Origin of the sequence: Streptomyces sp. NPDC127100 (genome assembly GCF_042724095.1) — a bacterium.
Classification (GTDB): domain Bacteria; phylum Actinomycetota; class Actinomycetes; order Streptomycetales; family Streptomycetaceae; genus Streptomyces.
This window is the reverse complement of record NZ_JBHXFL010000045.1, coordinates 1-55548: the sequence shown is the minus strand read 5'-3', so window position 1 is coordinate 55548 and position 55548 is coordinate 1. Positions and strand designations below refer to the sequence as shown.

The following is a 55548-nucleotide window of genomic DNA, read 5'->3' as shown; positions in this document are numbered from 1 at the left end:
TGCCGCCGCGTCACGTGCCGTCGTGTCACATGTCGCCCGGCGCCGTCGTCCCGGGACCGCGTGCCGTCGTGAGCCGGCGGTAGGCCGCACGGGCGTGGACCAGCCGGGCCAGGGCCGTGCCGACCAGGGCCGCCCCGAGCAGGCAGGCCAGCCAGACCGCGTCCCGCCGCCCGGCCCAGGTGAGGGTGCCGGCGGGCGGGATGGCGAAGCCGTTGAGGGACAGCCAGCACAACAGGGCCGTACCCGGGGCGGCGGTGAAGCGGGCGCAGAGCCCGAGCAGTGCCGCGAGGAGGGAGAGGACGACCAGCGCGAGTCCCGGACGGCCGGATCCCACGGTCCCGTTGAGGAGCGCCACCAGGACGAGCGCGCCGGCGAAGGCTCCCGCCCACACCAGCGGAGCCGCGACGGGCCGGGGAACCGGTCTGGCACCGCTGCCCAGAGGCACCCACTCGATCATGCTCACGGCTCCTTCCGCTCCCGGGCGGCCACGACCACGGTGCCGCCCCTGCGAGCAGATTGTCCCACTGGCGGAAGGGGCTTCCCCCGGGCCGGGGGTGCCCCGGCTTCCGTCGGAGCGCGGGGGCGGACCCGCGCGTCGGCGCGGCCTGTGCCGGAGAACCGGGCGAATGACAGGAACCGCTGCGGTCGTGCGATGTGCGGCACCGGCCGCCTGTGGGCGACGAGCCGTCAGGGACGCCTCCCGGCGGGGAGGCAGGCCGTGCCGTTCACGTTCCCGCGGCCTCGTCCCGGTCGCCCCGGGCGGCGGCTCCGGACGGTGCCGGGATCCCGCCGCCGCCCGGGGCGGCCGTGAGTCGCCCCGGGACCTACCGTTCGGCGTCCGCGTGGGCCGGCACCGACGCGACGTCGTCGTCCGCCGTGTCCTCGCCCGGCCGGTCGCGCGCCGGCCGCTCCGCGGCGCCGGCGCCCGGCAGCAGCCGTCGTCCGGCCCGCAGTGCGGCGGCGAGCACGTACGCTCGTCCCGCGACGACGGGGCCGAGGACGGCGAGGACGAGGACGTAACCGGCGATGAAGGGGGCGAGCCGGGCGTCGAGTCCCGCGCCGGCGGCCATGGCGGCCAGGATCAGCGCGAACTCGCCACGCGCCACCAGGGTGGTGGCGATCTCCGCCGCCGGCTCCGAGCCGTAGCGGTACACGCGGGCGACGCACAGCCCGGCGACGACGTTCATGACGATGGTCAGCCCGGCCGCCGCGGCGACCGGACCGGCGACGGAGGCGAGGTCGCCGGGGTCGATGGCCAGCCCGAAGGCGAAGAAGAAGATCGCCGCGAAGGCGTCGCGCAGCGGATGCACCAGTTCCCGGATCCGTGGCCCCGACGGGGTCCCGGCGAGGATCAGGCCGACCATGAAGGCGCCGATGGCGTCGGCGACGCCGAGGAGTTCGGAGACGCCGGCGACGAGAACGGCGGCGCCGAGGAAGCTGATGACGAGCAGCTCGTTGTCACGGGTCTCGATCAGGCGTCCCACGAGCCGGGTGCCCCAGCGGGCCGCGGCGGCCAGCACCAGCAGGAACCCGAAGGCCTTGCCGGCCTGCAGCGCCATGTCCGCGACCCCGTGGGCGCCCGCGATGATCGGCTGGAGAGCGGCCAGGTACAGCGCGAGGAAGATGTCCTCCACCACGATGACGCCGAGGATGAGCCGGGTCTCGGGACGGCCGATGCGGCCCAGGTCGATGAGGATCTTGGTGACGATCGCGGACGAGGAGATGCCGAGGACGCCGGCGAGCACCAGCGCTTCCCGCACCCCCCAGCCCAGCGCGAAGCCGAAGCCGAGGCCGGCGCCGACGTTGAGCAGCAGGTAGATGCCGCCCGCGGTCAGCAGCCGTCTGCCGCCGCTCTTGAGGTCGTCGAGGTGGAACTCCAGTCCCAGGTAGAAGAGCAGCAGCACCAGTCCGAGCGCGGAGAGCATCTCGAAGTCGTGCGCGTCCTCGACCAGGACGAAGCCCGGCGTGTGGGGGCCGAGCAGAATGCCGGCCAGCATGAACAGGGGAATCGTCGGAAGTCCGATCCTGCCGCCGAGGCGGGCGAGGAACGCGGCGGCCAGGAAGGCACCACCCATGGCAAGCAAAGTGTCAGCGTGTCCCACGGGACACCGCCTCGGGCCGCGTGAAGGGTCGGAAGGGCTTCGGTCGACGGTATGGAATGCGCGTTCTCCTTCATGTGTGACGCGGTCGGCTGTCCTGCGCTCGAACGCCGTCGGCCGCCGGCGTGAGGCGGCGCCGCTCCCGGACCCGCGGATTCGTGGACGGGACGACGGGGTACGGGCGTCCGGCCCGAGGCGGTTTCTCCGGTCCCCCGCTCCGGTCCGCCCCGGCCACCCGGCCGTCGCCGGGCGTTGCCGACGCCCGGGTGTGCCGACGGGCCCGGACCGGGCCGCGCGGCACCATCGCGAACGGGCGGCAGGGCCGGGTCCCCCGTGACGTACCCGGCCCCCGGAGGCCCCCGGGGCGCGGCGCTGTTCCACGGTCACACGCGGCGCCCGGGTGCGGCCATCGGGGACGGCACCCATAACCCGCGGTGGCCGACACCCATCACGGCCGCCCGCCCCGACGGTGGCGCCGGACGCCCTACGGCCGGTCGCGGGAGCGTCCCGGCCGTGCCGGACGCGGGAGGACCGCGCGTCCGGCACGGCCCGCGCCTTCCCCGGCCGAACGACGTGAGACCGCACCATTCGAGTGGTTCCGGGAACCCCCCGGTGCGGTACGCCGACCGCCCCGCCGCGGGATGCGGCGGGGCGGTCGACGTGGCGGACGGTCCGTCAGCACGGCGTTGCTGTCATGAGCCTCTCGAACGAAGCCATGCAGTCGGGGCAGTGACGTGCTCTCTCACCGTCGGCTGCCTCGATACGCTCGCGGAGCTTCTGTCCGCACAAGGTGGCCGCGGCCTGCTTGGCCATCACGTGCCACACCAATGCTCCGCCCGTCTTTTCCGGGCCCACGCACATTTCGTACATGACCGGCCTCCCAGCCTGGACGCCGCTGACACACTCCAGGAGACACCGGATCGGCCGTCACCCCTAGCGCGCGGGGGCCATTCGGGTGACGGCCGATTCGCCCCGGCGGACGCCACGAGCACCCGGACGGATAGAAACGATCAGCCAACCGGCCCTGCACGGGTGGGCGCGTGACGTGCCGTCGACGCAGCCGACGGCCCCGGTGGGCCCAGCCGTGCGCAGGCGCGGCCGAAGGCCGGGGATCCGAGCGGGACGCCCGTCGCGACACCCCGCGGGTGACGGAACCTCAGGGGGCCTGCGCGGGCGGGCCGGGACGCGGCGCGGGGAGACGCCCGGGTGAACGCGTGCCCGGTGGGTACTCCCCCGCTTCCACGAGGACCCGGCCGGACCGGGTCCGGCGAGCACTCCCGGACAGGAGCACGCGGATGTCCCCGTCCCCCGACGACTCCCTGCGGATCCACTTCATCGGCACCGCCACCGTGCTGCTCCGGTACCGGGGGCTGAGCCTGCTGACCGATCCGAACTTCCTCCACCGCGGGCAGCGCGCCTACCTCGGTCACGGCCTCACGAGCCGGCGCCTGACCGAGCCCGCCCTCGATCCCCGGGATCTGCCGGAACTGGACGCCGTGCTGCTGTCCCATCTGCACGGCGACCACTGGGACCGGGTGACCCGGCGGTGCCTCTCCCGCTCCCTGCCGATCGTCACCACGCCGCACGCCTCCCGCCGGCTGCAGGGCGTGCACGGCTTCCACCGGGCCGTGGGACTGCGCACCTGGCAGGAGGAGACCGTACGGCACGGGGACGCGCGGGTACGCGTCACGGCGCTGCCGGGCCGCCACGCCGGCCACCCCGCGCTCCGGCGCCTGCTGCCCCCGGTGATGGGCAGCCTGCTGGAGTTCGGGCCGGCTGACGGGCCGCCGCAGCACCGGCTCTACGTGTCCGGGGACACACTGCTCTTCGACGGGCTGGACGAGATCGCCCGCCGCTTCCCCGACGTGGACCTGGCGGTGCTGCACCTGGGCGGCACCACGCTGCCGGGCGGCTTCGTGGTGACCATGGACGGACGCCAGGGCGCGGAGCTCGCGCGGCGCCTGAACCCACGGCACATCCTGCCGGTGCACTACGACGACTACACGGTCTTCCGCTCGCCGCTCGACGCCTTCCTCGCCGAGGCCGACCGCAGGGGACTCGCCGACCGTGTCGTGCACTGCCGGCACGGTCAGCGGGCCACGTTCCGGCCGGGTGGCGGGGCACCCGTCGTGACGTAGCGCGGGCAGGTGCCCGGCAGGCCGGCACCCCGGTCCTCGAGAGACGGCCAACACCCGTTCGGCGTGCGGGGGTTCGTGTCAGTACAGCTTGTCCACGGCGGTGACGGTGGTGGCCTCGAAGTCGGCCACCTGCGCGTGCTCGAAGGTGCCCATCTGCCCCCACTGCACGACGGTCACGGTGGTGCCGTCCCGGCCGACCGAGAACAGGCCGATGTCGGAGGCGCCCCACGCGGAGACCGTGTGGACGCCGTAGACGTGGGCGCCGTCCTCCACGTTCAGCCGCCCGTAGTACTTCTGGGTGGCGGTGATGTCGGGGTACCGCTCCTCCACCGTGCGCGCGCAGCCGGCGAGGTCCTTGCGGAGCAGGGCCGCGAACTCCTTGGCCCGCTTCGTGCTGCGCTCGACCACGGTGATTTGGAGGGCGCCGGTGTCGTACTCGGTCCAGTACCGGCGGTGGGAGGCGATGGACGGCAGCGCCTCGCCCACGCACATGGGCAGCGGGTCCGGCTGCCCGGCGGTGACGGGACCGCCGTACCAGTCGGAGGCGGGGTGCGGCGGCAGTTCGGACGGTTCCAGGAAGGCGGGCGGACCGGAGCCGGGCCCGGCCGCGGTGGCCGGGACGGCGGCGACGGCCAGCGCCGCGCCGGCCGCCAGCGCTGCCACGGCGACACGGGCTCCTCGGGTGCGGACGTACATGTGTGACCCCCATGACGGTCGTCGGTCGACGTTTCCCCCTGTACGACCCGACATGACCGCGATGGGTTGCCCTCCACCTCCGCAACGGATTCGTCCCGGTTGTCACCGCCCGGCGACAGCGGCGGCGGGGCCGGTCAGCCTGCCTCGTCGCCGGTGCGCGGCCGTACCTGTTCCTCCAGGCGCCGCAGGCTGGTGTCGAGGGCGTCGGTCACCGCCCGGCCGCCCGGGTCGTGGCTGTCGTCGAAGAACGACAGGTGCACGGTGACCTCACTGGCCCCGGCGTCGAGTCCCGCGACCTGCAGCCAGCCGGCGTAGCTGCCCTGGTCACGGGTGCCCCACTCGAGCCGCATCTGCTCGGGCCGGGCGCTCAGCAGCGCGGCGGTGTCGTGGTCGCTGCCGTCCTCGTGCACGGTGACGGCCGGCGGTTCCTCCATCTCCACGTGCAGCTCCCGCGGGAGCCACGCGTCCAGCCGGCCGACGTCCGCGGCCCGGTCGAAGACCCGCTCGGGCGATGCGGGCATGGTGCGGGAACGCTCGTACTCGGTCATGGGGACCACTCCTCGGCGCTCGGTGCCGTCCGACGGACCGCGTGCCCGGTCTGCGGCGGCCGAAGCGTCCCGCGGACGATCCGCCCGGCGCGCGCGACCCGGTGCGCGGTGCCAGACTGCTGCGCAGGGCGCCCGACCCGGCAGTCACTCGACGAGGGGAGACGAGGTGTCGACGTCAGAGACGAGCGACGCTCTGCTCGACTTCCTCGCCGACCCCGCCCACCTGACGCTGGACCTGGCCACCGCCGTGGCCCGCTGCTCCAAGGCGCTCGGGCTGCAGCACGCCGTGGTCTACCTCGTCGACCTCCAGCAGCGGCATCTCGTTCCGCAGACCGACGTGGCCTCGTCGATCCCCGTCGACGGATCGCTGGCGGGCTGGGCGTACCGCACGCAGTCGCTGCGGGTGGAGGAGGCGGGGTCGGGCGGCGTCGTCGCCTGGTACCCGCTGCTGGACGGCGCGGAGCGGCTCGGCGTACTGGCCGTGAGCCAGACGGCGCTCACCTCGGTCTCGCTGAGCCGCGGCCGGGCGCTCGCCTCGCTGCTGGGCATGATGATCACGTCGAAGCGGGCCTACGAGGACTCCTACGTGCGGCGCACGCGCACCGAGCGGATGCAGCTGCCCTCGGAGATGCTGCGTGCATTCCTGCCGCCCCGCACCATCGGCGACGGCCAGGTGGTGTCGACGGCCGCCCTGGAGCCCGCCTACGAGATGGGCGGCGACGCCTTCGACCACTCGCTGACCGAGACGACGTTGCACGTCACGGTCCTGGACGCGATGGGGCACGACCTCGCCTCCGGGCTCACCAGCGCGGTCTCGCTCGCGGCCTGCCGCAACGCCCGGCGCAACGGCGCGGACCTGCCCGAGCTGGTGGCGGCCGTCGACGACACGCTCTCCCGCTGGCTGCCGGAGAAGTTCTGCACCGCGGTCATCGCCCAGCTCGACCTGGCCACCGGCGTGCTGCGGTGGTGCAACTGCGGCCACCCGGCGCCCATCCTCATCCGCGGCCACCGGCTGATCATCGACGCCATGGAGCGCGACACCGACCCGCCCATGGGCGCGCCGTCCCTGCTCACCTCCGTGCCGCGCCGGACGCACGAGATCCGCCTGGAGCCGGGGGACCGGGTGCTCGTCTACACGGACGGGGTCGTCGAGGCCCGGACCCGGGAGGCGAAGCTGCTCGGTCTCGAGCGGTTCGCCGACTACGTCATCCGGGCCACGGCGGGCGGGGAGCTGGCCCCGGAGTCGATGCGCCGCCTGATCCACTCGATCCTGGACACGCAGGAGGGCCGGTTGCGGGACGACGCGACCCTGCTGATGTTCGAGTGGCGGCCCCGGGCCGACTGACGCCCCGGGGCCCCCGTCCCGCCGGGCGGGTCAGACCGCGTGACCGTGGGCCCGCAGCCAGTGGTGCACGGTGTCCTTGTCCGAGGGGCTGATGCGCACGGGGCCTTCCGTGTACGGGCCCTCGTCCTCGGTGAAGCCGGTGTCCGTGATCCTCGCGGTGACCCAGGTGGCCAGGTCCTGCGCGGCCCGCTCCGGCAGGGCTCCGCGCTCCCAGCCGGCGCGGGCCTCCCGGGCCGCGGCGGGATCGTGCCGCTCCGTCTCCTCCAGCCACGCCGCCACCAGCCGCTCGACGTTGCGGCGGTCCGCCTGGCCCTGCTGTCGCTCGTCCCTGTCGTCCATGCCGTCCGGGTGCCCGGAATCGGCCGGAGGTCCCCCGGGTGGGCGAGCGGTCGCGGGCCCCGTGTCGGCGGTGCCGCGCCGGGTACCCGAACCAGGGCGACGACCGGCCCGGTCCGCGCAATCGGAAGAAGGGGACAACGATGACGCAGCCCGCCGACGATCACGCCCTCGACCGGCGCGCCGGCGTGTCCGAGCTCCACCCGGCAGCGGGGGAACCGCAGCCGGGCGGCCGGGACGGAAGACTCCACGAGGAACTCCCGGTCGACCGCAACCAGGCCATCCTTCAGGCGGCCAAGCAGGTGGGCGCGATCCTGAAGAAGGAGGGGCATCCGTTCGCCCTCGCGGGCAGTGTCGCCGTGTACGCGCACGGGGGCACCCAGAACCTCCAGCACGACGTCGACTTCTGCATCCGGCCCGACGACGCGGAAGCCGTCGCCCGCACGCTGCGCGGAGCGGGCCTCGACGTCTACACGCCGCCCGAGGACTGGCTGCTGAAGGCCAACTGCCTGGGACAGCAGGTCGACCTCATCTTCGAACTGGCGCACCAGCCGGTCACCGCGGAGCTGCTGGACCGGGCCGAGGAGTTGTCGGTCGACTCGGTGCTCATGCCGGTCCTGTCGCCGACCGACCTGCTGCACGGTCTGCTGGCCGCCTTCTCGGAGCACCACTGCGACTTCGGGGCGGTGCTGCCCATCGCCCGCACCCTGCGGGAGAAGATCGACTGGGACGAGCTGCGCCGCGACTGCGGCGACGACCCGATGCCCGCCGCGTTCTTCTTCGTCCTCGAACGGCTGGAGATCATCTCCCCGGCCTCCCCAGCGAAGGAGGAGCACCGATGAGCGACCCCGTCGCACACCAGGGACCCGCCGCGAGCGGTCCCGTGCCCGCCGCCGAGAACGTCGAGTACCGCGTCGCCCACCTGCACGAGCGGCTCGCCGCGGAGGAGCTCGGCGAGCTCGGGGTGCGGGCCGAGATCCGGTCCGGGTCCGTCGCGGTCACCGGCACGGTGCCCTCCGCGCAGTGCCGCGAGACCGTGCTGCGGCTCGTGCGCGAGGAGCTGGCGGGCCTCACCGTGCACAGCGACATCGTGGTGGCCGACACCACCCGCCCCGACCGTGCGGAGGAACTGTGATGATCCGCGTCGCCGCCGTCGGAGACATCCACATGGGCCCCGACAGCCAGGGGCTGCTGCGGCCCGCCTTCGAGACCCTGCCCGAGTGCGCGGACCTGCTGCTGCTCGCCGGGGACCTGACCCGGCACGGCACGCCGGAGGAGGCCCGGGTGGTGGCCCAGGAGGTGCGCGGCCTGCCGGTGCCTGTGGTGGCCGTGCTCGGCAACCACGACCACCACGACGAGCAGCCCGAAAAGGTCACCGCCCTCCTCCAGGACGCCGGCGTGACGGTCCTGGAGGGCGAGGCGACGGTCGTGGAGTGTGCCGGAACACGCGTCGGGATCGCCGGGACCAAGGGGTTCGGCGGCGGCTTCGTGGGACGCAGCGCCGGGGAGTTCGGCGAGCCGGTCATGAAGGAGTTCGTCCGCACCACGCGCCGCTCGGCGGACAGCCTGCACGCCGCGCTCGAGGAGCTGGACGGGAAGGACTGCGCGGTGCGCGTCGCCCTGACCCACTTCTCCCCCGTGGCCGACACGCTCGCCGGTGAGCCGCTGGAGATCCACCCGTTCCTCGGCAGCTACCTGCTGGCCGAGGCCATCGACACGGCCGGCGCGGATCTCGCGGTCCACGGGCACGCGCACCTGGGCTCGGAGCACGGCATGACCGCGGGCGGCGTGCGGGTGCGCAACGTGGCGCAGCCGGTGATCCGCCGGGCCTTCAACGTCTACCAGCTGGGGACGGCCTGACCGCCCCGCGGCTCAGGAGCGGCCGGCGAGGTCCTCGGTCGTACGGCCCAGACAGGTGACGTCCGCGGGGTCCAGGGCGGCCGCCCGGATCTCGTGGAAGCCCATGCGGTCGTAGAAGGCGCGGGCGGGGACGTTGGCCGTCGCCATGACCAGGTGGACGGCGGGCACCCCGCGCTCGCGCAGCGCCCGCCAGAACGTGCGCATGAGCTCCCGCCCGTGTCCGCGGCCCTGCCACTCGGGCAGCAGGTCGATGTGCAGATGGGCGGGATGGGCGGCCAGTTCGGGCACGATCATGCGCTCGGGGTCGTGCAGCAGCGTGGCCATGAACTCGTCCGGGGTTCGGGGCGGCCCGTCCGGCGCCGGGTAGCGGCCGGCGACCCGCGGCAGCCACTTCGCACGGAACTCCTCGGCGAAGCGCGGGGTGTCCGCGGTGCCGAGGACGTATCCCACGGCCCGGCCCTGCCCGTCGTCCAGCACGAAGGCCAGGTCCGGGTCCAGATGGACGTAGGGCGCCGCGAAGATCACGGGCAGGATGCCGGGGTCGGCGTAGACGGGCCGGCTGTCACGGCCGTTGTGGGCGGTGCGGATGCAGATGTCGTCGAGGGCCGGTGCGTCGGCAGGGCGGTAGGGGCGTACGGCCGCAGTCGAGGTCACCGCAGCATCCTGCCCGCCTGGGAGCGCTCCCACAAGCCCTGTGCGTCGGGCGGGCGCGAACGGGTACCCGCCGCCCGCCAGTGCGGCGGAACCTGGATGGAGGAGTGCATGGAGGAGTCCGCGGACCGCATCGCGCACCCCTGGGGCGGCAGGACGCCCTACGGACGGCACGAGACGTGGCCGGCCCGGGTGGACACGTTCCTAGCGGAGGGGCAGGACCCGGGGGCGGTGCAGCGGTGGGTCCAGTCCGCGTCGATCCTGCACTCCGACGGCGACGCCATGGACGTCGCGGTGGCCGACGGCCGGATGGTGGGCGTGCGGGGCCGCGCCACGGACCGGGTCAACCGGGGCAGGCTGGGCCCCAAGGACCTGTTCGGGTGGCAGGCGAACGCCTCCCCGGACCGGCTGACCCGGCCGCTGGTCCGGCGGGACGGGCGCCTGGTGGAGACGGACTGGGACACCGCGATGGACCTGGTGGCCGCGCGCTCGCGCGAGCTGCTCGAGCAGCGGGGTCCGGGCTCGATCGGCTTCTACACCAGCGGTCAGCTCTTCCTGGAGGAGTACTACACGCTCGCCGTCATCGCCCGGGCCGGCATCGGCACCGCCCACCTGGACGGCAACACCCGGCTGTGCACCTCGACGGCAGCGGAGGCGCTGAAGGAGACGTTCGGCTGCGACGGACAGCCCGGCAGCTACGACGACTTCGACCACGCCGACGTGGTCGCCCTGTACGGACACAACATCGCCGAGACCCAGCCCGTGCAGTGGATGCGGCTGCTGGACCGTCTGGAGGGCGCCGATCCGCCGCGGCTGCTGTGCGTGGACCCGCGGCCGACCCGGGTCGCCGAGCACGCCACCGTGCACCTCGCGCCCCGCGGCGGGACCAATGTCGCGCTGCTCAACGCGCTGCTGCACGAGACCGTCCGGCACGACAGGATCGACCGCGACTTCATCGCCGCGCACACCGTCGGTTTCGAGGAACTGGCCGGCCGGGTCGCCCACTGCACTCCCCGGTGGGCCGCGGACATCTGCGACGTCCCGGCCGCCCGGATCGAGGAGGCCGCCGAACTGGTCGGCACCACCGACGCGTTGGTGTCCACCGTCCTCCAGGGCGTCTACCAGTCCCACCAGGCCACGGCCGCGGCGGTACAGATCAACAACCTGCACCTGATCCGCGGCATGCTGGGCCGCCCGGGCGCCGGCCTGCTCCAGATGAACGGCCAGCCCACCGCCCAGAACACCCGCGAGTGCGGCGCCAACGGCGACCTGCCGGCCTTCCGCAACTGGCAGAACGACGACCACGTCGCCGACCTGGCGAGGGTGTGGAACGTGGAACCGGAGACGATCGCGCACTACGGTCCGCCCACGCACGCGATGCAGATGTTCCGGTACGCCGAGCAGGGCTCGATCCGCATGCTGTGGATCAGCGGCACCAATCCGGCCGTCTCGCTGCCCGAACTCGCCCGCATCCGCTCCGTCCTGTCGCAGGAACGGCTGTTCACGGTGGTGCAGGACCTGTTCCTGACGGAGACCGCCCAGCTTGCCGACGTGGTGCTGCCGGCCGCGACCTGGGGCGAGAAGACCGGCGCGCTCACCAACGCCGACCGCACGGTGCACCTGTCCGAGAAGGCCGTCGACCCGCCCGGCGAGGCACGGCCCGACCTGGACATCCTCCTGGACTACGCGCGGCGCATGGACTTCCGGGACAAGGACGGCGGCCCGCTCGTCACCTGGCGGGACCCGGAGTCCGCGTTCGAGGCGTGGAAGCGGTGCAGCGCGGGCCGCCCCTGCGACTACACCGGCATCACCTACGCCAAGCTGCGCGGCACCAGCGGCATCCAGTGGCCCTGTGACGAGTACGCCCCGGAGGGCACCGCACGGCTCTACACCGACGGCATCTCCTGGGCCCACCCGGACGTGTGCGAGAGCTACGGCAAGGACCTGGAGACCGGGGCGTCCGTCGAGGTGGTGGAGTACCGCTCCCTCAACCCGGACGGCAAGGCCGTGCTGAAGGCCGCCGCCTATCTGCCGCCGCACGAGGAACCGGACGAGGAGCACCCGTTCCAGCTCACCACGGGACGGACGATCTACCACTTCCACACCCGGACGAAGACCGGCCGGGCCCCGCAGCTCGCCGACGCGGCCCCCGACGTGTGGGTGGAGATATCCGCCCGGGACGCGGACCGGCTCGGCCTCGGCGAAGGAGACCTGGTCGAGGTCACCAACCCGCGCGGCTCGCTGCGGGGGCGGCTGCGGGTGACCGGCATCCGGCCGGGACTGCTGTTCGTGCCGTTCCACTACGGCTACTGGGACACCGAGGGCGGGTCCGGGCCCGGCCCGGACACTCCCGGCCGGGCCGCCAACGAGACGACCGTCACCGACTGGGACCCGGTCTCCAAGCAACCGCTGTTCAAGACGTCCGTCGCCGCGCGCGCCCTGGTCGAACGCGGCGACGGCCGCCCGGCGCCGGCCCCGACCACCACCGCGTCGGCACCGGCCGTGCCCGGCACGGTGCCCGCCACGGCCGGCGGACCGGCGGCGCACACGACGCAGGCACCGGCCCGGTTCCCGCACGAGCGCGAGGAGGGCGCCCAGTGAACGGCACCACCCTGACCCTGCGCACCCTGCACCGGGGCGAACGGCGCCTGGCGCACGACCTGACGACCGCCGCCGAGCGGCACCGCGCCGAGCACGAGGTCCACCACGTCGCGACCGACCTCGCCCGCTGGTCGCGTGAGCACGTCCGGCGGCTGGCCGAGACCGCCGGACACCACGGCCTCGACCTCGCCGGCCCGCCGGACGATGCGCCGGACGGCGTCTTCGCCACCTTGCGCGAGAAGGCGGCGCAGGCCGTGGCACACCGGCCCGAGCCCGGCCTGCTGCTCCTGCGCGACCTGCGGGAACTGCACCTCGCCGCCGCGGAGAACTCACTGCACTGGGTGATGCTCGCCCAGGTCGCCCAGGCGTCGAGGGACAGCGGTCTCCTGGAGCTCGCCTCCGACTGCCATCCGCAGACGCTGCGCCAAATGCGCTGGACCAACACCATGATCAAGAACTTGTCCCCGCAGCTCCTCACCAGTCTGTGACCTGCGGGAAATCTGTACCGGGCGGTGCCATCCGGCGCCCGGTACCGGTCCGGCGCCGAATGGCGCCGCCCGTCCGGGGCACCTGATGATCCCGGTAGACACACCCCTGTCGACCCCGTCAACCATGGAGAGAGCGTCATGAGTCTTCTGCGCATGGCCGGCCGGCCGATGCTCGCCTCGATGTTCGTCGCGGGCGGCCTGCACTCGCTGCGCCGTCCCCAGGACGTGGCGCCGGCCGCCGAGCCCGTCGTCCGGCCCGTGACCGAACGCGTGGCCGCGCTGCCGGACAGCACCGAACAGCTCGTGCGGCTCAACGGGGCCGTGCAGGTGGTGGGCGGCATCATGCTCGGACTCGGCCGGTTCCCCCGGCTGTCCGCACTGGCCATCGCCGCGACCCTGGTGCCCACCACGCTGGCAGGTCACCGCTTCTGGGAGGCGGAGGACCCGGGCGACCGGGCCCAGCAGCGCATCCACTTCCTGAAGAACCTGTCGATGATGGGCGGCCTGCTGATCGCCGCGGACGACACCGGAGGCGCGCCCTCGCTGGTGTGGCGCGGCCGGCACGCCGTCAAGGGCTTGCGGCACGAGGCCCGCACGGTGCGGCGCTCGGTCCGGGCCACGGCACGCCCCGCCGCCGCGGTCGGCGGCGTCCGGACCAAGCTGGGCGTCTGACCTGACGTTAGCCGGGCGGGTGCGAGGGGACCCGGCGCCCGTGGCGGGGCGGTCCCGCACCCGTCACGATCCGACTGGAGGTGGAACATGGGACACGGTGGGAACGTCATCGACGAGCTGACGACCGATCACCGCGAGGTCGAGGAGCTCTTCGGGAAGATCGAGGCGCTGCCGGCCGGTCACAAGGACCGCAAGCTGTACACCGACCAGGTGACGATCGAGCTGGTCCGGCATTCGGTGGCGGAGGAGGCCTACCTCTACCCGGCCGTTCGCGAGCACGTGGCGAACGGTGGCGCGCTCGCCGACAAGGAGCTCGAGGACCACGCCGAGGCCGAGCAGATCATGAAGGACCTGGAGGGCTGCGAGGCGGACGACCCGCAGTTCGACCGGTTGATCGGCAAGCTCATGAGCGAGATCCGTTCCCACGTCGCCGACGAGGAGGGAAACCTCTTCCCCAGGCTCCGCGAGGCGTGCCCGGCCGGGGCCCTGGACCAGTTGGGCGACAAGGTGCGGCAGGCGAAGAAGACGGCGCCGACGCGGCCGCATCCGTCCAGCCCGGACAGGCCGCCGATGAACAAGCTGCTGGCCCCGGGCGCGGGCATGGTCGACCGGGTGCGGGACGCCCTGACGGGGCGGGGCAAGTCCGGCTGACGAACACGTCGCGTCATGGAGGAAGGGGCCCGCCGGTGGCGGGCCCCTTCGCGACGCTCACCACTCCCCCGCGGGCTCCCTGGGCTCCCCCGTCACCGTCGGCACCGGTTCGGGCCGGTCCCGGAAGGCGGCGACGGTGCGCTCCAGACCGTCCTGCCAGCTCACGCCCGGCAGCCAGCCGAAGATCTCGCGGGCGAAGCCGGTGACCGGGCGGGGCGGCAGGGGCCGGCCGCCCGGCGGGTCGACGAAGACGAGCGGCGAATCGGAGCCGGTCAGGCCGATCACGCGCCGCGCGATCTCCACGGCCGCCGGCTCCTCGTCGCCGCCGAGGTCCACGGGCCGTACCGAGCGGCCGGCCGCGATCAGCAGCACACCGTCGACCATGTCGTCGACGTAGCACAGGGGGTGCGTGAGGCTGCCGTCCCCGTCGACGGTGACCGGCCGGCCGGCCAGCGCCTGCTCGATGAAGGCGGCCGGCATTCCGCCGTCGTCGGTCCGCATGCCGGGCCCGTAGCCCTCGAAGAGCCGCACGATCCCGGCGTTGGCGCCGTGGGCCCCCGCATGCGCCGCTACCAGGGCCTCGGCGAACCGGACGGCCTCGGCCCGGGCGCCGTGCGGGCCGACCGGATCGGCGTCCCCGCCGGACGGCGGAAACGGCGGCGAGGAGGCGAGCAGGAACCGGGCGCCGTCCCGGGCCGCGAGGCCCAGCGCGACCCGGGTGCCCAGGCTGCCGGCGTCGAGCAGCTCGACGGGCCGGTCCGGCCAGGCCGCGGCGGACGCGGGGCCGGCCAGATGCAGGACCAGGTCGTAGGGGCCCTCGAGGGCCTCGGCGCAGCCGGGCTCGGAGATGTCCCGCTCCAGGAAGCGGAAGCCCGGGCGGCCGGCCAGATGCGCCACCTTCCCGGCCCGTCCCGTGGAGAGGTTGTCGAGGCAGTCGACTTCGACGCCCGAATCGAGCAGGCGGGTGCACAGGTGGGAACCCAGGAAGCCCGCGCCGCCGGTCACCAGGGCCCGGTTCCACGGCGCGCGGGCCCTGTCGTACGTGGTGAACGTCGCCATCGGCATCATGAGGAGACCGTCCTTCCTCCGCGCTGCGCCGGCGGACCGCGTGACGAGCGTGCCCCGGGTGCCCCACCGAGTCGCTTTCATACTCTGACGACTGCCGCCGGGCGGGCAGCGTGCGCGCGTCCCCCGGGACCCGGGGCGGCGGCTGTGGCGGACGCCACGGGCGCCGGGACGTCTCCTCCGCGCGGTCCGACCCCTGTGATCAACCACACGTTTGACGCCAATTCCACCAAACGGCAGGTCACTTGCCGTCCGGCGGACCGGCGTCGCGGGGCTGGCCGGCACCGACTCGGCCACCCCTTCTGCCACGATGGTCGGCGCCGTCTCCCGGCTCGTCGGAGTGGCCGCGCAACGCAGCCGGCGTCCTCACTCCCGTGTTCCTGTCCCTACGGGTCCTGCGACCCGCCTTCGAGTGGCGCACTGTGTCTTCCTCTTCCGCCCCCGCTCCGCCGGCGCCTGCCCGGCCCTCCGCACCGGTCCCTTCGGAGGCCGGCTCCCGCTCGCCGTGGCGTTCCCTGCGGTACCGCAGCATGCGCTGGTGGTCCGTCGCGAACTTCGTGTCGAACGCCGGCACGTGGATGCAGCTCACGGTGCAGAACCTGCTGGTCCTGCAGATCACCGGGTCTGCCGCCGCGACGGGACTGTCCATGTCGGTGCAGGCCGCGCCCGCGCTGCTGATCAGCGTGTTCGGCGGCGCGGCCGTGGACCGCTGGCCGCGCAAACTGACCGCCGCGGTCAGTCAGACGCTGCTCGGCGCCGTGGCCTTCACGACGGCCCTCCTGGTGGCGCTGGACCGCCTCGACCTCACCTCGCTGATGGTGCTGGCCGCCGTCACCGGTGTCGTCGCCACCGTCGACGGCCCGGCGTGCTCCCTGCTGGGCAACGACCTGGTCCCGCCCGAGGACATTCCGTCCGCGATCGGGGTGGGCGCGCTGGTGCACCAGTCGGGCCGCCTCACGGGCGCCGCGCTCGCCGGCGTGACGGTCGGCTTCCTCGGCACGGCGGCCGCCTACGCGGCGAACGGGCTGTCGTTCCTCTTCGTGGCGTCGGTCATCCCCTTCCTCCGGCCCGCCCGCGGGGCGGTCCGGACGGCCGGGGCGGCGGTGCGCGGCCGGCGTGCCACGGACGGTGCCATGAGCGTGCGGGAGGGTCTGGCCTTCTTCGCACGCCGTCCCCGGCTGCTCGCGCTGGCCGGCGTGACCGGCGTGAGCGCCGTCTTCGGGCGCAACTACCAGCTCACCCTGGCCGTGCTCGTCACCGGTCCGCTCGCGGGCGGCGCCGGCTCGTTCGGCACGGTCTCCACCGTCCTGGCGGCCGGCGGCATCGTCGGCGCGGTCCTGGGTGCCCGGCTGCGCCGGCCCTCTGTACGGGTCGTGGGCGCGCTGGCGGCCGCGGGCGGGCTGCTGCAGGTGGTGGCGGGGCTGTCACCGTCGCTGGCCGTGCTGCTGGTGATGGTGCTGCCGATGGCGGTGGTGGAGTCCGTCTCCGACACCGCGGGAACGGCGGTCCTGCAGACCGACCCGCCGCCGCACCTGCGGGGCCGGGTGCTCGGCGTGTGGGGCAGCGTCGGCACGGTGTGGAGCCTCGGCGGGCCGCCGGCGCTCGGCCTGCTGATGGAGCTGGCCGGGGCGCGGGGCGCGCTGATCGCGGGTGGCCTGATCATCGCCGGCAGCATCGGGGCGGGGTATGTACTGCGTGCCCGTAGGCCTGCGGAGGCGGTGCCGGTGGCTCCCCCCGCGGCGCCGGAGGCGGCGACGCGGGCGGCGCTGGGGACCGCCGCCTGACCCTGCGGGGCGGGCGTCGTCTCGGCGCCCGGTGGAACCCGGCGTGGGTGCGGGGCAGGGGTGAGCCGCGTGGCCCGGCGCAACGGTGCTGCCGCGCCCGCCCGTGCCGCCCCTGAGCGGTACCTCCCAGGGCGTTCAGGCACTGGGGGAGGCACGACTGCCCGCGGCTGGGGACTCACCCCACCGAACCCGCGCAGGCCGCCGCAGGCATCGCCCGCCCGCCGGCGCCGGTCAGGCGACCAGTGCCTGCCCCGGGCCGAGCCTGTCGACGAGCTGGTCCAGGTGCAGTTCCGCCACGGAGGCGAGCAGGTCGGGGTGGCGCAGCAGCGCCGCCGCCCGCCGGTCGCTCGCGTCGGGCGCGAGCAGGCGGCGGAACTCCACCGGCGTCCCCGCGGCGGGACCGGCCTCGGCGAGCGCCGCGACGGCCAGGGCGGCCAGTTCCGGGTCGGTCAGCAGACAGGCCGCCCAACTGGTCACCACCTCGTCCACCCAGGTCCGCCACGCGTACTCGTCCGTGTCGGCGGCCGGCGTGCCGTCCGCGCCGGTGATCCAGTCGAGGCGGGCGGAACCGCCCGGACCCGACATGGTCATCAGGGCGGCGTCCATCGGGGTGGGGTAGCGCAGCCGGGCCGCGACCGTCACGGCCTGCCGGGCCTGCGCCTCGCACAGGGCGGAGGCCAGCGCGCCGCCGGAGGCCGGATAGGCGCACGTGAGCCACTGGGTGGTCGCCGCGATCACGGGGGAGAGATCTGCTTGCACTGCCGGACCGTCCGAACTGCTCGTCGTGGGGACAGGACGCGGGGCCCCGGGACGGGAAGCCCGCGAAAACCGTAGCCCGCGGCGCACCGCGCGGGACATGGCCCGGCTCTCGTCCACGGCGTGGCCTCGGACACATCCGCCCCGGCTCCATCCAGCCCCGCCCCGCCCAACCCGGCCCCTTCCAGCCCCCGTCCAACCCGTCCCGTCCAGCCCGGCCTTCCAGCCCGACCCCTTCCAGCCCGGCCCATCCGGCACCGCCCGTCCGGTCCGGTCCGGCATGCCCGACCAGCCCGCAACCGGCCGGAGCCAGACCGACCGGACATGGCCGACCGTGCGTGACCGCCCCCGGCCCGCGGGTGTCATCCTGGGAGCCTGCCGATCGCCGGGTGCCCGCCCGGTCTCTGGTGTGGAGGAGAACCCCTGAGTACCGCCCTCGCCCCCGAGGCCCTCTCGGTCGCCCTGCTGCTCGCCGTCCTGGCCTTCGCCGTGCTGCGCCCGCGGGGCCTGCCGGAGGCCGCGGCCGCCGTACCCGCCGCCGCGCTGGCCGTGGTGCTGGGCACGGTCACGCCGCACGAGGCCTGGCAGCAGACGCGCACGCTGCTGCCGGTCGTAGGCTTCCTCGCCCTGGTGCTGATGCTGGCGTACCTGTGCGCGAAGGAGGGCCTCTTCGAGGCCGTCGGCGCCGCGGTGGCCCGCCGGTGCGGCGACAGTCCGCGACGGCTGCTGACGGGGGTGTTCGTGGTGGCCTCCGTGGTCACGGCCGTGCTGAGCCTGGACGCCACCGTGGTGCTGCTCACCCCCGTGGTCCTCGCCACCGCGGCCCGCTCGGGCGCCCGGGCACGCCCGCACGTGTACGCCACGGCACACCTGGCGAACTCGGCGTCCCTGCTGCTGCCGGTCTCGAACCTGACCAATCTGCTGGCGTTCACGGCCAGCGGCCTGAGCTTCACCCGGTTCGCGCTGCTGATGTCGCTGCCCTGGCTGGCAGCGATCGCCGTCGAGTACGCCGTGTTCCGCGGCTTCTTCCGCGCCGATCTGGAGGTGCCCGCGCCCCTCCCCGCTCCGGCCGCCGCTCCCGCCGCGGGTTCGCCGGGACCCGGGGCCGGTCCGGACGGTGCGCCGCGTGTTCCGGCCCCGGCGCCCGCCGTCCCCCGGTTCACGGTCGTTGTCCTGGCCCTGACCCTGGCCGGGTTCGCGGTGGCCTCGCCGGCCGGGCTGGACCCCGCGTGGGCGGCGCTGGCCGGGGTCCTGGTGCTCGGGGTGCGGGCGCTGTCCTGGCGCCATGTCACCCCCCGGGAGCTGGTGGGCGCCGCCTCCCCGCTGTTCTGCCTGTTCGTGCTGGCCCTCGGCGTCGTGGTGCAGGGTGTGGTGTCGAGCGGCCTGGCCACGGGGCTCGGGCACCTGCTGCCCGCGGGGCACTCGCTGACGGCGCTGCTCGGCGTGGCGACGCTGGCCGCGGTGCTGGCCAACGTCATCAACAACCTGCCGGCCGTCCTCGCGCTGCTGCCCCTGACCGCGCCCGCCGGACCGGGCCCCGTCCTCGCCGTGCTCATCGGCGTGAACCTGGGCCCCAACCTGACCTACGTCGGCTCGCTCGCCACCCTGCTGTGGCGGCGGGTACTGCACCGGCACGGCGTCGAGGCGGACCTCGGCCTGTTCACCCGGCTCGGTCTGCTCACCGTCCCGGCCACGCTGGCCGCCTCGACCGTGGCCCTGTGGGGCATGCTGCGCCTCGTCGGCACCTGACACCCGCCCGCGGCCCGGCCCGCCGGCCCGCGGCCTCGTTCACCAGGCTCCACCGGAGAGATGGGGGCGCCGTACGGCCTCGGCGGCGTCCCGCAGGTGCAGGGCCACCGTGATCAGGGCGCGCAGGGCGGAGGGGCGCAGGCTCTGGGCGCTCTCGGCGGCCAGCACCAGCAGACAGCCGGCGGCCTGCTCGACCACCGGGACGGAGAACGCGAAGTCGTCGCCGTCGGCACCGCGGAAGGCGCGCCAAGGGGTCGCGGCGCCGTCGATGGCCTTCTGGACCGCGTGCTCGAGATGCTGTGCGGCCTGTTCGCACACGGGGGCCGGCAGAACGATGGTGCGATGGAATGCTGAACTGGTCATAGTCCCACTGCTCCCCCGCTCCCGGGGTGTTCGATCGACGCCGTGAGCGTTTTTCACCGGGTCGGCGGCGCGCCGGCCGTAGTCTGACCGCCATGTCCCGCGCACCCTCGCCGTCGGCCGTCGCGGCCCGGCTCACCGGCCGGACGGTCAGGGGTGAGCGCCGGCTGTCCGGGACGCTCGCCGAGGTCGCCCTCGACGACGGACGCACGGTCGTGGTCAAGCGCGGGGAGGGCGCCGGGGCGGCCCGGGCCGAGGCCGCGGGGCTGCGCTGGCTGGCCGGGGCGGGCGCCGTCCGGGTCCCTGCGGTGCACGGCGACGACGCGCACTGGCTGGTCACCGACCGGGTCGCGCAGGGGCCGCCGAGCGGGACGGCGGCGGCCGGGTTCGGCCGGGAGCTGGCGGCCCTGCACGCGGCCGGGGCACCCGCGTTCGGGTCCCCGCCGCCCGGCGGACCGGTGGAGGCGTACATCGGGCTCGCCCCGATGCACAACGTCACGGCGGACGCCTGGCCGCGGTGGTACGCCGAGCACCGGGTACTGCCGTATCTGCGGCGCGCGGTCGACGCGGGCACGGTGCGCGGCGCCGAGGCGGCCGACGTGGAGCGGGTGTGCGAGCTGCTGCCCGGGCTGGCCGGGCCCGCCGAGCCGCCCGCGCGCCTGCACGGCGACCTGTGGAACGGCAACGTGCTGTGGGGTGCCGACGGTCATGTCCGGCTGATCGATCCGGCCGCGCACGGCGGGCACCGTGAGACCGATCTGGCGATGCTGCGCCTGTTCGGCTGCCCGCACCTGGAGCGGATCGTGGAGGGCTACCAGCAGGCGGCGCCGCTCGCCGACGGCTGGGCCGGCCGCGTCGGCGTGCACCAGCTCTTCCCGCTGCTGGTGCACGCCGTGCTGTTCGGGCGCGGCTACGCGGAGCAGGCCGTGGCGGCCGCGCGGTCGGCCCTCGCCGGGTAGCGGAGCGACCGCGGCTGCCGTCAGCGGGTCACGACGTGCCGCTCGTTGGGGACGCAGTGGGTCATGGTCAGGCCCTCCACGTCGCGCGGCGGGTTCTTGCCGAGGTTGGCCAGGCGTTCGCGGTCCTCGTCGGTCAGGGTCTGGCTCGCCAGCGGTTCCAGGTCCCGCACGTCCTGCGGGCTGATGCCGATGCCCTCGCCGACCCGCAGGCCGAGGTCGTTCTCGACCAGCAGGAAGTGCCACACCATGCGCTCCTGCACGGGCCGGTCGCACTGGGAGAGCAGGTTGACGAAGTTCGCCACCAGGTCGTCGCGCTCCCAGTCCTCCAGCAGCAGATAGCGCTGGCCGGCCTGCTGGTAGTCATTGGTGCGCGGGATGCGCTTGCGGGTGAGCCGGCCGCTGATCTCCGGTCCCTGCTCGTCGTGGGTCGGGTACTGGGCCTCGCGGAGACCGCCCATGATCGACGGCTCGTAGTTGACGAGGGGGTTGTCGCCGCCCCCGTCCTGGTCGAACGCCATCAGGCCGTCGCGCTGGTTGGTGCGCACCTGCGCGTTCCTGGCCTGGTTGACGGGGAGCTGGAGGTAGTTCGGGCCGACCCGGTAGCGCTGGGTGTCGCTGTAGGAGAAGGTGCGGCCGACCAGCATCTTGTCGTCGGAGAAGTCCAGCCCGTCCACGAGGACGCCGGTGCCGAACGAGATCTGCTCGTTCTCGGCGAAGTAGTTCTCCGGCATCCGGTCGAGCACCATCCGGCCGACCGGCTTGGGCGGGAAGTCCTGCTCCGGCCAGGTCTTGGTGTCGTCGAGCGGGTCGAAGTCGAGCTCCGGGTGGTCGTGGTCGTCCATCATCTGGACGAGCAGCTCCCACTCGGGGTAGTCGCCGCGCGTCACGGCGTCGTAGAGGTCCTTCGTCGCGTGACCGAGGCTGTGCGCCTGGACGTTGGCGGCGTCCTCCTCGGTCATGCTGCGCACACCCTGCTTGGGCATCCAGTGGTACTTGACGATCTTGGTCTCGCCCGTCGCGTTGACCCACTTGTAGGTGTTGACGCCGAAGCCCTGCTGGTGGCGGTAGTCCGCCGGGATGCCGCGCGGGCTGAACAGGTTGACCAGCATGTGCATGCACTCGGGTGTCTGCGACATGAAGTCGAAGATGCGCCGCGGCTGCTGTTCGAAGGTCACCGGGTCCGGCTTGAGGGCGTGGATGACGTCCGGGAACTTGATCGCGTCCCGGATGAAGAAGACGCCCAGGTTGTTGCCGACGAGGTCCCAGTTGCCGTCCTCGGTGTAGAACTTCACCGCGAAGCCGCGGGGGTCGCGGGCCGTCTCGGCGGAGTCGCGTCCGCCGATGACCGTGGAGAACCGCACCGCCAGGTCCGTGCGCCTGCCCCGCTCCTGGAACAGCTTGGCCCGCGTGTAGCGGTCGATGGGCTCGTCGCCCCAGGCTCCGTAGGCCTCGAAGTACCCGTACGCGGTCACGCCGCGGGCGTGCACGACGCGCTCGGGGATGCGCTCCCGGTCGAAGTGGCTGATCTTCTCCAGGAACTGGTAGTTCTCCAGCGTGGCGGGGCCGCGTGCGCCGACCGTGCGCTGGTTCTGGTTGTCGTAGACGGGGTGTCCCTGCCGGTTGGTGAGCACCTTCCGGTCGTCGCCCGGGGCCGGCCCCTGGCTCGATACGTCCGTCATGTTCGTGGGCTCCTTCGACTTGGCCGCCGTGGGACGCGGCCCTGAGCTGCGAGGCGGCCGTCGGCCGCGCACATGGGCGGCCCGGGTACCCGGGCGCACGGTGTCCGTCACATTCCAGTTTGCGCAGCTTCGCCGACCGCTGTCGTGCGGGCCGGTGCGACAGGGCGAGGGCCGTACCCCGCACGCCGGTACCGGGGCAATACCGAGGGCCCGGCCACCGGGTCGTGCCGGTGTCCGGGCCCGGTGGGGCGGGCGGGTCGCCGTCAGCCGCCGTCCAGGCGGGCGCGCAGCAGGCCCTTGCCCAGTTCGGCTCCCTTGCGGCTGTCCGCCTGGGCCTTGCGGAACAGCTCCGCGACCTCGGTGTCCTTGTCGCGCTCGGCGTCCTGGATGTACGTCTCCAGGCGCAGCGCGTTGCTCAGGCACGACTCGACGTACCAGATGAGGTTGTAGTCCTTGTCCTGCGTGCCGGTCACGCCGCCGGTCTCCGTGCCGCTGGCCATGCGGGCCTCCTCCTCGATCGGTTCGTTCCGGGATCCGGGGCCGGGTACCCGGGGCCTGCCGGGGCACACGGCGCCGCGGGACCGGACCCCAGGACCAGTCATGTCCCAACGGACCAGTCATGTCCCAACGGGTCACATGTCCCACTGGGACATTTCCGGGTGTACGCTCGGAGGCATGACGGCAGCGAAGCCCTCCCCCGCCCCCGAGGACCGACGGCAGCGCAAGGCGCGGCAGACCCGTGCCGCACTGGCCGCCGCCGCCTGCGACCTGATCCTGGAACAGGGCCTGGCGGCGACCACGGTGGAGGCCATCGCCGAGCGGGCGGACGTCACGCGCCGCACGTTCAGCCGCCACTTCGCCGGCAAGGAGGACGCCGCACTCGACTTCGTCCGTCGCGACGGCGACCGCATCAACGCGATGCTCCGCCGCCGCCCGGCCGGCGAGCCGCCGCTGCTCGCCTACCGCAGGGCGGTGCGCGACTGGCTGGCCGACCGGGACGACCCGGCCTGGCACGTGCGTCCGCGGATGCGCCGGCTGCTGTCCCTGGTGGACGGCGAGCCCGATCTGTTCGCCGCCTACCAGCGCATCCGCGTCGACGCCCAGGAGGAGTCGATCCGCATCGTCGCCGGCCGGCTCGGCACCGACGGCGCCCGGGACGTGCGCCCGGCCGCGATCGTCGACGCCGCCGCCGGAGTCCTCGTGGCCGCCCTGCGCCTGTGGGCGCGCGGCGCCGGCGAGGACCCGGGAGCCGCAGACCTCGCCGCCCTCGTGGAGCGGGCCTACGACGCCCTGATCTCGGAGGCCGCGACCGCGGTCCCCGACAGCACCACCGAAGAGTGAGAGCACCATGAGCACCACTGGCACCACCCCCGCCGCCGACGCCGCCGAGTTCGCCGGCCGCACCGCCCTCGTCACCGGCGCCGCCTCCGGCATCGGCCTGGCCACCGCCCGCCGCCTGGGCGCCGGCGGGGCGAACGTCGTCATCGCCGATCACAACGCCGAGGGCGCCGAGAAGGCCGCCGCCGAACTGACGGCGGAGGGCATCCGGGCCGCCGCCGTCGCGCTGGACGTGACCCTCCCGGAGTCCGTCGAGGCCGCCGTCCGCTTCGCCGTCGACACCTTCGGCGGCCTGGACCTCGCCGTGAACAACGCCGGCATCGGCGGTCCGAGCGCCCCGACCGGGGCGTACGACGTCGAGGCCTACCAGCGCGTCGTGCGCACCAACCTGGACGGCGTCTTCTACTCGATGCGCTACGAACTGCCCGTCATGGAGGCGGCCGGCCGGGGTGCCATCGTCAACGTCGCCTCCATCCTCGGCTCGGTCGGCTTCGCCGGCTCCCCCGCCTACGTCGCCGCCAAGCACGGCGTGGTCGGCCTGACCAAGACCGCCGCCGCCGAGTACTCCGCCAAGGGCATCCGCGTCAACGCGGTCGGCCCCGGCTTCATCGACACCCCGCTGCTGAGGACCATGGACGAGGCCGCGTACAACGGCCTGGTCGCACTGCACCCGGCCGGCCGTCTCGGGCGCTCCGAGGAGGTCGCCGAGCTGATCGCCTTCCTGCTGTCGGACCGGGCGTCCTTCGTCGCCGGCGGCTACCACCTGGTGGACGGCGCCTACACCGCCGTCTGATCCGTCCCGCACACCGGAAGACATCACGGGGGCAGAGCAAAGGAGTCCGGCCATGAAGGCACTGCAATACCGCACCATCGGGGCGCCGCCCGAGGTGGTCACCGTCCCCGACCCCGAGCCCGGTCCCGGCCAGGTGCTGCTGAAGGTCACCGCCGCCGGGGTGTGCCACTCCGACATCGCGGTGATGAGCTGGCCCGCCGAGGGTTTCCCGTACGAGCTGCCGCTCACCCTCGGCCACGAGGGCGTCGGCACGGTCGCCGCGCTGGGCGCCGGCGTGACGGGCCTCGCGGAGGGCGACGCGGTCGCCGTGTACGGCCCCTGGGGCTGCGGCACCTGCGCCAAGTGCGCGGAGGGCAAGGAGAACTACTGCCTGCGCGCCGACGAGCTGGGCATCCGCCCGCCGGGCCTCGGCCGGCCCGGCTCGATGGCCGAGTACCTGCTCATCGACGACCCGCGGCACCTGGTCCCGCTGGACGGACTCGACCCGGTCGCGGCGGTGCCGCTGACGGACGCCGGGCTGACGCCGTACCACGCGATCAAGCGGTCGCTGCCCAAGCTGGTCCCCGGCTCGACGGCGGTGGTCATCGGCACCGGCGGCCTCGGCCACGTCGCCATCCAGCTGCTGCGCTCCCTGACGTCCGCGCGGGTCGTCGCCCTCGACGTCAGCGAGGACAAGCTGCGCCTCGCCCGTGAGGTGGGCGCGCACGAGGCGGTGCTGTCCGACGCCAAGGCCGCGGACGCGGTGCGCGAGCTCACCGGCGGTCTCGGCGCCGAGGCCGTGTTCGACTTCGTCGGCGTGGCGCCGACCGTGCGGACCGCCGGCGCCGTCGCGGCCGTCGAGGGCGACGTCACGCTGGTCGGCATCGGCGGCGGATCGCTCCCCGTCGGCTTCGGCGTGCTGCCCTTCGAGGTGTCGGTCAACGCCCCGTACTGGGGCAGCCGGAGCGAGCTGATCGAAGTGCTGAACCTGGCCCGTTCGGGCGCCGTCTCGGTGCACACCGAGACGTACTCCCTGGACGACGCCCCGCTCGCCTACGAGCGGCTGCACTCGGGTCTGGTGAACGGCCGCGCGGTGATCCTGCCGCACGGCTGACCGGACTCGCGGCCGGGTGGGAGAGCGAACGGCCGCAGGGAGCGCGACCGGTCCCCCGTTCCGGTCGTGCCCCCGCGGCTCGTCGAACCTACGTGGACCGATGGCCGGTTGTGAATCGTCTCGGTGCCCGCTGCCGGGCCGTCCGGACTCACCCGTGCACAGGTGAGTCCGGATGGCCCGGTTTCGTCCCGTGCAGGCTCGGCCGGTCGAGCTCTCCCACCGCCAGATGGGCCAGCACTACCTCGTAGAGGTCGCTGCCGGCGGCGAGCAACTGGCGTTCCAGGACCGGTTCCGCGCTGCGGACGTGCTCCCGCACGGTCTGGGCGTGGACGCCGAGCTCCCGGGCGGCGCGTTCGGCGTTGCCGCCGGCGGCGATCCAGGCACGCAGCGTGCGCCGCACGTTCCGGGGGTCCGGCTCCAGCCGGCCGAGCAGGTCGCCGGCCCAGGTGCGCAGCGCGGGCCCGGCCAGCAGGTCGTCGAGGCCCGCGCGGCCCGGTCCGGCCGTGTTGCCGCCGGGGTCCGCGTCGAGGGCGGCCTGGGCGTTCAGGGCGAGGTGGACGGTGGCGCGGACCGTCAGGTCGGCGAAGTCGGTGCGCAGCAGGCCCTCGACCCGGTCCATGCGGGCACGCACCGTGTTGCGGCTGACACCGAGGACCTTGGCCGTGTTCACGGCGGTGAACTCCAGGCCGAGCCGGGTGGTGGCGAGCAGTTCGGCGCGGGTGTGGTGCGGCAGCCCGTCCAGCGGGCGCAGTACGCGGGCCGTCCACCCCCACAGGGCGGCCGGGTCCATGAGGCGCTCGGGGCGGGTCCGCTCGGCGTAGACGGCCGCCTTCCCGGGACGGAACCGGGCCACCGCCAGGGCACTCACGGCCTGCCCGTAGGCGACGGCGGTGCGGGCGAGGCTCTGCCGCGCGCTGCCGCCGAGGAAGACGCCGGGGGTGCGCCCGACGAGCGACCGCAGCGCCTCGCCGGGCGCGTCGCGGGGCGTCAGGACGATGACGTGCCCGTCCATGGCGGGGCAGCGCACCACGAGGGCCCGCTCCCCCGTCGCCGACAGGCACTCCTCGGCGAGGCGGTCGCGTTCCTCGGGGACGCTCTCCACGACGTAGACGCACGCCGTGTCGGTGTCCAGGAGGCCGGGCCAGAGGCCGGCGGCCACGCGGCGCGCGGAGACGGCGTCCTCGACCATCAGCAGTTGCAGGATGGCCAGGCGCAGGTCGGACGTGGCCCGCCGCAGCCGTCGTCCGGCGAGACCGGACTCGTGTTCCGCCAGCAGGAGCCCGACCACCTGGGCGGTGTGCGTGACGATGTCGGCGGCCCGCCGGTCGAAGGGGGCGTCACGGGCCACCGCGAGGACGGCGGCCGGTGCCGGGTGCGCCCGCTCCACCCGGACCAGGCGCAGGTGGCGGCCCCGGTCCTCGAGGGCGGCGGAGGCGATCCGGCCGGCGGTGATGTCCGCGACCAGGTACTCGTCCAGCGGAGTACGGGTCCCGGCCAGGAGGCCGCCGGTGCCGTCCCGCAGCGTCACGGAGGCGTCCACGGCTCGGGCCAGCCAGGTCACGACTCTGCCTACGTCGCGTCCGGCGGGTCTCAGGTGGTCGAGCAGTTCCTCCGCCCACCCCGCGTGCCCGCCGGCCCTCGTCTCCCGCTGCCGTGTCCCGTCCTCGCGGCCCGCCACGTCGGCCTTCTCCTCGTCCGTCGCCCCGCCTTCGGCCCTGGCCGGGGACGTTACCGCATGCCCGCCCGCGGCACGGAGCGCGCGGGTGCCGGGCCGCAGTACGGAGAAAAATCTTGCCGAACCGCCATCCCTCGAGCGAGGTGACACGTATGTCCTAGTGAACCGTCCTACAGGAAGGGAAGGAACCATGTCGCTCTTCAGCCACCTGGCACCCGCCAAGAGGCACTCCAAGGGCAGGAACCACACCACCACCGGGAAGGGGAGGACGTCCCACCACCGCAAAAACCGTCGCCGTACCTCCAGCACCGGTATGCGCAAGTGACGTCGTCGTTTCCCTTCGGCGGCCGGTGGGCGCGACCCTCCGGTCGCCGGGGGCCGACGTCCGGTGACGTGGTTCCGTGAACCTCCGCCGTCATGCCGTTCGCGGCGTCGCCCGGCTCTCGGGGCTGCGACGGCTGCTCACCGTCGCCGAGCCGGAGAGCGAACAGGTAGTCGCCGCCGCACCGGCCCTGCCGGTGCGACAGATCTTCCGCCGGTTCTGGCCGTACACGCACGGCGGACGGAAGTGGCTGCTGCCGCTCGTGGCGTTCTGCATCGTGGGCCCCGCCATCGACGCGGCCGAGATCTGGCTGTTCAAGGTGGTGGTGGACGAGGTGCTCGTCCAGCGCGACCTCAGCGCCTTCCTGCCGATCGCCCTGGCCTACGTCGGACTCAGCCTCGCTTCCGGCATCCTGTCGTTCGCCGACGACGTGACCTCCACCTGGGTCGGTGAACGGTTCCTCCTCGCGCTGCGGGCGGACGTCTTCCGCCACGTCCAGCGTCTCTCGCTCGGCTTCTTCGAACGGCGCCGGCTCGGCGACGTACTGGCCCGGATCACGGGCGACGTCGACGCGGTCGAGACGTTCCTGCTCTCGGGCGTGGCCGAGGCACTGTGGTACCTGGTGCGGCTCTGCATCTTCCTGGGCATGCTCTTCTACCTGAGCTGGGACCTGACGCTGTTCGCCCTCGTCATCGTGCCGCTCTTCTATTCCGCGGCCCGGTACTTCTCCCGCCTGGTGAAGGCCGCCTCCCGGGAGCGCCGGCGGCGCAGCGGTTCGGTCAGCGCGGTCGCCGAGGAGGTGCTGGGCAACATTGCCCTGGTGCAGGCGTACAACCGCCAGAAGTGGGAGCAGGGCAGGTTCCAGCGCGAGATCGTCGGGCGGTACCGCGCCACCATGACCTCGACCAGGATCCGTGCCGTCTTCGGACCGCTGGTCGACCTGGTCGAACTGAGCGGGGCCCTGCTGGTGATGGGCCTGGGCACCTGGCAACTGGCCCGCGGCCGTCTCACCCTGGGTGAGCTGCTGGTCTTCCTGGCCCTGCTGAGCAAGCTCTACAGCCCGATCCGGGGCATGTCCCATCTGACCAGCACCTTCTACGCGGCCGCCGCTGCCGCGGAGCGCATCGTCGAGTTGCTCGACCAGCGCCCTCAGGTGAACGAGCTCCCGACCCCCGTCCCGCTCGGGCGCGCTCGCGGGCAGGTGGAGCTCGACGGCGTCGGCTTCACCTATCCGGAGACCGACCGGGCCGCGCTGAGCGACGTGTCGTTGCGGGTGGAGCCCGGGCAGACCGTGGCGCTGGTCGGGCCCAGTGGCGCGGGCAAGTCCACCGTCGCCAAACTACTGCTGCGCTTCTACGACCCCGATTGCGGCGCCGTCCGGCTGGACGGCGCGGATCTGAGGACCCTGGGCCTCGCCGACGTCCGCGACAACGTGGCCGTGGTGCTCCAGGAGACGCTCGTCCTGCACGGCACGGTGCGCGAGAACATCCTCTACGGCCGTCCGGACGCGAGTGAGCGGGAGGTCGTCGCGGCGGCCCGCGCGGCGGACGCGCACGACTTCGTCACCGCCCTGCCGGAGGGTTACGACACCGTCGTGGGCCAGCGCGGCAACCTGCTGTCCGGAGGCCAGCGCCAGCGCCTGGCGATAGCCCGGGCCATGATCCGCGACGCGCCCGTGCTCCTCCTGGACGAGCCGACCACCGGCCTGGACGCCGAGTCTGGCCGGCGGGTCATGGAGCCATTGCGCCGGCTGATGGCCGGACGCACCACGATCGTCATCTCCCACAACCTGCTCACGGTCCGCGACGCCACCTGGATCGTGGTACTGGACCACGGGCGGGTCGTCGAGCAGGGAACGCACCCCGACCTGCTGCTGAGCGGAAAGGCCTACGCCCGGCTGCACCGGCTCCACGCCGCTGCCGACCCCGCTGCCTCGGCTTCGGCGTTCGAGGCCTTCCCATGAGCCCGCCCGGCCTCCCCGCGTCGCGAGCCGTCCCCCGGCACCGGTCCACCGGGCCGGCGCCGCCCCTGCCGCCGGGAGCGGTACCGGCGGCCGGTTACGAGGTCCTGGCCCACCTGACCAGGACCGGCTGGCTCGACGTGTACGACGCCTGGAGCCACGAGCGGGACTGCCGCTGCCTGGTGAAGACGCTGCGGCCGGACCGGCGGCAGGAACCGCACCTGCGCGAACGGCTCCTGAGCGAGGGCCGCTGGCTGCAGTCCTTCAGCCACCCGCATCTGGTCCGCGCGTACGAGACCGTCGAGGCACCCGAGCCCCTCGTCGTCCTGGAAACCCTGGCCGGCGAGACCGTCACCCACCTCATCGAGCGCCTGCGGCGCCGGCTCGCCGCCCCCGACGTGGCGTTCCTGGGCCTGCACCTGTGCTCGGCACTGCACTACCTGCACGGCCGGGACCTGCTGCACCTGGACGTGAAGCCGTCGAACGTGATCATCGACTGCCGGCGTGCCAAGCTCCTCGATCTCAGCGTGGCCCGCCCGCCGGGTCCCGCGCCCGCCGGCGTCGGCACCCGCTGCTACCTCTCGCCGGAGCAGGCACGCGGCGGCGACCTGTCCGCGGCCGCGGACGTGTGGGGCGTGGGTATCACCCTGTACGAGGCCGCCACCGGCGACCTCCCGTTCCCCGAGGTCACCTCCACGGCGACGGACGGGGAGCCGTCCGGTGGCTCCCGCGCGCCGTCGGCGTCCGCGGGCCCCGGCGACACCGGCGGCCGACAGCACCGCTACCCGCAGCTGGAGGGCAGGGCCGCACCCGTGGGCGCCCGGCGCCGCCTGCCGCGGGCGCTCGCCACGGCGATCGACGCGTGCCTGGAACCGGACCCCGCCGCCCGGCCCGGGATCGATTCCCTCGCCGCGGCGTTCGACGCGCTGCTGCCCTGCCACCGCAAGGACGTGGAACCGGCGCCGCCCGAGCCGGGGCTCGGACAATCCCTCGACGAGGATGCTACGTATTGAAGATATGCACCCTTTGGGGCTTTCTCTGGAGCGGATGCCCGACGACGCGCTGCTGGCGGGGCTGACGACCGGCGACCCCGAGTTCGCGGTGGCGTTCGTCCGCCGGTTCCAGCACAAGGTCTTCGGGGTGGCCATGACGGTCACCGGCGACGTCCAGATCGCGGAGGACGTGGCCCAGCAGACCTTCGAACAGGCCTGGCGCCACGCCCAGGTCTACGACTCGCGCCGCGGCTCGGTCCGCACCTGGCTGACGGCCATCGCACACAACCTGGCCATCGACGCCCTGCGTTCCCGCAGGGCCGTCCCCGTGGACCCCACCCGGATGGCACCGCTGATGGACGCGATCACCGACACCCCCGAACGGCATGCGGTGGCCGACGAGGAGTCGGCCGAGCTGCGGCGGGCGATCGCGGAGCTGCCGCCGGGCCAGGCCCGCGCCATCGTCATGGCCGGCGTCTACGGGATGACCGCGCGGCAGGTGGCGGAACTGGAGCAGGTCCCCCTCGGCACCGCCAAGACCCGGATCAGGACGGCGCTGGCCAAGCTGCGCGACGCCCTGACACACAGGCAGGACACGAGATCATGACCGGCGACGACACATTCGTGTGCCCCCGGCTGCGGGAGGTCGCCGCCGAGGTGGCACTGGGAGTACTGCCCGCCCGGGAACGCGCCGCGGCCCTGGCCCACCTGCAGCGCTGTCCTTCCTGTCTGGAGAGCGTCCGGGAGCTGGCGCGCACGGCCGACGGACTGCACCACCTGATCCCCGGACGCGAACCGCCCGCGGGGTTCGAGACCCGCGTGCTCCAGCGCCTCGGGCTCTCGCCCCAGCGCCGCCGCCGGACACTGCGCCGGCGGTTCGCCCTCGGCCTCGCGTCGGGTGTGGCGGCCGCGGCGCTGGGCCTGGGCGGATGGGCGATCGGCGTCACCTCCGCGTCCTCCCCGACCACCGCGGGCCCGGCCCGGCCCGACCGGGTGCTCAGCGCCGACCTCACCTCCCACCGCCAGGACGTCGGACGCGTCTTCGCCTACACGGGGCCGCCGCACTGGGTGTACATGTCGGTGGACGCCGACGACCTGCCCGCACACGCCCGAGCGGCCTTCCACGGCACCCTGACCTGCCAGATCGAACGGGCGGACGGCTCCACCGCCATCATCGGCACCTTCTCCGTGACCGCCGGCTACGCCCAATGGGTCGCCCACTACCCCGCCGGGTCGGCACCCGTCACCCAGGTGCACCTGCTCGCGGCCGACAACTCGGTCGTGGCCAGCGCCACCCTCCACCCGTCCGGCTGAGCCACCCGGTCAGGGCGGGGCCGCGACCGGCGTACGCCGAGCCCGCGCGTCGCCGTGGTGTCGACCGGGTCCGCTCCGCCCCGGGTGCCGGCTCGGCATAAGCTCGGTGAATGGCGAAGTACTTCGACGTGCACCCCGACAACCCCCAGCCGCGCAGCATCGCCCAGGTCGCCGACAGCGTCCGCGCGGGCGCGCTGATCGCGTACCCGACGGACTCCTGTTACGCGCTGGGCTGCCGGCTGGGCAGCCGCGACGGCACCGAGCGCATCCGCTCGATCCGGCACCTGGACAACCGGCACCACTTCACCCTGGTGTGCCAGGACTTCGCGCAGCTCGGCCAATTCGTGCAGGTCGACAACGACGTGTTCCGGGCGATCAAGGCGTCGACCCCGGGCAGCTACACCTTCATCCTGCCCGCGACGAGGGAGGTGCCGCGCATGCTCCAGCATCCGAAGAAGAAGACCGTCGGCGTGCGCATCCCCGACCACGTCGTCACCCAGGCGCTGCTGGCCGAGCTCGGCGAACCACTGCTGTCCAGCACCCTGCTGCTGCCCGACGAGGAGGAGCCGCTGACGCAGGGCTGGGAGATCAAGGACCGGCTCGACCACGTGGTGGACGCGGTGATCGACTCCGGGGAGTGCGGCACCGAACCGACCACGGTGGTCGACTTCTCCGGCGGGGAGGCGGAGATCGTGCGACGGGGCGCCGGCGACACGACGCGGTTCGAGTAGCGGGCCGGCCACCGCCCCCACGGGTGCGCCCCGCGCCCCGTGGGGGCCGCGTGCCACGATGACCGTGGTCCGCCGGCCGCCCGACGGACCGCACGCAGGTACCCGACCGAGAGGCAGCCCGCCATGACCCCCGTAGAGGGCGACGTCGTCGACATCCCCACCGACGACGGAACCGCCGACGCGTACCTCGCCCGTCCCGGCGACGGGCGCGCGTATCCCGCGGTCCTCTTCTACATGGACGCCTTCGGGCTGCGGCCGCGGCTGAGGGAGATGGCCGACCGGCTGGCCGGCGCGGGCTACACCGTGCTGGTGCCGAACGTGTTCTACCGGCACGGGCGGGCGCCGGTCGTCGAGCTCCCCGACTTCATCGACCCGGGTGCGCGTCCGGAGATCTTCCAGCGCCTCGGCCCGGTCATGCGGTCGCTGACGCCGGACCGGGCGGTGCGGGACGCAGGTGCATACCTGCGGTGGCTCGCGGACTCCGCGGCGGCCGCCGACGGCCCCGTTGGGGTGACCGGCTACTGCATGGGCGCCGCGCTCGCCCTGCGTACCGCGGGCGCCCACCCGGACCGGGTGGCCGCCGCGGCCGGCTTCCACGGCGGGAACCTGGCGACCGAGGGGCCGCAGAGCCCGCACCTGGTGGCCGGGGACGTCACCGCCGAGCTGTACTTCGCCCACGCCGACCGGGACCCGGGCATGCCCGCCGAGCAGCAGGCACGCCTGGAGGCGGCCCTGACCGAAGCGGGCGTCCGCCACCGCTGCGAGGTCTACGCGGGGGCGCACCACGGCTACACGCAGGCCGACACCGCCGCGTACGACGCGAAGGCGACCGAGCGGCACTGGGAAGAGCTGCTCGCTCTGCTGAAGCGGACGCTGTGACCGGCGCCGGCCGCCGGAACCCTCACCGCCCGGGCCGGTGACACGGTACCGGGGGAAGACACGGCCGCCGCGGCCGCGGAACCGAAAGGCCGTCAAGGACGCGGAAGGGGCGGGAAGTTGCCGCCGCTCCCCCGCTCCGCGCCCCGTCCGGCCGGTTGTTACCGTTCCCCGGTGTCTGACTCCTCACGTGATACCGCCGAAGGCGCCGGCTGGGGCGCCGCCGAGCACGGTGCCTACCGAGCCCTCATGCCGGCCCGCACCGAGCAGCTGTCCTGGCTGAGCCCGAAGACGCTGTGGGCGGCCCGCAACGGCGTGCTGGCCTCCCTGTTCGGGGACCCGACGGGCCGTACCCGCGCCCGCTGGGTCGCCCAGCGGGAGGCGGCCGGCGCACCGGCCGACAAGGTCGTCCGGCGCGACGATCCGGACCACTTCTCCTTCCTGGTCATCGGCGACACCGGGGAGGGCGACGACCCTCAGTACGCGGTCGTGCCGGGGCTGCTGAAGGAGGGCCGCGACACGCGGTTCGCCGTGCTCGCCAGCGACGTGATCTACCCGGTGGGCAGCGCCGACGACTACGCCACGAAGTTCTTCCGCCCGTACCGGGACTATCCCGCGCCGGTCTACGCGATACCCGGCAACCACGACTGGTACGAGGACCTCGGCGGTTTCATGCGGGTCTTCTGCGACGACGCCCCGCCGCTGCCGCCCGAGCCCGCCCCGCGCCCCCTCACCGGGGCCTGGCTGCGGACCCGGCTGTGGCACCGGCCCCGCCCGGACGACGGCCGGCACCTGGACGAGGCCCGCGCGATGCGCTCCGCGCCCGCCCAGCAGGCCGTCCAGCCCGGCCCGTACTGGGCGATCGACGCCGGCCCGGTGCGGATCGTCGGCATCGACACCGGCCTGCTGGGCACCCTCGACGCCGAGCAGGGCGCCTGGCTGCGCGAGGTGTCCCGGGGGCCGCGCCCGAAGATACTCGTCACCGGCTCGCCCCTGTACGTGGACGGCGAGCACCACCCATGCGCCATCGAGGGCGGCGGCACCGTGGACGACATCGTCCGTGACCCCGCCCACCGCTACGTCGCGGCGATCGGCGGCGACATCCACAACTACCAGCGCTATCCGGTCGACGTGGACGGCCGCACCGTCCAGTACGTGGTCGCGGGCGGCGGCGGTGCGTTCATGCACGCCACCCACACCATCCCCCGCGTCTCGGTGGCCGGTGTCACCGAGGACGACTTCCGCTGCTATCCGCTGCGCGGTGACTCCCTCGCCTTCTACAGCGGGCTGTACGGGCGCCGGCTGCGGCTGCGGCGCTTCTTCACGCTCACGGAGGCCGAGGCGACGTCCGTGATCGCCGAACGCCTCGGCATCCGCCCGGCCCGCGCCCCGGGCCCCACCGCACGGGTCACCCGGCGCACCCGGCTGATCGCCGGGCTGCTGGGCACCGGGCGCCGCCCCGATCGCCGCAAGCGGTTCCGGCTGCCCGTGCGCAAGATCTACACGCAGTTGTTCTCGCCGGGCTCGGCGACGTACGACCCGCCCTTCTTCAAGTGCTTCCTGCGTCTGGACGTCGCCCCGGACGCGGTACGGCTGCGCTGCTACGCCGCCACCGGCAACCGGGCGCAGGAGGTGGACCCGCCGGTCGAGGACGAGGTGACGATCCCGCTCGTCTGACGGACGCCCGGGTCACCAGCGTCCCGGTCCCGGGCCCGCGAGCGGCGTCGAAGCGGCGCCGTCCACGCCGACGGGCACCTCACCCGCCAGCATCACGCGGTGCATGATCCTGGGGTGGTCGAGGTGGGCGTTGTCGCCGGGGGCGAGGTGGATGGTGGCCCGGTTGTCCCAGAAGGCGATACTGCCCGGCTCCCAGCGGAAGCGGACCGTGTACTCGGGCCGGGTCGCCTGCTGCAGCAGCATCTCCAGGATCGCCGCGCTCTCCGGGCGGGAGAGTCCGGCGATCTGCTCGACGTAGTAGCCGTTGACGAACAGCACCCGCTCCCCCGTCTCGGGGTGGACCCGGACCAGCGGGTGCACGGTCGCGGTCCCGTGGTCCAGCAGGTGCCGGACGTAGGCGTCGTCGCCCGGCCGGGGCTGGTAGCCGACCCCGAGCCGGTGCTCGGCCCGCAGGCCGTCGACGAAGGCGCGGACCGGGCCGGACAGTCCGGCGTAGGCGGCGGCCAGGTTCGCCCAGGTCGTGTCCCCACCGTACGGCGGGACCGTCTCGGCGCGCAGGATCGTGGCGGCGGGCGGGTCGACGCGGGCGCCGTGGTCGCAGTGCCAGCCGCGCAGCAGCGTGTGGCGCCGGCGGTGCAGCCACTCCTCGTGCTCCATCCCGAACCGTCCGCCCAGCTCCAGCCGGTCGGCGGTCGTCTCGACCTCCGGGTGCCGAGGGGGTGACGCCCTGCCGCGCCGGGGCAGGACGACCGGATCGCCGAAGCGGCGCGCGAACGCGACGTGTCCGGCGTGGTCGAGGCGCTGGCCGCGGAAGAACACCACCTTCCAGCGCAGCACCGCCGCGCGGATCGCGGCGACCTGCGCCTCGTCGAGACCGGCGGCCAGGTCGACGCCGCCGACCTCGGCGCCGATGTGCCCGGCGACCGGTCTCACCTCGATCCCCGCGTTCCGCGTCGCCGTGGATTCCGCTGTGGGCCCGTCACTCGTCATGCGCACTCCGTCGGTCGGTCGTTCCGATGCGGCTCCGGCAGAGATCGTGGCAGCTTCGGCGGACGTGGCGACAGGGCGCCGTCGCACACGAGGGAGACCGCGGGCCGCTCGCGTCGCGCCCGTCCGGTTGATCATTGCCCACCCCGTCCGTGACGCTGGAGGGGCGGCACACGGCCGCGACAGTCAAGGGAAGGTCCGGCAGTGATCAGTATCCCGACGCACACGCTCGACGACGGCACCACGCTCCCCGCCCTGGGCCTGGGAACCTGGCCGATGAAGGACGACGAGGCCGAGCGGGCGGTCCGCGACGCCCTGGAGACGGGCTACCGCCTGATCGACACGGCCACGAACTACCGCAACGAGACCGGCGTCGGCCGGGGCGTGGCCGGCAGCGGCGTCCCCCGCGAGGAGATCGTGGTGACGACCAAGCTGCCCGGCCGGCACCACGGCTACGAGGAGACGCTCGCCTCGTTCGAGGAGTCCCGCGCCCGGCTGGGCCTGGAGTACGTCGACCTGTACCTGATCCACTGGCCGCTGCCCCGGGTGGACCGGTACGTCGACTCCTGGAAGGCGATGATCAAGCTGCGCGACGACGGTCTCGTGCGCTCGATCGGCGTCTCCAACTTCACGGCGGAGCACATCGAGCGGCTGGAGAAGGAGACGGGTGTCCTGCCCTCCGTGAACCAGATCGAGCTGCACCCGCTCCTCCCGCAGGACGAGCTGCGCGCCTTCCACGAGCGCAAGGGCATCCGCACCGAGAGCTGGAGCCCGCTGGGCCGCGGAAGCGACCTGCTGGACGACCCGGCCGTCGCCGCCGTCGCCGGGGCGCACGGGGTGACGCCGGCCCAGGCGGTGCTGCGCTGGCACACCCAGCTCGGCGCGGTGCCGATCCCGAAGTCGGCGGACCCCGGACGGCAGCGCGCCAACCTCGACGTGTTCGGCTTCACCCTGGACGACGCCCAGTTGCGCGCCGTCGCCGACCGTCCGCACCGGCGGATCGGCGGGGACCCGGAGGTGCACGAGGAGTTCTGACGGCGGTACCCGGCACCGGCCGGCGCGTGAGGCCGGGATGGAGCCGCGGTCACCGCGGCGGCAGCGGCTGCTCGGCCCAGATGGTCTTGCCGATGCCGGTCTGGCGGCTGCCCCACCGCTCGGTGAGCTGGGCGACCAGCAGCAGTCCCCGGCCGCCCTCGTCGAAGGCGTGGGCCCGGCGCAGGTGCGGCGAGGTGGAGCTGCCGTCGGAGACCTCGCAGATCAGGGCACTGTCGCGGATGAGTCGCAGTTGGACGGGCGGCGCGCCGTACCGGATCGCGTTGGTGACCAGCTCGCTGACGACCAGTTCGGTGATGAACGCGATCTCGTCCAGGCCCCAGGCCGCCAGCCGCTCGGTGGCGGCCTGCCGGATCGCGGCCACGTTCGCGGGGTCCGGCTGGACGTCCCAGGTGGCGACCTGGTCGCTGCCGAGCGCCCGCGTCCGGGCCAGCAGCAGCGCCACGTCGTCGCCGGGTTCCTCCGGCCGCACGGCCCTGATGACGCCGTCGCACAGCGCCTCCAGCGAGTCGGCCGGCGCGGTCAGCGCGCGGCACAGCTCCGTGGTGTCGTGGTCGCGGTCCTCGAGGAGACCGTCGGTGTACAGGGCGACGACGGAGCCCTCGGGCAGGACCACCTCGGTCGCCTCGAACGGCAGTCCGCCGACACCGAGCGGCGGCCCGGCGCTCACGGGGACGATGCGGGTGGTGCCGTCGGGAAGGACGAGGGCCGGCGCGGGGTGGCCTGCGGTGGCCAGGGTGAGGCGGCGGGAGACGGGGTCGTAGACGGCGTAGAGGCAGGTGGCGCCCAGTTCGGCGACCTCGTCGCCGTAGTCGTCGGCCGCGAGGTGGCCGACGAGGTCGTCGAGGTGGGTGAGGAGCTCGTCGGGGGACAGGTCGACGTCGGCGAGGGTGCGGACGGCGGTGCACAGCCGGCCCATGGTCGCCGTCGAGGGGATGCCGTGGCCGACGACGTCGCCCACGACGAGGGCGACCCGGCTGCCGGACAGGGGGATCACGTCGAACCAGTCGCCGCCGATGCCGGCCGCCGAGCCGGACGGCAGGTAGCGGTGGGCCACCTCGACGGCCGACTGACCGGGCAGGCCCCTGGGCAGGAGGCTGTGCTGGAGGGCGAGCGCGGTGGAGCGCTCGCGGGCGAAGCGGCGGGCGTTGTCGATGCAGACGGCGGCCCGGCTGGCCAGTTCCTCGGCGAGGACGACGTCGTCGGCGGCGAACGGTCTGCGGGGTGCGATGCGCATCGCCGTCGCGATGCCCATGGTGGTTCCGCGCGCCCGCAGGGGAACCGCGATCGTGGAGCTGACGCGGTCGCGGAAGGCCCGGTTGGCGGGGGCCAGCTCGTTGCGCACCCGCATCCACCGGTCGAAGTCCGGATCGCCCGGACCGGTGAGGACCGGTTGCCCCTCCCGTAGCGCCCGCGCGGGTGCGGAGTAGGGCGGGTACACGTCGGTGTCGCCCAGGCGCACGGAGATCCGTGGAAACCCTTCGGCGGCGGGTCGGTGGGCGATCCGGCGCAGCACGATGTCCTCGGCCGGCACCGCGAGCGGTTCGTCGGTGCCGAGGACCCAGTCGAGCAGGTCCACGCTGGCGAAGTCGGCGAACCGCGGCACGAGGACGCCGACCAGTTCCTCGGCGGTGCGCACCACGTCCAGGCTCGTGCCGATCGCGGCCGCGGCCTCGTTCAGCAGGGCCAGCCGTTCCTGGGCCCGGTGCTGCTCCGTGCTCTCGAACCCCGCCACGGCCACGGCGGCCACCTCGCCGGACAGGTCGCGGACCGGCCACATCTCGATGGTCCAGGCGAACTCGCCGAGCCTGCAGGAGGCGGGCGTGTACGTCTCGTAGCGCTGGGGCCGGCCGGTCCGGGTGACCTGGCGCAGATGGCTCAGGAACCCGGTCGCGTCGGCGTCGATCTCCGCCATGACCTCCGGCAGCGGCCGTCCGATCAGGTCGTCCTCGGGCATCCCCAGCATGCGCCGCGCGGTGTCGTTGATCCGCAGGTACCGCTGCCGGGTGTCGTGGACGGACATGGACAGGGACGCCTGCTGGAAGGTCTCCCCGGCCAGCACCGGCGTCGGCCCGTTCTCCGGGGCCGCCGTCACCGTGTACCCGGCCGGCGTGCCGTCCGCGCCCAGCAGCGGGCATCCGCGCAGCGACAGCGCCAGGGTGGAGCCGTCCCGGTGGCGGATCAGGGCCACGCCGGACAGTGCGGCCACGGCCCCGGGCGGCGCCGCGTGGACCAGCAGGTCCCGCGCGGGCCGCCCCACGACCTCCGCGGCCGGGTAGCCGGTCAGTCGCCGGGCGCCCTCGCTCCACCCCGTCAGTGTGCCGTCGGCGTCCAGGGCCGCCACGGCGGAGACATCCATAGCGTCCAGGATTGACCCCATACGAAAGGGTTTCAACCGCGGACGGGTGGAGGGGCCTGTTACCCGCGGTGAGCGCGCAGCGCGGCGAGGGCGCGGTCGGCATGCGTGTTCATACGCAATTCGCTGCGGACGACCTCCAGCACGGTGCGGTCCGGCCCGATGACGAAGGTGACCCGCTTGGTGGGCGCGAGGCTCAGTCCCCGTTTCACGCCGAAGCGCTCGCGGACCGCGCCGTCGGCGTCGGACAGCAGCGTCATGCCGAGGGTGTGGCGCCCGGCGAACTCCTGCTGGCGTTCGACGGGGTCGCCGCTGATGCCCACCGGCCGGGCGCCGGCCGCCGCGAACTCGGCGGCGAGGTCGCGGAAGTGGCAGGCCTCCGCGGTGCAGCCGGGGGTCAGGGCCGCCGGGTAGAAGAACAGCACGACCGGCCCGTCGGCGAGCAGTTCGGACAGGCGGCGCGGAGTGCCGGTCTCGTCCGGCAGCGTGAAGTCCTCGGCGGTGTCGCCGACGGCGGGGATGCGGCTCATGACCGGCCCTCGCAGTCCTTGGCGACGCTGCGGGCCCAGAGCACGAGCGGCAGTTGGACCGGCAGCCGGCCGTAGGCCGCGGCCTTCTGCGGGGCGGGGCGGTGCCGCCAGTCGACGGCCATCTTCACGTTGGCGGGGAAGACGCCGACGAAGAAGGCGGCGGTGGCCAGCGCGGCGGCCTTCCGGGTGCGGGGGGCCGCGAGGCCGGCGGCCAGGGCCAGTTCGGCCACACCGCTGGCGTACGTCCAGGCCCGGGGGGTGCCCGGCAGGCTGCGCGGCACCGTCGCGTCGAAGGGGCGGGGCTGGGCGAAGTGGGCGACACCCGCGGTGGCCAGCAGGCCGGCGAGCAGCAGGGGTGAGCGTTCGGACCGGGACACGGTTCCTCCTCTGGGGGCCTGCCGCGCGATATTAACGGACCGTCTCGACGCCGGTGCCGCCGGTCCGGTCGCGGCGGTCGCGCTTGCCCGGGGTGCAGCCGAACGAGCGGCGGAAGACGTCGATGAACGCGCTGGCCGAGGAGTAGCCGCAGCGGTGGGCGACCGTGGTCACGGGCAGGTCGTCGGCGAGCATCCGCAGGGCGTGGTAGAGGCGCGACTGGGTGCGCCACTGCGGAAACGTCATGCCGAACTCGCTGCGGAAGAGGCGGCTGAGGGTGCGTTCACCGGTCCCGGTGGCGGCTGCGAGCGCGGCGAGGGTACGGGTGTCGGCGGGGTCGGCGTGGACGAGCGCGCAGACCGCGGCCAGCCGGGGGTCGGCCGGGGCGGGCAGGCGCAGGGGCTGCTGGGGGGACGCGCGCAGTTGGTCGCGCAGGACGCCGAGGAGGCGGCGGCGTTCGGGTCCGGCGTCGGCGGGGTCGCGGGTGTAGGCGAGGATCAGTTCGCGCAGCAGCGGTCCGACGGCGAGGACGGCGGGGGTGTCCAAGCCGAGCGGATTGTCCCCGGCGGGCAGTCCGACCAGGTGCAGGTCCAGCCGGCCGTGGGCCCGGTGGGCGTGGACGGTGCCGGCCGGGATCCAGATGGCCCGGGTGCCCGGTGCGAACCAGGTGCCGGCCTCGGTGGTGACGGCCACGACGCCGGAGCCCGCGTAGACGATCTGGTGGTCGTCGTGCCGGTGCGCGTCGATGCGCTGCCCGGCGGCCAGGTGCTGGGCCCGGGTGGGCGCGGTCGGATCGTGCCGGACGGCGCCGGAGTCACGGCGCGGGGCCGCCGGGGCGCGGTCGCCCGCGACTCCCGGGGCGCGCTGCCCGGCCGGCGGTGACGGGGTGCCGGGAGGCCGGCGGCGGGTATTCGACACAATGCGGCAGATTATCGGAAGTGGGCCAGGCCCGGCGGGCGTGACGATCGACGGGTGATCCTCAACCGAAACCGCCCCGTCGTGCTGCTGGCCCTCGGGCACGCCTGCGTCGACCTCTACCAGGGTGCGGTGGCCGCCCTGGTCCCGTACTTCGTCGCCGAGCGCGCCTACACCTACGCCGCCGCCTCCGGCGTCGTACTCGCCGCCTCGCTGCTGTCGTCGCTGGTGCAGCCGCTGTTCGGGGCGCTGACCGACCGGTGGGCGCTGCCGTGGCTGCTGCCGCTGAGCACGCTGACCGGCGGGGCCGGGGTCGCCCTCGGCGGCGTCACGGACTCCTACGCGCTCACCCTCGCCGCGGTCGCCCTGGGGGGCGTCGGCGTCGCCGCCTACCATCCGGAGGCGGCCCGCGCCGCACGGGAGGCGGCAGGCGGCAGCAACACCGCGATGGGGTGGTTCTCCCTGGGGGGCAACGTCGGTTTCGCGCTGGCCCCACCGCTGGTCTGGGCCGTCGTCGCCAGCGGCGGGCTCGACGCCTCTCCCCTGCTCGCCGTACCGGCCGTCGCCGGCGCGGTCCTGTGCTTGGCGGCGACGCGCTCGGCCGGCGCGGTGCGCGCCGGGGGTGTCCGCGCGGTGACGGCCGCGGGGTCCGACGACTGGGCGTCGTTCCTGCGTCTCACGGGTGCCGTCGTCTGCCGTTCGGTCGTCTTCGTCGGGCTGAGCACGTTCGTGTCGCTGTACGTCCGCGAGCGCACCGGCGGGGGCGCCGCAGCGGGGACGGCCGCGCTGTTCGTGCTCTACCTGGGCGGCGCGGTGGGCACGGTGGCCGGGGGCCGGCTCGCCGACCGGTTCGGGCGGCTGAGGGTGGTGCGCCGCTCGTACGTCCTGACGGTTGTCGCCGTCGCCGGGGTCGTCCTGGTGCCCGGGCCCGCGGTGTACCTGTTCGTCGCGCTGGCCTCGGCCGGCCTGTACGTGCCGTTCTCCCTGCACATCACGCTGGGCCAGGACTTCCTGCCCCGGCGGGTGGGCACGGCGAGCGGGGTCACGCTGGGGCTGACCGTGAGCGTCGGCGGTCTCGCCGCTCCCGCGGTCGGCGCGCTCGCCGACGCCACGTCGCTGCGGGCGGCTCTGCTGCCGCTGGTGCTGCTGCCCGCGGCGGGCGGCCTGCTGCTGCGCGGCCTGGACGAACCGGTGCCGCCGACGCCCGTCGTGCGCACGGCGACGGACCGCGGCCTCAGGGGCTGAGCCACCTCGCCGTGCCGGCCGTCGCCGGTCCGGTCGGCGTGGGTGCCGGCGACGCCCCCCGGCCGCCGCGTCGGGCCGCAGACGCTCCGCGTGCGCGCGGTCCCGGCCCGCCGTCGCCGCGGCGCCCGTCAGGCCCCGCGCCGGGGCGTGACCGGCGCGAGCCACATCCCCACGATCGCGTCGGCGAGTCCGTCCGCGGCCTCCCGCCAGCTGGCGCGCGGGGTCGGACGCCCTTCGGCGAGGGCGCGTTCCCGCTCGGCCGCCGTGTGCACGATGAGGTGGCGCGCCATGTCGCCCCGCTCGGCCCGGACCTCGTCCGGCAGCGCCGGCATGCACCGGTTGCGGCCGGCGATGATCTCGCGCAGCGACGCGGAGCCGCGGGACTCGTCGACCATGATCTGCCGCAGCGCCGGGTCGGTCATCACCTGGGCGCAGAACCGCGCGTACCAGGTCGGGCTGCCCAGCGCCGCCAGGTGGTCGAACTGCGGCCGGACCAGGCAGTCCACCCAGTCGCGCAGGTCCGGCGCGTCGCCGAGCGCGGCCAGCTGACGGGCCCGCAGGTCCTCGACGCGCTCGGAGTGCCGCTGGGCGATGGCGCGGACCAGATCCGCCTTGGTGCCGAAGTGGTAGCCGACCGCGGCGTTGTTGCCCTGGCCGGCGGCCTCGCTGACCTGGCGGTTGGAGACCGCGTACACCCCGTGCTCGGCGAACAGCCGCTCGGCCGTGGTCAGGATCAGCTGCCGGGTCGCGCTGACCTGTTCCGCCCGTGCCGTCCTGCTCGCCATGCTCACCGCCGCGCCGGGACTTTGACCTTCCTCACGGCCCGCGGCGGCCAGTCCCATGAGTCGCCGCAGGTCCGCCGTCGTGCGGCGCCTTCCCACGCAGCCTACGCAACGGCGGATGCCGGGCGGTGCGCGGCCCGGACGGGCGTGCCCTCCCGGCACCCCCTAGAATACTTCAAGCGACTGACTTAAATTGTCGCCGGATCCACGCTCTCCCCGAAAGGCATGTCCATGCCCCCTTCCCCCGCCGCGCCGCGGCCGAACGCCGTGGTGGCGGTACTGGCCCTGGCCGGGATCGTCGTCTCGCTGATGCAGACGCTCGTCATCCCGATCGTCCCGGAACTGCCGAAGCTCCTGGACGCTCCGGCGTCGGACGCGGCATGGGCGGTGACGGCCACCCTGCTCGCGGCGGCCGTGGCCACCCCGGTCGTCGGCCGCCTGGGCGACATGGCCGGCAAGCGGCGCATGCTGCTGTTCAGCCTGGTGCTGCTGATCGCCGGTTCGGTGGTCTGCGGACTCAGCGACTCCCTGGTCCCGATGGTCGTGGGCCGGGCCATGCAGGGCCTGTCGGCCGCGGTGATCCCGCTCGGCATCAGCATCATGCGCGACGAGCTGCCCGCCGAGCGCCTCGCCGGCGCCACCGCCCTGATGAGCGCCTCGCTGGGCGTCGGCGGCGCGCTCGGGCTGCCCGCCGCCGCACTGATCGCGGACAACCTCGACTGGCACATGCTGTTCTGGACCTCCGGAGCGCTCGGCGCCGTCGCCCTGGTGCTGGTGCTGGCGCTCGTGCCCGAGTCGGCGGTGCGCACCGGTGGCCGCTTCGACCTGCTGGGCGGCATCGGCATGGCGGCCGGCCTGGTGTGCCTGCTGCTGGCGATCTCCAAGGGCGCCGACTGGGGCTGGACCAGCGGCCTGACCCTCGGCCTGTTCGCGGCGGCCGTGGTGATCCTGCTGGTGTGGGGCCGGTGGGAGCTGCGCACCCCGCAGCCACTGGTGGACCTGCGCACCACGGCGCGCCGCCAGGTGCTGTTCACCAACCTGGCGTCCATAGCCGTCGGCTTCTCGATGTTCGCGATGTCCCTGGTCCTTCCGCAGCTTCTGCAGTTGCCCGAGGCGACCGGTTACGGGCTCGGCCGTTCCCTGCTGACCGCCGGTTTGGTGATGGCGCCCTCCGGCCTGGTGATGATGGCGTTCGCCCCGGTCTCCGCGAAGGTGTCCAAGGCCAGGGGCCCGAAGGTGACCCTGATGATCGGGGCCCTCGTCGTGGCGTCCGGTTACGGGCTGAACATCGTGCTGATGTCCGAGGTCTGGCACCTGGTGCTGGTCTCCTGCGTCATCGGCGCGGGCATCGGCTTCACCTACGGCGCCATGCCGGCCCTGATCATGGGTGCCGTGCCGGCGAGCGAGACGGCCGCCGCGAACAGCCTCAACACCCTCATGCGGTCCATCGGTACGTCGGTCGCCAGCGCGATCGCCGGAGTGATCCTGGCCCAGATGACCATCAGCCTCGGCGGCTTCGCCCTGCCGTCCGAGAACGCCTTCAAGGTGGTCATGGGCATCGGCGCCGGCGCGGCCGTGCTCGCCTTCGTCATCGCCTCCTTCATCCCGAGGCACCGCCCCGCCGCCGCGGTGACGCCCGCGGCGTCCGACGGCGGCGTCGCGACGCAGGCCGCCTCCGCGCGCTGACGGCGACGGCACCGGTCCCCGCGACGGGGCCCGGTGCCGTTCGGGCGAACCTGGCGGACCGCGCGCGTGAGGGCGCGCGGGCGCGTCGAGAACTGAGGCGTGGAGCTGCCGCTGATCCCACCCATGCTCGCCACCCCCGGCGCCCTGCCGGCCCCCGCGCAGGACGCCCGCTGGGCCTACGAGACCAAGCAGGACGGCCAGCGGGTGGTGGTCTACCTGCCCGGCGACGGCAGCGTGCTGCTGCGCGCCCGCTCCGGCCAGGACATCACGGCCGCCTACCCGGAGCTGGGGCCGCTGGGCACCGCCCTGGGCCCGACGCCCGCCGTACTGGACGGCGAGGTGCTGGCCCTGGACGAAGAGGGCCGCGCCGACTTCCAGTTGCTCCAGTCCCGCATGGGCCTCGCCCACTCCCCCGGCCGGGCCGCGCACCGGGCCGCAAAGGTACCCGTGCACCTGGTGCTGTTCGACGCCCTGCACCTGGGACCCCGGCCGCTGCTCCGCCTGCCCTACACCCGCCGGCGCGGGCACCTGGAGGAGCTCGGTCTCGACGGGCCGTCCTGGTCGACCCCGGCCGCGCTGGTCGGCCACGGCGAACAGGCCCTGCGGGCCACCCGCGAGCACGGCCTCGAGGGCCTGGTGTGCAAGCGGCTCGACTCGGTGTACGAGCCCGGGGTCCGCTCCCGGGCCTGGATCAAGATCCGCAACATGCGCAGCGAGGACGTGGTGGTGGGCGGCTGGCTGCCCGGCAGGGGACGGCTCACGGGTCTGCCGGGTGCCGTCCTGGTCGGCCAGCGCGCCGCGGGCCGGCTGCGCTACGTCGGCGGGGTCGGCACCGGCTGGAGCGAGACCGAGCGCACCGAGCTGGCCGCGCTGCTGCGGGCCGCGGGGACGGACGTGTGCCCCTTCGACCCGGTGCCGCGGCTGCCGGAGGCGCGCTGGGTCGTCCCGCGGCTGGTCGGCGAGGTCCGCTACAGCACCCGCACCCGGGAGGGGATGCTGCGCCAGCCGTCCTGGCTGAGGCTCCGCCCGGACCTGGCGCCCGAGGAGTCGGCCGCGGACCTGCCGGACGACATGGTGTGACGCGCGAGCCGGCGTCCGCCCGCCCTCAACCGGCGGTACACCCGTGCCCCCTTGGCACCGGGGTGAATTGACGGGACCCTGAACTCCCCTTTCCCCCCCAGCCGTTGGGCTGCGCCCGGACCCAAGGAGGCCCCGGTGTCGTCGCGTACCGCCCGCACCCGCCGCAGGAGATGGCTCACCGTCCCGCTCGGCGCCCTCGCCCTCGTCGTCGCCTTCCCCGCCACCGCCTTCGCCGCCCCGCCGCCGGGACTGCCCGGCAACGCCGACAGCCAGGAGCGGTCCTACCAGCCCGCCTTCGACTACGACACCGACGGCTGCTACCCCACGCCGGCCATCGGTGCCGACGGCACGGTCAACGGCGGCCTGAACCCGACCGGAGCCCTCAACGGCAACTGCCGGGACGCCTCGGACCTGGACAACACCAACAGCTACGCGCGCGCCAAGTGCGACCACGGCTGGTGCGCCTACCTGTACGGCCTCTACTTCGAGAAGGACCAGGCGCTGCCGGGCACCGGCCTCGGCGGTCACCGGCACGACTGGGAGCACGTCGTGGTGTGGGTGCGGGACGGCGCCGTCGAGTACGTCTCGACCTCGAACCACGGCTCGTTCAGCGTGCACGCGCGCTCGGCGGTCCGCTTCGACGGCAGCCACCCGAAGATCGTCTACCACAAGGACGGCATCGGCACCCACTGCTTCCGGCTCGCCACCTCGGGCGACGAACCGCCGGAGAACCACCGGGGCAGCTGGCAGTACCCGGCCCTGGTGGGCTGGAACGGCTATCCGGCCGGGCTGCGCGACAGGCTGAGCGCGTACGACTTCGGCAGCGCCCACTTCGGCCTGAAGGACGGCAGCTTCGCCTCCCACCTGGCGGCGGCCGAGCCCGCCGGCATCCCCTTCGACCCCTACGCCTGACAGGAGGAGCGGCAGTCGGGCGAACCGGGCGGCCCTCACACCTCCGGGGGCACTATCGTGTCCGCATGTCCGCCCCCGAACTGATCCGTGTCGTCTCCCGCGACTCCCCCATGGCCCTCGCTCAGGTCGAGCGCGTCCGGGCCGAGTTGACGGCCCTCCACCCCGGCGTGCGCACCGAGGTCGTGCCGGTGAAGACCACCGGCGACAAGTGGCTCGGCGACCTGTCGCAGGTGGAGGGCAAGGGCGCCTTCACCAAGGAGGTCGACGCCGCGCTGCTGTCGGGCGAGGCCGACCTCGCGGTGCACTGCGTCAAGGACGTGCCCGCCGACCGCCCGCTCCCCGCGGGCACGGTGTTCGCCGCGTTCCTGAAGCGCGACGACATCCGGGACGCCCTCGTCCACCCGGGCGGGCTCACCCTGGACGAGCTTCCGGACGGGACCCGCATCGGCACCTCCTCGGTGCGCCGGGTCGCCCAACTGGCCGCCACCCACCCGCACCTGACGTGCGTTCCGTTCCGCGGCAACGCCAACCGGCGGCTGGCGAAGCTGGCCGCCGGCGAGGCGGACGCCCTGCTGCTGGCGGTCTCGGGCCTGGAGCGGATCGGCCGCGGCGACGTGATCAGCGAGGTCCTGTCCACCGAGACGATGATGCCGCCGATCGGCGCGGGCGTGCTGGCGCTCCAGTGCCGGGAGGACGACGCTGAGCTGATCGACGCGGTCGGCGCCCTCGGACACGCGGACACCCATCGGGAGGTCACGGCGGAACGCATGTTCCTGCACGTGCTCCAGGGGCACTGCAACAGCCCGATCGCCGGGTACGCCCGCGTGGACCGCAGCGGGGAACTCGCCCTGCGGGCCTGCGTGTTCACCCCCGACGGCAAGGTGCGGCTGAACGCCCACGAGTGGGCCGGCCGGCTCGACCCGGCCACGCTGGGCACGTCGGTCGCCGTGGCGCTGCTGCGTCAGGGCGCCCGGGAGGTCATCGACGGCATCGCGCACTGAGGCGCCGCCGGCCGGCGGATCAGGCGGTGCCCTCCTCCGCCTGGTCCCGCAGGAAGGCGCTCACCTGGTGCGCGAGACCGTCGTCCCGCACCGCGCCCGACAGGGCCCCGGCGGCCGGCTCGTACAGCCCGATACCGCCGGTCCACAGCCGGCGGTCGGCCCACTCCTCGTCCACCCGCAGCTGCACCTGGACGTCCACCTGACCGAGGCTCTCCTCCGGACCGGCCGCGTAGAGGACGGCGGTGGCACGGCGCAGCGGATGGACGTCGAAGCCCTCGACGAACTGCGAGTTGCGCCAGTCGAGGAACGCGCCCTCCCCGTCGCGGCCGGTCCGCACGTCGATCTGCCCGTCCTCCAGGTGGATGCCGAAAGGCCGGCCGCCCCGGTTCTCGACGGTCACCCGGACACGGAAGTACGTCAGACCCTCGGCGGCGTCGTCACGGCCACGCGGCGGCTCGGCCGCCTCCAGACGGTGGACGCGGACCCGCAGACCGGCATGTTCTTCGTACTCCTGCCAGTCCCCGACCACGTTCGGCTCGTACACAGTGCACCTCTCGACTTCCCGAAGCTGCTTCCTATCCGTGCGCTCAGCGCACTGTCAAATGGGCGGAAAGCGCCGTGGCCAGGGCCTTCACCCCCATTGATCGGTGATCAAGCGCTGCCCAGGGACGATCCGCCGCACGCTCACCGGACGATCACAGGGAGCGTGCCGCACATCACGTTGCGCACCGGTGTCCGCCGGGAGCGCCGATGGGCCCGTTCGGGCGAGCGCTTCGCCCCCACAAGGCTTAATGTCCCTATATATGAGGATTCGCTTTGGAATCGGTCCGACAGGGAAAGCCCCTGTCAGTGCTTCGGACAGGAGGCATGTCCGCGGGCGCCGGCGTGTCCGGCACCCCGGTGGTCCGACCACCAGGCACTGCTGCTGAGGGAGGTGCGCACACATGCGTATCGCCGGCAGAACCAAGCCCCATCCGCACGACGACGCTCCCGACACGGCCGCCGCGTTCGAACGGCTCGCCGCACTGCCCGACGGACCGGAGCGCAAGGCGCTTCGGGACGAACTGATCCAGGTCTGGCTCCCCATGGCCGAGCGGATCGCGGTCCGCTTCCGCGGCCGTGGTGAGAGTCTGGACGATCTCTACCAGGTGGCCGCCCTGGGGCTGGTCAAGGCCGTCGACCACTACGACCCCGCACGCGGCCACGCGTTCGAGGCCTACGCCGTACCCACCGTCACCGGCGAGATCAAGCGGCACTTCCGCGACCACATGTGGACGCTGCACGTGCCGCGCCGCATCCAGGACCTGCGCAACCGGGTGCGCCGCGCCGCGAAGGAGCTGGCGCAGACCACGCCGGGGCGCGCCCCCACGATCGAGGAGATCGCCGAGCACGCGCATCTCACCACGGCCGAGGTCCGTACCGGCATGGAGGCGCTCGAGTGCTTCTCCGCCCTGTCGCTGGAGGCGGAGATGCCGGGCACCGACGGGTACGCCCTCGGGGACGCGCTCGGCGGTCCCGACCCGGCCTTCGACACGGTGATAGACCGGGTGGCCGTCCGTCCCTGTCTGGAGGCGTTGCCCGAGCGCGAGCGCACCATCCTCTACCTGCGCTTCTTCGGCGGGATGACGCAGAGCCGCATCGCGCAGCAGCTCGGCATCTCCCAGATGCACGTCTCGCGGCTGCTCAGCGGCTGCTTCGACCGGATCCGCGAGGAGATCCTCGCGGAGGCCCGCTGACCCGGCCCCCGCCGGCGGGGAGCTCTCACCCCTGGGGCGGGGCGCCGGGGATCTGCGTCGGGCCGTGCCGGTCCAGGGCGTCCTCCAGGGCGATCCGGATCTCCGCCGGCATCACTCCTGTGCGCCCCCAGATGAGTATCAGTTCCGCGACGTTGCGCAGTTTGATGTTCGTATGCTGGGAAACCTCCTTCAGTACCGCCCACCCCTCGTCCGGCGCCACCCGGCCGAGCGCGACGACCATCCCTATGGCCTGGTCGACGACGGCGTGCGAGACCACCGCCTCCTTCAGCTGCCGGATCTGCTCCTGCAGCCGGAATATCTGGTCCGGGCCCCCGTCCGTGGGCATGGTCACCTCCGGATCCGGCGTGTCACCGCCGTTCGTGCCGCGCGGTACCGCTCCGACGCCTCCATCGTCGTCACACGTGCCGCCCCGCGCCACCGGACCGCGCGGCGCGCGCCCGCCACCGTTTCGGCGGCGCCGCCGGGGTACTCGGCAGGCGCCCCGCACCCTTCCGGTCGGACACTGGTGTGGAACCGGTGACTGCCGGTGGACGAGACCAGGACGCGACTGCCATGAACCACGACATGCCCTCCGCCGCCGCTACGGACAGCGCTCTGCCCACCCGATCCGTGTACGGGGCCCCGTGCTGGGTGAGTCTGACCAGCCGTGATCTCAAGGCCACCGAGGAGTTCTACTCCGCCGTGCTGGGCTGGCGGTGGCGGCCGGCGAAACTGGGCGAGCCCTTCCGCATCGCCCTCGCCGACGAGGTGCCGGTCGCCGGGATCGCCGCGGTCGCCGGAATGTGGCAGATGGCGGTGGCGTGGACGCCGTACTTCGCCGTGCGCAGCGCGGACGACGCCGTGTCGCGGGCGGCCGAGCGGGGTGGCACGGCCGCGGTCGGGCCGATCTCCCTGCCGCCCGGCCGCGCGGCGCTGCTCGCCGACCGGGACGGCGCGACCTTCGGGATCTGGGAGGGCGAGCTCTTCTCGGACTGGGAGACCTGGCGCACCTCGCGCCCCGCCTTCATCCGGCTGCACACGCGTGACGCGTTCGACGCCGCGATCTTCTACGGCGAGATCTTCGACTGGGCGTCGCCGAACGGCTGCTGCGAGGTCCAGTACGAGGGTGACGAGGTGGTGCTGCGCAGCCAGGGCGACGTCGTGGCGCGCATCGAGTCGGGCGCCCTGGGCGCCGCCCCCGACCCCGCCGTCCGTCCTCACTGGCAGGTGCACTTCGCGGTGGACGACGTCGGGGCCTGCGCCCGCGCCGCCGAGCTGCACGGCGGCAGCGTCCTGGCGCTGACCGAGGACGAGGCCGTGCTCCGCGACGCCGACGGCGCGCAGTTCACGGTGACCGCGCGCCGCCTCGGACAGTGACTCCACCGGCTCAGCGGCCGGTGCGGGACGGGGTGCGGGACGGCCGCGAGAGCAGCACCAGGCTGCGTGGCTCGACGGTCAGGCTCGTGCCCGCCTTGCGCTCCGACTCGTCGGGATCGCCCTCCGGATCGGCGGTGTCGATCAGGACCGCCCAGCGCTCGCCGTAGGCGGCACGGGGCAGCCGGAAGCGGGCGGGCTCCCAGTGGCTGTTGAGCAGCAGCAGGAAGGAGTCGTCGACGACGGGCCGCCCGCAGGGGTCCGGTTCGGCGATGGCGTCGCCGTTGAGGAAGACGGCGACGGCGTGGGCGTCGGAGCGCTGCCAGTCGTCGTCGGTCATCTCCCGCGCGTCCGGCAGCAGCCACACCAGGTCGGGCAGCGGCTGGTCCGCGTTGGTCACCGTCTCGCCGCGGAAGTAGCGGCGCCGGCGCAGTACGGGATGGGCGGCGCGCAGGGCGATGACGCGCCGGGCGAAGTCCAGCAGGCCGCGCTGCTCCTTGTTCAGCCGCCAGTCGATCCAGGAGATCTCGTTGTCCTGGCAGTAGGCGTTGTTGTTGCCCCGCTGGGTGCGGCCCAGCTCGTCGCCGTGGCAGAGCATCGGGATGCCCTGCGAGAGCAGGAGGGTGGCCAGGAAGTTGCGCTGCTGGCGGCCGCGCAGCTCCAGCACGGCCGGATCCTTCGTCCGCCCCTCGGCGCCGCAGTTCCAGGACCGGTTGTGGCTCTCGCCGTCCGCGTCGTCCTCGCCGTTGGCCTTGTTGTGCTTGTCGTTGTACGAGACGAGGTCGCGCAGGGTGAAGCCGTCGTGCGCGGTGACGAAGTTGACGCTGGCGCGGGGGCGGCGGCGGCTGTGCTGGTACAGGTCGGGGGAGCCGGTCAGCCGGGACGCGAACTCGCCGAGCGTGTGCTCCTCGCCGCGCCAGAAGTCGCGCACGGCGTCCCGGTACCTGCCGTTCCACTCCGACCACAACTGCGGGAAGTTGCCCACCTGGTAGCCGCCCTCGCCGAGGTCCCACGGCTCGGCGATCAGTTTGACGCGGCTGATCACCGGGTCCTGCTGGATGAGGTCGAAGAACGCCGAGAGCCGGTCCACCTCGTGGAACTGCCGGGCCAGGGTGGCCGCGAGGTCGAAACGGAAGCCGTCGACGTGCATCTCGGTGACCCAGTACCGCAGCGAGTCCATGATCAGCTGGAGTACGTAGGGGTGCCGCATCAGCAGGCTGTTGCCGGTGCCGGTGGTGTCGTAGTAGTGCTGCCAGTCGCCGTCCACCAGCCGGTAGTAGGAGGCGTTGTCGATGCCGCGGAAGGAGAGGGTGGGGCCCTTCTCGTTGCCCTCGGCGGTGTGGTTGTAGACCACGTCGAGGATCACCTCGAGGCCGGCCGCGTGCAGGGCCTTGACCATCGACTTGAACTCGGTGACCTGCTGCCCGCGGGTGCCGAGGGCGGCGTAGCCGTTGTGCGGCGCGAAGAAGCCGATGGTGTTGTAGCCCCAGTAGTTGGACAGGCCCCGGTCCGTCAGGACGCCGTCGTGCACGAACTGGTGCACCGGCATGAGCTCGACGGCGGTCACGCCGAGGGAGGTCAGGTGGTCCACGACCGCCGGGTGCGCCAGGCCGGCGTAGGTGCCGCGCAGTTCTTCGGGCACGTCCGGGTGGGTGCGGCTGATGCCGCGGACGTGGGCCTCGTAGATCACGGTCTCGGAGTACGGGCGCCTGGGCGGGCGGTCGTCGCCCCAGTCGAAGAAGGGGTCGGTGACCACGCCGAGCATGGTGTGCCCGGCGCTGTCCGCCGGGTCGGGTCCGCCCTGGGCGCGTTCGAAGAGGGACGGGTGGTTGTCGACCATCCCGTCCACGGCGCGGGTGTACGGGTCGAGGAGGAGCTTCGCGGGGTTGCAGCGGTGGCCCAGGGACGGGGCCCACGGCCCGTGGACCCGGTAGCCGTAGCGCTGCCCCGGGCCGACGCCGGGCAGGTAGCAGTGCCAGACGAAGCCGTCGACGTCGGGCATCGGGACGCGCCTGTGGCTGCCGTCCTCGTCGACGAGGACGAGCTCGACGCGCTCGGCGACCTCGCTGAACAGCGCGAAGTTGGTGCCCTGTCCGTCGTGGGCGGCCCCCAGCGGGTAGGGGTGCCCGCTCCACACGGGCGACCCCTTCCGCTTCGGCCCGGCGCGGGTCACCGGGCCTCCTCCAGGACGCCGTGGGTGGTGCTGCCCGGACCGGCCACCCGGCCCACCGGCATGATCTCTCGCGGCACTTCCAGCCCCTCCTGGGTGATCGGTTCCGGTGCCGTCGGCACCAGCGGGACGCGTTCGCCGGCTCGGGCGCGCTGCGAGAACCAGATGACCTTGGCGCCGGTTTCGGTGGCGCAGCAGCCCCAGCCGTCACTGTTGGCGGCGAGGTGCTGCAGACAGGTCCGCAGGTCCTGGTCGGGACGGAGCGCGTGGTCGTTGCCCCCTACCGCCGTGATGAGGTGGTGGCGGTTCCACCACATCTCGATCGACGTGTTCTTGTCGCTCGCGTGCTCGTCGATCGCCCGCAGCAGCATCTCGGTGCCCGAGCAGACGGGTTCGACGAGGTTCTCCAGGTCCCAGAACCTGAGGTGAGCGGCCAGGATGCGCCTGACCTGTCCGACCCGCTCCGGGCCGACTTCCACGTCGAGGTGGTAGTAGCAGGGCACTGCGGTCTTCATCGTCGTGGCTCCTCACCGCGAAAGCTCGCGCTTCTCCGCGTCCCTCGGAGGACGGGCTCCTATTACACGAAGCGTGAGCACTGGTCGCTTCTGAGTCACTCCAGAGTGGGATCAGTAGTCCATTCGTGCAACACGAGCGGACACGGCCCGGCTTCATCCGAAAAAGCAGTTGAAGATCCAACAAGACGGGAAGTCACTGTCCGTGCACCATGTGTGAAGAATCAGATCGTCCGTACCGGACCGTCCCGAAAGGTGACCGGCCATGCTGCTTCCTGCGAAGACAGAAGTCGCCCGGCAGCTGCGGCGTTACCGCGCCTGGGAACGGATGACGCTCGCGTCCCCCGCGGACGTGCGCGTCCGGGCCACCTTCGAGGACTCCGGCTACACCCTCTGCGTGCTCATGGGGAAGCGGTGCGCACGCGAGGCGGCGGACGCCGCCGAACGGTATCTGCGGACGAACCTGGTCACCTATTTGCAGGAGCAGAACGAGCGGCCCCTGACCGCCCGAGCGGTCCGGCGCGGCCCGCCGGCGACGGTGGACCGGCTCACCCCGTCGGGGCGGAAGACCCCCTCCGGCGCGGCTTGACCCATCGGCCGGGCCCACGGGCCCGGCCTCGAGCACGGCGGAGGTGAGAACGGATGAGCGCGACCGTGGAGATCGGGCGTATCCCCGTGCGGGACGTCCACCCGGTGGTGGAGTGCGGCAGGCGCCCGGCGAAAGCGGTGGCGGGAGAGACGTTCGAGGTCACCGCGTCCGTGTTCCGCGAGGGACACGACGCGGTGGCCGCCAACGTCGTGCTGGAGGACCCCGAGGGCCGGTCCGGCCCCTGGACGCCGATGCGGGAACTGGCCCCGGGCACCGACCGCTTCGGCGCCGAGGTCACCCCGGGCGCGCCGGGCCGGTGGACCTACCGGGTGGAGGCCTGGAGCGATCCGGTCGCCACCTGGAAGCACCACGCGCGCATCAAGATCCCGGCGGGCATCGACACCGGCCTCGTGCTGGAGGAGGGCGCCGAGCTGTACCGGCGGGCCGCGTCCGGCGTGCCGAAGGACTCCGGCCGGGACGTGGTGCTGGCGGCCGCGGCGGTGCTGGCGGACGACACGCTGCCGGTGGCGACACGGCTGGCGGCGGCGTTGACGCCGGAGGTGGACGCGGTGCTGGCCCGCCATCCGCTGCGGGAGCTGGTCACCACCTCCGACCCGCTGCCCCTCCTCGTCGAGCGGGAACGCGCCCTGTACGGCGCCTGGTACGAGTTCTTCCCCCGCTCCGAGGGCACCGCCGAACAGCCCCACGGCACCTTCCGCACCGCCGCCCGCCGGCTGGACGCGATCGCCGCGATGGGCTTCGACGTCGTCTACCTCCCCCCGATCCACCCCATCGGCACCACCCACCGCAAGGGCCGCAACAACACCCTCTCCGCCGGCCCCGACGACGTCGGCGTCCCCTGGGCCATCGGCTCCCCCGAGGGCGGCCACGACGCCGTCCACCCCGACCTGGGCACCCTCGACGACTTCGACGCCTTCGTCGCCCGCGCCGGCGAACTCGGCCTGGAGATCGCCCTCGACTTCGCCCTCCAGTGCTCCCCCGACCACCCCTGGGTCGACAAACACCCCGAGTGGTTC

54 protein-coding genes are annotated in these 55548 nt (G+C 73.8%); 32 read left to right on the top strand and 22 right to left on the bottom strand.

Annotated features, from left to right (window positions below; genetic code table 11):
* Nucleotides 1-25 precede the first annotated feature (25 nt).
* Both ACFWJB_RS29700 and ACFWJB_RS29695 read right to left on the bottom strand, forming a co-directional pair.
* Entirely contained in the window at nt 26-457 is a 432-nt protein-coding gene (locus ACFWJB_RS29700) for a hypothetical protein (RefSeq protein WP_386926098.1), read from the bottom strand.
* A 367-nt stretch (nt 458-824) separates the two neighbouring features.
* Entirely contained in the window at nt 825-2102 is a 1278-nt protein-coding gene (locus tag ACFWJB_RS29695; RefSeq protein ID WP_386926084.1) for a cation:proton antiporter, read from the bottom strand.
* A 1292-nt stretch (nt 2103-3394) separates the two neighbouring features.
* Between ACFWJB_RS29695 and ACFWJB_RS29690 the strand changes: the two genes are divergently transcribed.
* On the top strand, nt 3395-4237 hold the full coding sequence (locus tag ACFWJB_RS29690) for an MBL fold metallo-hydrolase (protein ID WP_385472547.1): 843 nt from the start codon (nt 3395-3397) through the stop codon (nt 4235-4237).
* A gap of 78 nt (nt 4238-4315) precedes the next feature.
* Here ACFWJB_RS29690 and ACFWJB_RS29685 read toward each other — a convergent pair whose 3' ends face one another.
* A complete protein-coding gene (locus ACFWJB_RS29685; RefSeq protein ID WP_386926082.1) occupies nt 4316-4933 on the bottom strand; it encodes a hypothetical protein in 618 nt (205 codons plus the stop codon).
* A gap of 134 nt (nt 4934-5067) precedes the next feature.
* Nucleotides 5068-5481: an SRPBCC family protein gene (locus ACFWJB_RS29680; RefSeq protein WP_386926080.1), complete on the bottom strand. Its 414-nt coding sequence runs from the start codon at nt 5479-5481 to the stop codon at nt 5068-5070.
* 166 nt (nt 5482-5647) lie between these two features.
* Here ACFWJB_RS29680 and ACFWJB_RS29675 point away from each other — a divergent pair, with 166 nt between their 5' ends.
* The gene (locus tag ACFWJB_RS29675) at nt 5648-6826 is read left to right on the top strand and encodes a PP2C family protein-serine/threonine phosphatase (RefSeq protein ID WP_385472538.1); all 1179 of its coding nucleotides are present in this window, start codon (nt 5648-5650) and stop codon (nt 6824-6826) included.
* 30 nt (nt 6827-6856) lie between these two features.
* Here ACFWJB_RS29675 and ACFWJB_RS29670 read toward each other — a convergent pair whose 3' ends face one another.
* Nucleotides 6857-7165, bottom strand: coding sequence for a hypothetical protein (locus tag ACFWJB_RS29670; RefSeq protein WP_385472535.1), 309 nt, complete (start codon nt 7163-7165; stop codon nt 6857-6859).
* A 140-nt stretch (nt 7166-7305) separates the two neighbouring features.
* Between ACFWJB_RS29670 and ACFWJB_RS29665 the strand changes: the two genes are divergently transcribed.
* From ACFWJB_RS29665 to ACFWJB_RS29655, 3 genes are read left to right on the top strand one after another with little or no spacing between them, the layout of a single operon-like run.
* Nucleotides 7306-8004, top strand: a complete 699-nt coding sequence (locus ACFWJB_RS29665) for a nucleotidyltransferase family protein (protein WP_385472532.1) — start codon at nt 7306-7308, stop codon at nt 8002-8004.
* Nucleotides 8001-8297, top strand: a complete 297-nt coding sequence (locus tag ACFWJB_RS29660; protein WP_385472529.1) for a BON domain-containing protein — start codon at nt 8001-8003, stop codon at nt 8295-8297. Before ACFWJB_RS29665 ends, ACFWJB_RS29660 begins: the two co-directional genes overlap by 4 nt.
* Nucleotides 8297-9022, top strand: a complete 726-nt coding sequence (locus tag ACFWJB_RS29655) for a metallophosphoesterase (protein WP_385472527.1) — start codon at nt 8297-8299, stop codon at nt 9020-9022. The genes ACFWJB_RS29660 and ACFWJB_RS29655 overlap by 1 nt, the downstream gene beginning before the upstream one ends.
* Before the next feature lie 12 nt (nt 9023-9034).
* Here the strand turns inward: ACFWJB_RS29655 and ACFWJB_RS29650 are convergent, their stop codons facing one another.
* On the bottom strand, nt 9035-9676 hold the full coding sequence (locus ACFWJB_RS29650) for a GNAT family N-acetyltransferase (RefSeq protein ID WP_385472524.1): 642 nt from the start codon (nt 9674-9676) through the stop codon (nt 9035-9037).
* A gap of 108 nt (nt 9677-9784) precedes the next feature.
* On the opposite strand from ACFWJB_RS29650, the gene ACFWJB_RS29645 reads away from it, so the two are divergent.
* The 4 genes from ACFWJB_RS29645 to ACFWJB_RS29630 all read left to right on the top strand — a co-directional run bounded on the left by ACFWJB_RS29645 (nt 9785) and on the right by ACFWJB_RS29630 (nt 14085).
* Complete coding sequence (locus ACFWJB_RS29645; protein WP_386926076.1) at nt 9785-12274, top strand: molybdopterin oxidoreductase family protein; 2490 nt, start codon at nt 9785-9787, stop codon at nt 12272-12274.
* Complete coding sequence (locus ACFWJB_RS29640) at nt 12271-12762, top strand: hypothetical protein (RefSeq protein ID WP_385458515.1); 492 nt, start codon at nt 12271-12273, stop codon at nt 12760-12762. Before ACFWJB_RS29645 ends, ACFWJB_RS29640 begins: the two co-directional genes overlap by 4 nt.
* Nucleotides 12763-12900: 138 nt before the next feature.
* A complete protein-coding gene (locus tag ACFWJB_RS29635; RefSeq protein WP_385458513.1) occupies nt 12901-13434 on the top strand; it encodes a DoxX family protein in 534 nt (177 codons plus the stop codon).
* 87 nt (nt 13435-13521) lie between these two features.
* The gene (locus tag ACFWJB_RS29630) at nt 13522-14085 is read left to right on the top strand and encodes a hemerythrin domain-containing protein (protein ID WP_385458511.1); all 564 of its coding nucleotides are present in this window, start codon (nt 13522-13524) and stop codon (nt 14083-14085) included.
* 57 nt (nt 14086-14142) lie between these two features.
* Here ACFWJB_RS29630 and ACFWJB_RS29625 read toward each other — a convergent pair whose 3' ends face one another.
* Complete coding sequence (locus ACFWJB_RS29625) at nt 14143-15153, bottom strand: NAD-dependent epimerase/dehydratase family protein (RefSeq protein ID WP_386926073.1); 1011 nt, start codon at nt 15151-15153, stop codon at nt 14143-14145.
* Nucleotides 15154-15680: 527 nt separating this feature from the next.
* Between ACFWJB_RS29625 and ACFWJB_RS29620 the strand changes: the two genes are divergently transcribed.
* Nucleotides 15681-16934: an MFS transporter gene (locus tag ACFWJB_RS29620; protein WP_386926071.1), complete on the top strand. Its 1254-nt coding sequence runs from the start codon at nt 15681-15683 to the stop codon at nt 16932-16934.
* Between the two features lie 231 nt (nt 16935-17165).
* On the opposite strand, the gene ACFWJB_RS29615 is transcribed toward ACFWJB_RS29620, so the two are convergent.
* The gene (locus ACFWJB_RS29615; RefSeq protein WP_385458505.1) at nt 17166-17693 is read right to left on the bottom strand and encodes a hypothetical protein; all 528 of its coding nucleotides are present in this window, start codon (nt 17691-17693) and stop codon (nt 17166-17168) included.
* 420 nt (nt 17694-18113) lie between these two features.
* Here ACFWJB_RS29615 and ACFWJB_RS29610 point away from each other — a divergent pair, with 420 nt between their 5' ends.
* On the top strand, nt 18114-19439 hold the full coding sequence (locus ACFWJB_RS29610) for an SLC13 family permease (RefSeq protein WP_386926096.1): 1326 nt from the start codon (nt 18114-18116) through the stop codon (nt 19437-19439).
* Nucleotides 19440-19478: 39 nt separating this feature from the next.
* Here the strand turns inward: ACFWJB_RS29610 and ACFWJB_RS29605 are convergent, their stop codons facing one another.
* Nucleotides 19479-19802, bottom strand: a complete 324-nt coding sequence (locus ACFWJB_RS29605; RefSeq protein ID WP_385458503.1) for a hypothetical protein — start codon at nt 19800-19802, stop codon at nt 19479-19481.
* 92 nt (nt 19803-19894) lie between these two features.
* On the opposite strand from ACFWJB_RS29605, the gene ACFWJB_RS29600 reads away from it, so the two are divergent.
* Nucleotides 19895-20758, top strand: coding sequence for a fructosamine kinase family protein (locus ACFWJB_RS29600; protein WP_386926068.1), 864 nt, complete (start codon nt 19895-19897; stop codon nt 20756-20758).
* 20 nt (nt 20759-20778) lie between these two features.
* Here ACFWJB_RS29600 and ACFWJB_RS29595 read toward each other — a convergent pair whose 3' ends face one another.
* Both ACFWJB_RS29595 and ACFWJB_RS29590 read right to left on the bottom strand, forming a co-directional pair.
* Complete coding sequence (locus tag ACFWJB_RS29595) at nt 20779-22437, bottom strand: catalase (protein ID WP_386926066.1); 1659 nt, start codon at nt 22435-22437, stop codon at nt 20779-20781.
* A 263-nt stretch (nt 22438-22700) separates the two neighbouring features.
* Complete coding sequence (locus ACFWJB_RS29590) at nt 22701-22937, bottom strand: hypothetical protein (protein ID WP_385458497.1); 237 nt, start codon at nt 22935-22937, stop codon at nt 22701-22703.
* A gap of 175 nt (nt 22938-23112) precedes the next feature.
* Between ACFWJB_RS29590 and ACFWJB_RS29585 the strand changes: the two genes are divergently transcribed.
* Genes ACFWJB_RS29585 through ACFWJB_RS29575 form a run of 3 tightly spaced genes read left to right on the top strand, consistent with a single transcriptional unit; the run spans nt 23113 to nt 25661 of the window.
* Nucleotides 23113-23778, top strand: a complete 666-nt coding sequence (locus ACFWJB_RS29585; protein ID WP_385458495.1) for a TetR/AcrR family transcriptional regulator — start codon at nt 23113-23115, stop codon at nt 23776-23778.
* 7 nt (nt 23779-23785) lie between these two features.
* Nucleotides 23786-24568, top strand: coding sequence for an SDR family NAD(P)-dependent oxidoreductase (locus tag ACFWJB_RS29580; RefSeq protein WP_385458493.1), 783 nt, complete (start codon nt 23786-23788; stop codon nt 24566-24568).
* 52 nt (nt 24569-24620) lie between these two features.
* Entirely contained in the window at nt 24621-25661 is a 1041-nt protein-coding gene (locus ACFWJB_RS29575; RefSeq protein ID WP_386926063.1) for an NAD(P)-dependent alcohol dehydrogenase, read from the top strand.
* A gap of 148 nt (nt 25662-25809) precedes the next feature.
* Here ACFWJB_RS29575 and ACFWJB_RS29570 read toward each other — a convergent pair whose 3' ends face one another.
* Nucleotides 25810-27339, bottom strand: a complete 1530-nt coding sequence (locus ACFWJB_RS29570) for a helix-turn-helix domain-containing protein (RefSeq protein ID WP_385458489.1) — start codon at nt 27337-27339, stop codon at nt 25810-25812.
* Nucleotides 27340-27737: 398 nt separating this feature from the next.
* On the opposite strand from ACFWJB_RS29570, the gene ACFWJB_RS29565 reads away from it, so the two are divergent.
* The 7 genes from ACFWJB_RS29565 (at nt 27738) to ACFWJB_RS29535 (ending at nt 35208) form a co-directional block, all read left to right on the top strand.
* Nucleotides 27738-29621 carry an ABC transporter ATP-binding protein gene (locus ACFWJB_RS29565; RefSeq protein ID WP_385458485.1) on the top strand — a complete coding sequence of 628 codons (1884 nt, stop codon included), beginning with the start codon at nt 27738-27740 and terminating at the stop codon, nt 29619-29621.
* Nucleotides 29618-30631 (top strand): serine/threonine-protein kinase, encoded by a 1014-nt coding sequence (locus tag ACFWJB_RS29560; protein WP_386926060.1) that lies wholly within the window; start codon nt 29618-29620, stop codon nt 30629-30631. The genes ACFWJB_RS29565 and ACFWJB_RS29560 overlap by 4 nt, the downstream gene beginning before the upstream one ends.
* A gap of 34 nt (nt 30632-30665) precedes the next feature.
* The gene (locus ACFWJB_RS29555) at nt 30666-31217 is read left to right on the top strand and encodes an RNA polymerase sigma factor (RefSeq protein ID WP_386926058.1); all 552 of its coding nucleotides are present in this window, start codon (nt 30666-30668) and stop codon (nt 31215-31217) included.
* The gene (locus ACFWJB_RS29550) at nt 31214-31924 is read left to right on the top strand and encodes a hypothetical protein (protein ID WP_385458479.1); all 711 of its coding nucleotides are present in this window, start codon (nt 31214-31216) and stop codon (nt 31922-31924) included. Before ACFWJB_RS29555 ends, ACFWJB_RS29550 begins: the two co-directional genes overlap by 4 nt.
* Before the next feature lie 110 nt (nt 31925-32034).
* Nucleotides 32035-32655, top strand: coding sequence for an L-threonylcarbamoyladenylate synthase (locus ACFWJB_RS29545; RefSeq protein ID WP_386926056.1), 621 nt, complete (start codon nt 32035-32037; stop codon nt 32653-32655).
* Nucleotides 32656-32778: 123 nt separating this feature from the next.
* Complete coding sequence (locus ACFWJB_RS29540) at nt 32779-33534, top strand: dienelactone hydrolase family protein (RefSeq protein WP_385458477.1); 756 nt, start codon at nt 32779-32781, stop codon at nt 33532-33534.
* A 171-nt stretch (nt 33535-33705) separates the two neighbouring features.
* Nucleotides 33706-35208: a metallophosphoesterase family protein gene (locus tag ACFWJB_RS29535; RefSeq protein ID WP_386926053.1), complete on the top strand. Its 1503-nt coding sequence runs from the start codon at nt 33706-33708 to the stop codon at nt 35206-35208.
* 12 nt (nt 35209-35220) lie between these two features.
* Here ACFWJB_RS29535 and ACFWJB_RS29530 read toward each other — a convergent pair whose 3' ends face one another.
* On the bottom strand, nt 35221-36198 hold the full coding sequence (locus ACFWJB_RS29530; RefSeq protein WP_386926051.1) for a TauD/TfdA dioxygenase family protein: 978 nt from the start codon (nt 36196-36198) through the stop codon (nt 35221-35223).
* 201 nt (nt 36199-36399) lie between these two features.
* On the opposite strand from ACFWJB_RS29530, the gene ACFWJB_RS29525 reads away from it, so the two are divergent.
* Nucleotides 36400-37230, top strand: coding sequence for an aldo/keto reductase (locus ACFWJB_RS29525; RefSeq protein WP_385458474.1), 831 nt, complete (start codon nt 36400-36402; stop codon nt 37228-37230).
* Nucleotides 37231-37279: 49 nt separating this feature from the next.
* Here the strand turns inward: ACFWJB_RS29525 and ACFWJB_RS29520 are convergent, their stop codons facing one another.
* The 4 genes from ACFWJB_RS29520 to ACFWJB_RS29505 are packed head-to-tail and all read right to left on the bottom strand — an operon-like array spanning nt 37280 to nt 41274.
* Nucleotides 37280-39607, bottom strand: a complete 2328-nt coding sequence (locus tag ACFWJB_RS29520) for a SpoIIE family protein phosphatase (protein WP_386926049.1) — start codon at nt 39605-39607, stop codon at nt 37280-37282.
* A gap of 59 nt (nt 39608-39666) precedes the next feature.
* The gene (locus tag ACFWJB_RS29515) at nt 39667-40134 is read right to left on the bottom strand and encodes a peroxiredoxin (RefSeq protein WP_385458472.1); all 468 of its coding nucleotides are present in this window, start codon (nt 40132-40134) and stop codon (nt 39667-39669) included.
* Nucleotides 40131-40511, bottom strand: a complete 381-nt coding sequence (locus ACFWJB_RS29510; RefSeq protein ID WP_385458471.1) for a DoxX family protein — start codon at nt 40509-40511, stop codon at nt 40131-40133. Before ACFWJB_RS29510 ends, ACFWJB_RS29515 begins: the two co-directional genes overlap by 4 nt.
* A gap of 31 nt (nt 40512-40542) precedes the next feature.
* On the bottom strand, nt 40543-41274 hold the full coding sequence (locus tag ACFWJB_RS29505) for an AraC family transcriptional regulator (RefSeq protein ID WP_386926094.1): 732 nt from the start codon (nt 41272-41274) through the stop codon (nt 40543-40545).
* Between the two features lie 207 nt (nt 41275-41481).
* On the opposite strand from ACFWJB_RS29505, the gene ACFWJB_RS29500 reads away from it, so the two are divergent.
* Nucleotides 41482-42669: an MFS transporter gene (locus ACFWJB_RS29500; protein WP_386926046.1), complete on the top strand. Its 1188-nt coding sequence runs from the start codon at nt 41482-41484 to the stop codon at nt 42667-42669.
* A gap of 128 nt (nt 42670-42797) precedes the next feature.
* Here the strand turns inward: ACFWJB_RS29500 and ACFWJB_RS29495 are convergent, their stop codons facing one another.
* On the bottom strand, nt 42798-43454 hold the full coding sequence (locus ACFWJB_RS29495) for a TetR/AcrR family transcriptional regulator (protein ID WP_386926044.1): 657 nt from the start codon (nt 43452-43454) through the stop codon (nt 42798-42800).
* Between the two features lie 228 nt (nt 43455-43682).
* On the opposite strand from ACFWJB_RS29495, the gene ACFWJB_RS29490 reads away from it, so the two are divergent.
* The 4 genes from ACFWJB_RS29490 to hemC all read left to right on the top strand — a co-directional run bounded on the left by ACFWJB_RS29490 (nt 43683) and on the right by hemC (nt 48130).
* Nucleotides 43683-45137, top strand: coding sequence for an MFS transporter (locus ACFWJB_RS29490; RefSeq protein ID WP_386926042.1), 1455 nt, complete (start codon nt 43683-43685; stop codon nt 45135-45137).
* A 99-nt stretch (nt 45138-45236) separates the two neighbouring features.
* Nucleotides 45237-46217, top strand: a complete 981-nt coding sequence (locus ACFWJB_RS29485; protein WP_386926040.1) for an ATP-dependent DNA ligase — start codon at nt 45237-45239, stop codon at nt 46215-46217.
* Between the two features lie 135 nt (nt 46218-46352).
* On the top strand, nt 46353-47129 hold the full coding sequence (locus tag ACFWJB_RS29480; RefSeq protein ID WP_386926038.1) for an NPP1 family protein: 777 nt from the start codon (nt 46353-46355) through the stop codon (nt 47127-47129).
* Between the two features lie 65 nt (nt 47130-47194).
* On the top strand, nt 47195-48130 hold the full coding sequence (hemC, locus tag ACFWJB_RS29475) for a hydroxymethylbilane synthase (protein WP_385458465.1): 936 nt from the start codon (nt 47195-47197) through the stop codon (nt 48128-48130).
* Between the two features lie 19 nt (nt 48131-48149).
* Here the strand turns inward: hemC and ACFWJB_RS29470 are convergent, their stop codons facing one another.
* A complete protein-coding gene (locus ACFWJB_RS29470) occupies nt 48150-48674 on the bottom strand; it encodes a hypothetical protein (RefSeq protein ID WP_386926036.1) in 525 nt (174 codons plus the stop codon).
* A gap of 400 nt (nt 48675-49074) precedes the next feature.
* On the opposite strand from ACFWJB_RS29470, the gene ACFWJB_RS29465 reads away from it, so the two are divergent.
* On the top strand, nt 49075-49866 hold the full coding sequence (locus tag ACFWJB_RS29465) for an RNA polymerase sigma factor SigF (protein WP_385458463.1): 792 nt from the start codon (nt 49075-49077) through the stop codon (nt 49864-49866).
* 25 nt (nt 49867-49891) lie between these two features.
* Here the strand turns inward: ACFWJB_RS29465 and ACFWJB_RS29460 are convergent, their stop codons facing one another.
* On the bottom strand, nt 49892-50212 hold the full coding sequence (locus tag ACFWJB_RS29460; RefSeq protein WP_386926033.1) for an ANTAR domain-containing protein: 321 nt from the start codon (nt 50210-50212) through the stop codon (nt 49892-49894).
* A 227-nt stretch (nt 50213-50439) separates the two neighbouring features.
* Here ACFWJB_RS29460 and ACFWJB_RS29455 point away from each other — a divergent pair, with 227 nt between their 5' ends.
* Complete coding sequence (locus ACFWJB_RS29455) at nt 50440-51243, top strand: VOC family protein (protein ID WP_385458461.1); 804 nt, start codon at nt 50440-50442, stop codon at nt 51241-51243.
* Nucleotides 51244-51253: 10 nt separating this feature from the next.
* Here ACFWJB_RS29455 and glgX read toward each other — a convergent pair whose 3' ends face one another.
* Together glgX and ACFWJB_RS29445 are read right to left on the bottom strand one after the other, a co-directional pair.
* Nucleotides 51254-53413, bottom strand: coding sequence for a glycogen debranching protein GlgX (gene glgX, locus ACFWJB_RS29450; RefSeq protein WP_385458460.1), 2160 nt, complete (start codon nt 53411-53413; stop codon nt 51254-51256).
* Nucleotides 53410-53925 carry a pep a2 gene (locus ACFWJB_RS29445; RefSeq protein WP_385458459.1) on the bottom strand — a complete coding sequence of 172 codons (516 nt, stop codon included), beginning with the start codon at nt 53923-53925 and terminating at the stop codon, nt 53410-53412. The genes glgX and ACFWJB_RS29445 overlap by 4 nt, the downstream gene beginning before the upstream one ends.
* 262 nt (nt 53926-54187) lie before the next feature.
* Between ACFWJB_RS29445 and ACFWJB_RS29440 the strand changes: the two genes are divergently transcribed.
* Complete coding sequence (locus ACFWJB_RS29440; protein WP_385458458.1) at nt 54188-54511, top strand: DUF5133 domain-containing protein; 324 nt, start codon at nt 54188-54190, stop codon at nt 54509-54511.
* A gap of 53 nt (nt 54512-54564) precedes the next feature.
* Nucleotides 54565-55548 (top strand): maltotransferase domain-containing protein (locus ACFWJB_RS29435; protein WP_386926030.1); only part of this gene is annotated, 984 nt, incomplete at its 3' end.

Bases quoted from the DNA above. Each gene is read 5' to 3' on its own strand.
- ACFWJB_RS29700 (WP_386926098.1), bottom strand. From the start codon at position 457: ATGATCGAGTGGGTGCCTCTGGGCAGCGGTGCCAGACCGGTTCCCCGG.
- ACFWJB_RS29690 (WP_385472547.1), top strand. From the start codon at position 3,395: ATGTCCCCGTCCCCCGACGACTCCCTGCGGATCCACTTCATCGGCACC.
- ACFWJB_RS29685 (WP_386926082.1), bottom strand. From the start codon at position 4,933: ATGTACGTCCGCACCCGAGGAGCCCGTGTCGCCGTGGCAGCGCTGGCG.
- ACFWJB_RS29680 (WP_386926080.1), bottom strand. From the start codon at position 5,481: ATGACCGAGTACGAGCGTTCCCGCACCATGCCCGCATCGCCCGAGCGG.
- ACFWJB_RS29670 (WP_385472535.1), bottom strand. From the start codon at position 7,165: ATGGACGACAGGGACGAGCGACAGCAGGGCCAGGCGGACCGCCGCAAC.
- ACFWJB_RS29665 (WP_385472532.1), top strand. From the start codon at position 7,306: ATGACGCAGCCCGCCGACGATCACGCCCTCGACCGGCGCGCCGGCGTG.
- ACFWJB_RS29660 (WP_385472529.1), top strand. From the start codon at position 8,001: ATGAGCGACCCCGTCGCACACCAGGGACCCGCCGCGAGCGGTCCCGTG.
- ACFWJB_RS29655 (WP_385472527.1), top strand. From the start codon at position 8,297: ATGATCCGCGTCGCCGCCGTCGGAGACATCCACATGGGCCCCGACAGC.
- ACFWJB_RS29645 (WP_386926076.1), top strand. From the start codon at position 9,785: ATGGAGGAGTCCGCGGACCGCATCGCGCACCCCTGGGGCGGCAGGACG.
- ACFWJB_RS29635 (WP_385458513.1), top strand. From the start codon at position 12,901: ATGAGTCTTCTGCGCATGGCCGGCCGGCCGATGCTCGCCTCGATGTTC.
- ACFWJB_RS29630 (WP_385458511.1), top strand. From the start codon at position 13,522: ATGGGACACGGTGGGAACGTCATCGACGAGCTGACGACCGATCACCGC.
- ACFWJB_RS29625 (WP_386926073.1), bottom strand. From the start codon at position 15,153: ATGATGCCGATGGCGACGTTCACCACGTACGACAGGGCCCGCGCGCCG.
- ACFWJB_RS29620 (WP_386926071.1), top strand. From the start codon at position 15,681: ATGCGCTGGTGGTCCGTCGCGAACTTCGTGTCGAACGCCGGCACGTGG.
- ACFWJB_RS29605 (WP_385458503.1), bottom strand. From the start codon at position 19,802: ATGACCAGTTCAGCATTCCATCGCACCATCGTTCTGCCGGCCCCCGTG.
- ACFWJB_RS29600 (WP_386926068.1), top strand. From the start codon at position 19,895: ATGTCCCGCGCACCCTCGCCGTCGGCCGTCGCGGCCCGGCTCACCGGC.
- ACFWJB_RS29595 (WP_386926066.1), bottom strand. From the start codon at position 22,437: ATGACGGACGTATCGAGCCAGGGGCCGGCCCCGGGCGACGACCGGAAG.
- ACFWJB_RS29590 (WP_385458497.1), bottom strand. From the start codon at position 22,937: ATGGCCAGCGGCACGGAGACCGGCGGCGTGACCGGCACGCAGGACAAG.
- ACFWJB_RS29585 (WP_385458495.1), top strand. From the start codon at position 23,113: ATGACGGCAGCGAAGCCCTCCCCCGCCCCCGAGGACCGACGGCAGCGC.
- ACFWJB_RS29580 (WP_385458493.1), top strand. From the start codon at position 23,786: ATGAGCACCACTGGCACCACCCCCGCCGCCGACGCCGCCGAGTTCGCC.
- ACFWJB_RS29575 (WP_386926063.1), top strand. From the start codon at position 24,621: ATGAAGGCACTGCAATACCGCACCATCGGGGCGCCGCCCGAGGTGGTC.
- ACFWJB_RS29560 (WP_386926060.1), top strand. From the start codon at position 29,618: ATGAGCCCGCCCGGCCTCCCCGCGTCGCGAGCCGTCCCCCGGCACCGG.
- ACFWJB_RS29555 (WP_386926058.1), top strand. From the start codon at position 30,666: ATGCCCGACGACGCGCTGCTGGCGGGGCTGACGACCGGCGACCCCGAG.
- ACFWJB_RS29550 (WP_385458479.1), top strand. From the start codon at position 31,214: ATGACCGGCGACGACACATTCGTGTGCCCCCGGCTGCGGGAGGTCGCC.
- ACFWJB_RS29545 (WP_386926056.1), top strand. From the start codon at position 32,035: ATGGCGAAGTACTTCGACGTGCACCCCGACAACCCCCAGCCGCGCAGC.
- ACFWJB_RS29540 (WP_385458477.1), top strand. From the start codon at position 32,779: ATGACCCCCGTAGAGGGCGACGTCGTCGACATCCCCACCGACGACGGA.
- ACFWJB_RS29530 (WP_386926051.1), bottom strand. From the start codon at position 36,198: ATGACGAGTGACGGGCCCACAGCGGAATCCACGGCGACGCGGAACGCG.
- ACFWJB_RS29520 (WP_386926049.1), bottom strand. From the start codon at position 39,607: ATGGATGTCTCCGCCGTGGCGGCCCTGGACGCCGACGGCACACTGACG.
- ACFWJB_RS29515 (WP_385458472.1), bottom strand. From the start codon at position 40,134: ATGAGCCGCATCCCCGCCGTCGGCGACACCGCCGAGGACTTCACGCTG.
- ACFWJB_RS29495 (WP_386926044.1), bottom strand. From the start codon at position 43,454: ATGGCGAGCAGGACGGCACGGGCGGAACAGGTCAGCGCGACCCGGCAG.
- ACFWJB_RS29490 (WP_386926042.1), top strand. From the start codon at position 43,683: ATGCCCCCTTCCCCCGCCGCGCCGCGGCCGAACGCCGTGGTGGCGGTA.
- hemC (WP_385458465.1), top strand. From the start codon at position 47,195: ATGTCCGCCCCCGAACTGATCCGTGTCGTCTCCCGCGACTCCCCCATG.
- ACFWJB_RS29465 (WP_385458463.1), top strand. From the start codon at position 49,075: ATGCGTATCGCCGGCAGAACCAAGCCCCATCCGCACGACGACGCTCCC.
- ACFWJB_RS29460 (WP_386926033.1), bottom strand. From the start codon at position 50,212: ATGCCCACGGACGGGGGCCCGGACCAGATATTCCGGCTGCAGGAGCAG.
- ACFWJB_RS29455 (WP_385458461.1), top strand. From the start codon at position 50,440: ATGAACCACGACATGCCCTCCGCCGCCGCTACGGACAGCGCTCTGCCC.
- ACFWJB_RS29445 (WP_385458459.1), bottom strand. From the start codon at position 53,925: ATGAAGACCGCAGTGCCCTGCTACTACCACCTCGACGTGGAAGTCGGC.
- ACFWJB_RS29440 (WP_385458458.1), top strand. From the start codon at position 54,188: ATGCTGCTTCCTGCGAAGACAGAAGTCGCCCGGCAGCTGCGGCGTTAC.